General features: G+C 57.7%; 54 protein-coding genes and 2 riboswitches (2 of these 56 running past the window's edge). Of the genes, 25 read left to right on the top strand and 29 right to left on the bottom strand.

Going from position 1 to position 56345, the window contains the following annotated elements:
- From acnD to prpB, 3 genes are all read right to left on the bottom strand, one after another.
- Window positions 1-1405, bottom strand: the 5' portion of a protein-coding gene (acnD, locus tag ACO0LO_RS13875) for a Fe/S-dependent 2-methylisocitrate dehydratase AcnD (protein WP_422964818.1). The gene continues 1190 nt to the left of window position 1, outside the view; only the first 1405 of its 2595 coding nucleotides appear in the window; its start codon is at window positions 1403-1405; the stop codon falls past the left edge of the window.
- Between the two features lie 59 nt (window positions 1406-1464).
- Window positions 1465-2613: a bifunctional 2-methylcitrate synthase/citrate synthase gene (gene prpC / locus ACO0LO_RS13870; protein ID WP_422964817.1), complete on the bottom strand. Its 1149-nt coding sequence runs from the start codon at window positions 2611-2613 to the stop codon at window positions 1465-1467.
- Between the two features lie 69 nt (window positions 2614-2682).
- Window positions 2683-3573 (bottom strand): methylisocitrate lyase, encoded by an 891-nt coding sequence (gene prpB, locus ACO0LO_RS13865; RefSeq protein WP_422964816.1) that lies wholly within the window; start codon window positions 3571-3573, stop codon window positions 2683-2685.
- A gap of 218 nt (window positions 3574-3791) precedes the next feature.
- Here prpB and prpR point away from each other — a divergent pair, with 218 nt between their 5' ends.
- From prpR to leuA, 6 genes are all read left to right on the top strand, one after another.
- On the top strand, window positions 3792-5471 hold the full coding sequence (gene prpR, locus ACO0LO_RS13860; protein WP_422964815.1) for a propionate catabolism operon regulatory protein PrpR: 1680 nt from the start codon (window positions 3792-3794) through the stop codon (window positions 5469-5471).
- Window positions 5472-5654: 183 nt separating this feature from the next.
- Entirely contained in the window at window positions 5655-6038 is a 384-nt protein-coding gene (locus tag ACO0LO_RS13855; protein ID WP_422964814.1) for a response regulator transcription factor, read from the top strand.
- On the top strand, window positions 6035-6646 hold the full coding sequence (locus ACO0LO_RS13850; RefSeq protein WP_422964813.1) for a chemotaxis protein CheX: 612 nt from the start codon (window positions 6035-6037) through the stop codon (window positions 6644-6646). The genes ACO0LO_RS13855 and ACO0LO_RS13850 overlap by 4 nt, the downstream gene beginning before the upstream one ends.
- Complete coding sequence (locus tag ACO0LO_RS13845) at window positions 6646-7650, top strand: diguanylate cyclase (protein WP_422964812.1); 1005 nt, start codon at window positions 6646-6648, stop codon at window positions 7648-7650. Before ACO0LO_RS13850 ends, ACO0LO_RS13845 begins: the two co-directional genes overlap by 1 nt.
- A gap of 256 nt (window positions 7651-7906) precedes the next feature.
- Window positions 7907-8053 (top strand): hypothetical protein, encoded by a 147-nt coding sequence (locus tag ACO0LO_RS13840; RefSeq protein WP_422964811.1) that lies wholly within the window; start codon window positions 7907-7909, stop codon window positions 8051-8053.
- Window positions 8054-8173: 120 nt separating this feature from the next.
- A complete protein-coding gene (gene leuA, locus ACO0LO_RS13835; protein WP_422964810.1) occupies window positions 8174-9871 on the top strand; it encodes a 2-isopropylmalate synthase in 1698 nt (565 codons plus the stop codon).
- An 88-nt stretch (window positions 9872-9959) separates the two neighbouring features.
- Here leuA and egtB read toward each other — a convergent pair whose 3' ends face one another.
- From egtB to egtD, 3 genes are all read right to left on the bottom strand, one after another.
- Window positions 9960-11249 carry an ergothioneine biosynthesis protein EgtB gene (gene egtB / locus ACO0LO_RS13830; RefSeq protein WP_422964809.1) on the bottom strand — a complete coding sequence of 430 codons (1290 nt, stop codon included), beginning with the start codon at window positions 11247-11249 and terminating at the stop codon, window positions 9960-9962.
- A 307-nt stretch (window positions 11250-11556) separates the two neighbouring features.
- Entirely contained in the window at window positions 11557-13005 is a 1449-nt protein-coding gene (locus ACO0LO_RS13825; protein ID WP_422964808.1) for an esterase/lipase family protein, read from the bottom strand.
- Between the two features lie 107 nt (window positions 13006-13112).
- Window positions 13113-14087: an L-histidine N(alpha)-methyltransferase gene (gene egtD / locus ACO0LO_RS13820; protein ID WP_422964807.1), complete on the bottom strand. Its 975-nt coding sequence runs from the start codon at window positions 14085-14087 to the stop codon at window positions 13113-13115.
- Window positions 14088-14327: 240 nt separating this feature from the next.
- Here egtD and ACO0LO_RS13815 point away from each other — a divergent pair, with 240 nt between their 5' ends.
- From ACO0LO_RS13815 to phnE, 4 genes are read left to right on the top strand one after another with little or no spacing between them, the layout of a single operon-like run.
- Window positions 14328-15194 carry a putative selenate ABC transporter substrate-binding protein gene (locus ACO0LO_RS13815; RefSeq protein WP_422964806.1) on the top strand — a complete coding sequence of 289 codons (867 nt, stop codon included), beginning with the start codon at window positions 14328-14330 and terminating at the stop codon, window positions 15192-15194.
- Window positions 15194-16018 (top strand): phosphonate ABC transporter ATP-binding protein, encoded by an 825-nt coding sequence (locus ACO0LO_RS13810; RefSeq protein WP_422964805.1) that lies wholly within the window; start codon window positions 15194-15196, stop codon window positions 16016-16018. Before ACO0LO_RS13815 ends, ACO0LO_RS13810 begins: the two co-directional genes overlap by 1 nt.
- Window positions 15999-16859 (top strand): PhnE/PtxC family ABC transporter permease, encoded by an 861-nt coding sequence (locus ACO0LO_RS13805; RefSeq protein ID WP_422965160.1) that lies wholly within the window; start codon window positions 15999-16001, stop codon window positions 16857-16859. The genes ACO0LO_RS13810 and ACO0LO_RS13805 overlap by 20 nt, the downstream gene beginning before the upstream one ends.
- Complete coding sequence (gene phnE, locus ACO0LO_RS13800) at window positions 16856-17653, top strand: phosphonate ABC transporter, permease protein PhnE (protein WP_422964804.1); 798 nt, start codon at window positions 16856-16858, stop codon at window positions 17651-17653. The genes ACO0LO_RS13805 and phnE overlap by 4 nt, the downstream gene beginning before the upstream one ends.
- Before the next feature lie 130 nt (window positions 17654-17783).
- Here the strand turns inward: phnE and ACO0LO_RS13795 are convergent, their stop codons facing one another.
- The 7 genes from ACO0LO_RS13795 to gcvT form a co-directional block, all read right to left on the bottom strand.
- Window positions 17784-18953 carry an ABC transporter permease gene (locus ACO0LO_RS13795; protein ID WP_422964803.1) on the bottom strand — a complete coding sequence of 390 codons (1170 nt, stop codon included), beginning with the start codon at window positions 18951-18953 and terminating at the stop codon, window positions 17784-17786.
- Window positions 18950-20107 (bottom strand): ABC transporter permease, encoded by a 1158-nt coding sequence (locus ACO0LO_RS13790; RefSeq protein WP_422964802.1) that lies wholly within the window; start codon window positions 20105-20107, stop codon window positions 18950-18952. Before ACO0LO_RS13790 ends, ACO0LO_RS13795 begins: the two co-directional genes overlap by 4 nt.
- Window positions 20108-20124: 17 nt before the next feature.
- The gene (locus ACO0LO_RS13785; RefSeq protein WP_422964801.1) at window positions 20125-20874 is read right to left on the bottom strand and encodes an ABC transporter ATP-binding protein; all 750 of its coding nucleotides are present in this window, start codon (window positions 20872-20874) and stop codon (window positions 20125-20127) included.
- Complete coding sequence (locus ACO0LO_RS13780) at window positions 20874-22097, bottom strand: efflux RND transporter periplasmic adaptor subunit (RefSeq protein ID WP_422964800.1); 1224 nt, start codon at window positions 22095-22097, stop codon at window positions 20874-20876. Before ACO0LO_RS13780 ends, ACO0LO_RS13785 begins: the two co-directional genes overlap by 1 nt.
- A gap of 233 nt (window positions 22098-22330) precedes the next feature.
- Window positions 22331-25222 (bottom strand): aminomethyl-transferring glycine dehydrogenase, encoded by a 2892-nt coding sequence (gcvP, locus tag ACO0LO_RS13775; protein WP_422964799.1) that lies wholly within the window; start codon window positions 25220-25222, stop codon window positions 22331-22333.
- A 149-nt stretch (window positions 25223-25371) separates the two neighbouring features.
- Window positions 25372-25749, bottom strand: coding sequence for a glycine cleavage system protein GcvH (gcvH, locus tag ACO0LO_RS13770; protein ID WP_422964798.1), 378 nt, complete (start codon window positions 25747-25749; stop codon window positions 25372-25374).
- 84 nt (window positions 25750-25833) lie between these two features.
- The gene (gene gcvT, locus ACO0LO_RS13765; protein WP_422964797.1) at window positions 25834-26967 is read right to left on the bottom strand and encodes a glycine cleavage system aminomethyltransferase GcvT; all 1134 of its coding nucleotides are present in this window, start codon (window positions 26965-26967) and stop codon (window positions 25834-25836) included.
- 110 nt (window positions 26968-27077) lie between these two features.
- Window positions 27078-27228, bottom strand: a riboswitch (glycine riboswitch).
- 8 nt (window positions 27229-27236) lie between these two features.
- A riboswitch (glycine riboswitch) is annotated at window positions 27237-27338 on the bottom strand.
- 185 nt (window positions 27339-27523) lie between these two features.
- On the opposite strand from gcvT, the gene ACO0LO_RS13760 reads away from it, so the two are divergent.
- Window positions 27524-28138 (top strand): TetR/AcrR family transcriptional regulator, encoded by a 615-nt coding sequence (locus tag ACO0LO_RS13760; RefSeq protein ID WP_422964796.1) that lies wholly within the window; start codon window positions 27524-27526, stop codon window positions 28136-28138.
- A gap of 4 nt (window positions 28139-28142) precedes the next feature.
- Window positions 28143-28958 carry a type I methionyl aminopeptidase gene (map, locus tag ACO0LO_RS13755; RefSeq protein ID WP_422964795.1) on the top strand — a complete coding sequence of 272 codons (816 nt, stop codon included), beginning with the start codon at window positions 28143-28145 and terminating at the stop codon, window positions 28956-28958.
- A gap of 43 nt (window positions 28959-29001) precedes the next feature.
- On the opposite strand, the gene ACO0LO_RS13750 is transcribed toward map, so the two are convergent.
- Complete coding sequence (locus ACO0LO_RS13750) at window positions 29002-29211, bottom strand: hypothetical protein (RefSeq protein WP_422964794.1); 210 nt, start codon at window positions 29209-29211, stop codon at window positions 29002-29004.
- Between the two features lie 191 nt (window positions 29212-29402).
- On the opposite strand from ACO0LO_RS13750, the gene ACO0LO_RS13745 reads away from it, so the two are divergent.
- The 5 genes from ACO0LO_RS13745 to ACO0LO_RS13725 all read left to right on the top strand — a co-directional run bounded on the left by ACO0LO_RS13745 (window position 29403) and on the right by ACO0LO_RS13725 (window position 36957).
- Entirely contained in the window at window positions 29403-30050 is a 648-nt protein-coding gene (locus ACO0LO_RS13745; protein ID WP_422964793.1) for an ABC transporter ATP-binding protein, read from the top strand.
- Window positions 30047-32575 carry an FtsX-like permease family protein gene (locus ACO0LO_RS13740; protein ID WP_422964792.1) on the top strand — a complete coding sequence of 843 codons (2529 nt, stop codon included), beginning with the start codon at window positions 30047-30049 and terminating at the stop codon, window positions 32573-32575. The genes ACO0LO_RS13745 and ACO0LO_RS13740 overlap by 4 nt, the downstream gene beginning before the upstream one ends.
- Entirely contained in the window at window positions 32575-33693 is a 1119-nt protein-coding gene (locus tag ACO0LO_RS13735; RefSeq protein ID WP_422964791.1) for a lipocalin-like domain-containing protein, read from the top strand. The genes ACO0LO_RS13740 and ACO0LO_RS13735 overlap by 1 nt, the downstream gene beginning before the upstream one ends.
- Window positions 33690-35522: an ABC transporter transmembrane domain-containing protein gene (locus ACO0LO_RS13730; RefSeq protein WP_422964790.1), complete on the top strand. Its 1833-nt coding sequence runs from the start codon at window positions 33690-33692 to the stop codon at window positions 35520-35522. Before ACO0LO_RS13735 ends, ACO0LO_RS13730 begins: the two co-directional genes overlap by 4 nt.
- A 247-nt stretch (window positions 35523-35769) precedes the next feature.
- Window positions 35770-36957, top strand: coding sequence for a mechanosensitive ion channel family protein (locus tag ACO0LO_RS13725; protein WP_422964789.1), 1188 nt, complete (start codon window positions 35770-35772; stop codon window positions 36955-36957).
- 47 nt (window positions 36958-37004) lie between these two features.
- Here ACO0LO_RS13725 and ACO0LO_RS13720 read toward each other — a convergent pair whose 3' ends face one another.
- Complete coding sequence (locus ACO0LO_RS13720) at window positions 37005-37784, bottom strand: DUF1223 domain-containing protein (protein WP_422964788.1); 780 nt, start codon at window positions 37782-37784, stop codon at window positions 37005-37007.
- 132 nt (window positions 37785-37916) lie between these two features.
- Window positions 37917-38993, bottom strand: coding sequence for a DUF2157 domain-containing protein (locus ACO0LO_RS13715; RefSeq protein WP_422964787.1), 1077 nt, complete (start codon window positions 38991-38993; stop codon window positions 37917-37919).
- Between the two features lie 522 nt (window positions 38994-39515).
- On the opposite strand from ACO0LO_RS13715, the gene ACO0LO_RS13710 reads away from it, so the two are divergent.
- A complete protein-coding gene (locus ACO0LO_RS13710) occupies window positions 39516-41264 on the top strand; it encodes a glutamine--tRNA ligase/YqeY domain fusion protein (protein ID WP_422964786.1) in 1749 nt (582 codons plus the stop codon).
- A gap of 223 nt (window positions 41265-41487) precedes the next feature.
- Entirely contained in the window at window positions 41488-42297 is an 810-nt protein-coding gene (locus ACO0LO_RS13705) for a DUF2726 domain-containing protein (protein WP_422964785.1), read from the top strand.
- On the opposite strand, the gene ACO0LO_RS13700 is transcribed toward ACO0LO_RS13705, so the two are convergent.
- The 5 genes from ACO0LO_RS13700 to ACO0LO_RS13680 form a co-directional block, all read right to left on the bottom strand.
- On the bottom strand, window positions 42287-42778 hold the full coding sequence (locus ACO0LO_RS13700) for a hypothetical protein (RefSeq protein ID WP_422964784.1): 492 nt from the start codon (window positions 42776-42778) through the stop codon (window positions 42287-42289). The two genes, ACO0LO_RS13705 and ACO0LO_RS13700, sit on opposite strands and share 11 nt — an antisense overlap.
- Window positions 42779-42872: 94 nt before the next feature.
- Entirely contained in the window at window positions 42873-43199 is a 327-nt protein-coding gene (locus ACO0LO_RS13695; protein WP_422964783.1) for a hypothetical protein, read from the bottom strand.
- A gap of 127 nt (window positions 43200-43326) precedes the next feature.
- The gene (locus ACO0LO_RS13690; RefSeq protein ID WP_422964782.1) at window positions 43327-43914 is read right to left on the bottom strand and encodes a hypothetical protein; all 588 of its coding nucleotides are present in this window, start codon (window positions 43912-43914) and stop codon (window positions 43327-43329) included.
- A 149-nt stretch (window positions 43915-44063) separates the two neighbouring features.
- Window positions 44064-44924: an HDOD domain-containing protein gene (locus ACO0LO_RS13685; RefSeq protein WP_422964781.1), complete on the bottom strand. Its 861-nt coding sequence runs from the start codon at window positions 44922-44924 to the stop codon at window positions 44064-44066.
- A 121-nt stretch (window positions 44925-45045) separates the two neighbouring features.
- Window positions 45046-45906 carry an HDOD domain-containing protein gene (locus ACO0LO_RS13680; protein ID WP_422964780.1) on the bottom strand — a complete coding sequence of 287 codons (861 nt, stop codon included), beginning with the start codon at window positions 45904-45906 and terminating at the stop codon, window positions 45046-45048.
- Window positions 45907-46346: 440 nt separating this feature from the next.
- Between ACO0LO_RS13680 and ACO0LO_RS13675 the strand changes: the two genes are divergently transcribed.
- Window positions 46347-47414, top strand: a complete 1068-nt coding sequence (locus ACO0LO_RS13675; protein ID WP_422964779.1) for a fumarylacetoacetate hydrolase family protein — start codon at window positions 46347-46349, stop codon at window positions 47412-47414.
- A gap of 86 nt (window positions 47415-47500) precedes the next feature.
- Here ACO0LO_RS13675 and ACO0LO_RS13670 read toward each other — a convergent pair whose 3' ends face one another.
- Complete coding sequence (locus ACO0LO_RS13670; protein WP_422964778.1) at window positions 47501-47929, bottom strand: hypothetical protein; 429 nt, start codon at window positions 47927-47929, stop codon at window positions 47501-47503.
- Window positions 47930-48073: 144 nt separating this feature from the next.
- On the opposite strand from ACO0LO_RS13670, the gene ACO0LO_RS13665 reads away from it, so the two are divergent.
- Window positions 48074-48466: an MAPEG family protein gene (locus ACO0LO_RS13665; protein ID WP_422964777.1), complete on the top strand. Its 393-nt coding sequence runs from the start codon at window positions 48074-48076 to the stop codon at window positions 48464-48466.
- Between the two features lie 17 nt (window positions 48467-48483).
- Window positions 48484-49035, top strand: a complete 552-nt coding sequence (locus ACO0LO_RS13660) for a GNAT family N-acetyltransferase (protein ID WP_422964776.1) — start codon at window positions 48484-48486, stop codon at window positions 49033-49035.
- On the opposite strand, the gene ACO0LO_RS13655 is transcribed toward ACO0LO_RS13660, so the two are convergent.
- Complete coding sequence (locus ACO0LO_RS13655) at window positions 49032-49784, bottom strand: substrate-binding periplasmic protein (protein WP_422964775.1); 753 nt, start codon at window positions 49782-49784, stop codon at window positions 49032-49034. The two genes, ACO0LO_RS13660 and ACO0LO_RS13655, sit on opposite strands and share 4 nt — an antisense overlap.
- A gap of 345 nt (window positions 49785-50129) precedes the next feature.
- On the opposite strand from ACO0LO_RS13655, the gene ACO0LO_RS13650 reads away from it, so the two are divergent.
- Window positions 50130-50318 (top strand): hypothetical protein, encoded by a 189-nt coding sequence (locus ACO0LO_RS13650; protein ID WP_422964774.1) that lies wholly within the window; start codon window positions 50130-50132, stop codon window positions 50316-50318.
- Here ACO0LO_RS13650 and ACO0LO_RS13645 read toward each other — a convergent pair.
- The gene (locus ACO0LO_RS13645; protein WP_422964773.1) at window positions 50297-50545 is read right to left on the bottom strand and encodes a hypothetical protein; all 249 of its coding nucleotides are present in this window, start codon (window positions 50543-50545) and stop codon (window positions 50297-50299) included. The two genes, ACO0LO_RS13650 and ACO0LO_RS13645, sit on opposite strands and share 22 nt — an antisense overlap.
- 115 nt (window positions 50546-50660) lie before the next feature.
- Complete coding sequence (locus ACO0LO_RS13640) at window positions 50661-50813, bottom strand: hypothetical protein (protein WP_422964772.1); 153 nt, start codon at window positions 50811-50813, stop codon at window positions 50661-50663.
- Window positions 50814-51103: 290 nt separating this feature from the next.
- Here ACO0LO_RS13640 and ACO0LO_RS13635 point away from each other — a divergent pair, with 290 nt between their 5' ends.
- Entirely contained in the window at window positions 51104-51745 is a 642-nt protein-coding gene (locus ACO0LO_RS13635) for a 2-hydroxychromene-2-carboxylate isomerase (protein WP_422965159.1), read from the top strand.
- Between the two features lie 39 nt (window positions 51746-51784).
- Here ACO0LO_RS13635 and ACO0LO_RS13630 read toward each other — a convergent pair whose 3' ends face one another.
- Window positions 51785-52075, bottom strand: a complete 291-nt coding sequence (locus tag ACO0LO_RS13630) for a DUF427 domain-containing protein (protein ID WP_422964771.1) — start codon at window positions 52073-52075, stop codon at window positions 51785-51787.
- Between the two features lie 168 nt (window positions 52076-52243).
- Complete coding sequence (locus tag ACO0LO_RS13625) at window positions 52244-52945, bottom strand: flagellar basal body-associated FliL family protein (protein ID WP_422964770.1); 702 nt, start codon at window positions 52943-52945, stop codon at window positions 52244-52246.
- Window positions 52946-53291: 346 nt separating this feature from the next.
- On the opposite strand from ACO0LO_RS13625, the gene ACO0LO_RS13620 reads away from it, so the two are divergent.
- Window positions 53292-55199 carry a hypothetical protein gene (locus tag ACO0LO_RS13620; RefSeq protein WP_422964769.1) on the top strand — a complete coding sequence of 636 codons (1908 nt, stop codon included), beginning with the start codon at window positions 53292-53294 and terminating at the stop codon, window positions 55197-55199.
- A 50-nt stretch (window positions 55200-55249) separates the two neighbouring features.
- Here the strand turns inward: ACO0LO_RS13620 and ACO0LO_RS13615 are convergent, their stop codons facing one another.
- Together ACO0LO_RS13615 and gorA are read right to left on the bottom strand one after the other, a co-directional pair.
- Window positions 55250-56026 carry a substrate-binding periplasmic protein gene (locus ACO0LO_RS13615; protein WP_422964768.1) on the bottom strand — a complete coding sequence of 259 codons (777 nt, stop codon included), beginning with the start codon at window positions 56024-56026 and terminating at the stop codon, window positions 55250-55252.
- 100 nt (window positions 56027-56126) lie between these two features.
- On the bottom strand, window positions 56127-56345 hold the final stretch of the coding sequence (gene gorA, locus ACO0LO_RS13610) for a glutathione-disulfide reductase (protein ID WP_422964767.1). 1143 nt of this gene lie beyond the right edge of the window; the window shows 219 of its 1362 coding nt (coding positions 1144-1362); its start codon lies off the right edge, out of view; its stop codon occupies window positions 56127-56129.

Here is a 56345-nt window from a genome sequence, read left to right as displayed (position 1 = left end):
CGACGACGCCGAAGCCGAGCTTTTCAAGCTCCGGCAGCAGGCCTGCCTCTTCCAGGTACAGTGCAACCGTCTTGGAACCGGGCGCCAGCGAACTTTTCACCCACGGTTTGCGCAACAGGCCCAGCCTGTTTGCATTGCGCGCGATCAGGCCGGCAGCGATCATGTTGCGCGGATTATTGGTGTTGGTGCAGCTGGTGATCGCAGCGATGATGACGGCGCCATCAGGCATCAGACCTGGTTCATTTTCCACCGTGCCGCTGATGCCACGCGCAGCCAGCTCAGACGTCGGCACACGGTTGTGCGGATTGGAAGGGCCGGCGATATTGCGCACCACCGACGACAGGTCGAAGCTGATGACTCTTTCGTATTCGGCAGTCTTCAGGCTGTCGGCCCACAGTCCGGTTTCCCGTGCGTAGGTTTCCACCAGCGAAACAAGTGCGTCGTCGCGGCCGGTCAGTTTCAGGTATTTGATGGTCTGCTCGTCGATGTAGAACATCGCCGCCGTAGAGCCGAATTCCGGCGCCATGTTGGAGATGGTCGCACGGTCGCCCAGCGTCAGGTGAGAAGCGCCTTCGCCATAGAACTCCAGATAGGAAGACACAACCTTTTGCTTGCGCAGGAATTCGGTCAACGCCAGCACGGTGTCGGTCGCGGTGATGCCCGGCTGCGGTTTGCCGGTCAGCTCCACGCCGATGATGTCCGGCAGGCGCATCCACGACGCACGGCCCAGCATCACGCTTTCTGCCTCCAGGCCGCCGACGCCGATAGCGATGACACCCAATGCATCCACCATCGGCGTATGGCTATCGGTGCCGACCAGCGTGTCCGGAAAGGCCACGCCGTTCTGTACCTGCACCACAGGCGACATACGTTCCAGGTTGATCTGGTGCAGGATACCGTTGCCTGGAGGGATGACGTCAACGTTCTTGAACGCCTTCTTGGTCCAGTCGATAAAATGGAAGCGGTCTTCGTTACGGCGATCTTCGATAGCGCGGTTTTTTTCAAACGCGTTTTCATCGAAGCCGCCGCACTCCACCGCCAGCGAATGGTCCACGACCAGCTGTGTCGATACCACAGGATTGACCAGCGCGGGATCGCCGCCCTGTGCAGCAATGGCATCACGCAGGCCGGCCAAGTCAACCAGCGCGGTCTGGCCGAGGATGTCATGGCAGACCACACGTGCCGGGAACCATGGGAAGTCCAGGTCGCGCTTGCGTTCGATCAATTGCTTGAGCGAATCGGTCAGGGTCGCAGGATCGCAACGGCGCAGCAGGTTTTCCGCCAGCACGCGCGATGTGTACGGCAATTTTGCATAAGCGCCGGGCTGGATTGCATCGACCGCGGCGCGCGCATCGAAATAATCCAGCTTGGTGCCCGGCAGGGGTTTTCGGTGTAAGGTATTCATGGCTCAGTATTCATGGCTCATTGAAAAAAGAAGCAATCAAAGCTGCTTTTATTTTATTTTTATTTGCGGCTCTTGATCGGGACAAACTTCAGGTCTTCCGGCCCGACGTAATTGGCGCTTGGGCGGATGATCTTGTTGTCGATACGCTGCTCGATGATGTGGGCAGCCCAGCCGGAGGTACGCGCGATCACGAACAGCGGCGTGAACATCGCGGTCGGCACACCCATCATGTGGTAGGACACGGCGGAGAACCAGTCCAGATTCGGGAACATCTTCTTGATATCCCACATGACCGTTTCCAGGCGCTCGGCGATATCGAACATCTTCGTCGAACCGGCCTCCTTGGACAGCTTGCGCGCCACTTCCTTGATGACCTTGTTGCGCGGATCGGAGATCGTGTACACAGGATGGCCGAAACCGATGATGACTTCCTTGTTTTCCACGCGCTTTTTGACATCGGCTTCGGCTTCATCCGGATTGTCGTAGCGCTTCTGGATTTCAAACGCGACTTCGTTGGCGCCGCCATGTTTAGGACCGCGCAACGCGCCTATGCCGCCGGTGATGGCGGAATACATGTCGGAACCTGTGCCGGCGATGACGCGGCTGGCGAATGTCGACGCATTGAATTCGTGTTCGGCGTACAGGATCAGCGACGTGTGCATCGCTTTTTCCCATTCGTCGGAAGGTTTGACGCCATGCAGCAGGTGCAGAAAGTGGCCGCCTATGGATTCATCATCGGTTTCCACTTCGATGCGCTTGCCGTTGTGGCTGTAGTGGTACCAGTACAGCAGCATGGAACCGAGCGAAGCCATCAGGCGGTCGGCGATGTCGCGCGCGCCTGGCGTATTGTGGTCGTCTTTCTCGGGCAATACGCAACCCAGCGCGGACACGCCGGTGCGCATCACGTCCATGGGATGGGACGATGCAGGCAGCCATTCCAGCGCCGCTTTCACGTTGGCAGGCAAGCCGCGCAGGGCTTTCAACTTGGCCTTGTAGGCACGCAGCTCTGCAACGGTAGGCAGCTTGCCGTGTACCAGCAGATGCGCGATTTCTTCAAACTCGCAGGAGTCCGCCACATCCAGGATGTCGTAGCCGCGGTAATGCAGGTCGTTGCCTGTCTTGCCGACTGTGCACAGCGCGGTATTGCCGGCAGTGACGCCGGACAGCGCAACGGATTTTTTGGGCTTGAAGCCAGTTGTTTCTGTCATTTGGTATCTCCAGTATATAGGTATGGATAGAAGGCAGGCGCATGGCCGCTACGCCTTCAGCAATTCTGTTTATTTACTCTTTTGCTGGGCAAACAGGGCATCCAGCTTCTGCTCAAAATCATGGTAGTTGATGCGGTCGTACAATTCCATGCGTGTCTGCATGGTATCGACGACGCTCTTCTGCGTGCCGTCGCGGCGGATTGCCGTGTATACATTTTCTGCCGCCTTGTTCATCGCGCGGAAAGCCGACAGCGGATACAGCACGATGCCAACGTCGGCAGTTTTCAACTCTTCCACCGTAAACAGCGGCGTGGCGCCGAATTCCGTGATATTCGCCAGGATAGGCACCTTGACCGCGCTGGCAAATTGCTTGTACATGCTCAGGTCGGTGATTGCTTCCGGGAAGATCATGTCCGCACCCGCTTCCACGCAGGCCACGGCACGTTCTATCGCGGCATCCAGTCCTTCCACGGCCAGGGCATCGGTACGCGCCATGATGACGAAATTTTCATCGGTGCGGGCATCCACTGCCGCCTTGATGCGGTCCACCATCTCAGCCTTGCTGACGATTTCCTTGCCCGGGCGGTGGCCGCAACGTTTGGCGCCGACCTGGTCTTCGATATGCATGGCCGCAGCGCCGAACTTGATCATGGATTTGACGGTGCGCGCCACATTGAACGCCGACGCGCCGAAACCGGTGTCCACGTCGACCATCAGCGGCAGGTCGCACACATCGGTAATACGGCGCACGTCGGTCAAGACGTCGTCCAGGTTGGAGATGCCCAGGTCAGGCAAGCCCAGCGAACCCGCGGCAACTCCGCCGCCGGACAGGTAGATGGCTTTGAAGCCAGCGCGCTTGGCCAACAACGCGTGATTGGCATTGATCGCGCCGACGAGTTGCAAGGGGGACTCTTCCTGTACCGCCTTACGGAAAGCGGCGCCTGCAGAATAATTGCTCATTTGCATCCTTTTTGAATGTTTAAATGTGTACGACAATGTTCGTTATAGTGCAATCGCCATGCCAGTACGGGCTTTTACAGACGCTCTAACGATATGCCCTTGCAAATCAAACACTTAAGCCGGCATGGGCTAGAGCCGCGACAACACAGCATCGCAAATATGTTTCATAATACGTTTCACTCTGGAATTTGAAACAAAATTTGAAACATTTCTGAAACATGCGAACTTCTCCTGCTCTGCCGCGCGACAGTAGCGATAAACCCGTGATCTGGACCGTATCCATCTCACGCCTGTTCGACCTGTTCCGCGACATCATGGTCGAATACGATGCCAGCGCCGCTATCGAACCCATCCACATGGGATTTGAAGAGGCGGCGATCCACATCCGCGAGCGCCTGAAAACGGAACGCTGCGATGCAGTGATCGCCGCCGGCTCAAACGGCGCCTACCTGAAAAGCCGCCTATCTATACCGGTGGTTATTGCCAGAGCCAGCGGTTTCGACGTGATGCAGGCACTGGCGCGTGCGCGCAAGGTATCGGCGGAAATCGGCCTGATCACCTATCAGGAAACGATGCCGGAACTGACCGAGTTCATGACCACTTTCGGCTTTCGCATCGTGCAGCGCACCTATGTGACAGAAGAAGACGCGCGGGCCCAGATCAGCGAACTGAAAGCTGCCGGCATCCAGGCCGTGGTCGGCGCCGGACTGATCACCGACCTGGCCGAAGAAGCCGGGCTCACAGGCATCTTCGTGTACTCCGCGGCATCGATACGGCAGGCCTTCGACGACGCGCTGGAGATCGCCCGCCTTACCCGGCTGGAATCCACGCGCGGGCGCAGCTACCCCGTCGCGGATTCCTTGCGCGCCCGGCATGGCATCAACGATTTGCGCGGAGAATCGCAGGCCATGCAGGCGGTGCGCCAGTCGATTACGCTATTTGCCCGATCGCCCGCCACCGTGCTGATCCAGGGCCAAACCGGCACCGGCAAGGAACTGGCAGCCCAGGCGATGCACAGGGAAAGCCCGCGCGCGCGGCAGGCCTTTGTCGCCGTCAATTGCGGCGCCATTGCCGAATCCTTGCTGGAATCCGAATTATTCGGCTATGAGGAGGGTGCGTTCACGGGCTCCCGCCGCGGCGGCCACGCCGGCCTGTTTGAAGCGGCACACCGCGGCACGCTATTTCTGGACGAGATAGGCGAAATGCCGACCAGCCTGCAAACACGGCTGCTGCGGGTGCTGGAAGAGCGCGAAATTGTACGGGTGGGCGGCACCCGGCCTATCCCGGTGGACGTGCGCATCATCAGCGCCACGCACTGCGACCTGGAAGCGCGAATGCGCGAAGGCCGCTTCCGCTCCGACCTGTACTACCGTCTGGCGGTGCTGCGCCTGCAGCTTCCTGCACTCTGCGACAGAAGCGAAGACCTGGCAGAACTCGCGGAATGGAGCCTGAAAACAGCACTGGCGGCGCTGGGCACACGCCCGCACGCTAACCTGCACGCCGAAGTGCTGGCATGCGCCGACTTGTTAAAGGCCTATGCGTGGCCAGGCAACGTTAGGGAGTTGCGCAACCTGATGGAAAGGCTGGCGCTATTCCTCGCGGCCCAGCCCTTGCAGGCACTCACACCCAGCTTTGTCGCAAGGATTGCGCCGGAAATCACGATGAATGCAACGCACTCCTCCGTGCCTGCCCTGCCCTATCAAACACCCGACTCTTCAAGCGATGCACTGCCGGCCATCGCGGCGGCTGATGGAGGCGCTGATGGCCCCTTTCTCACGGCACTGATGCTGCGCTTCGACAACAAGCGTGAGGCAGTCGCCGCCCACCTCGGAATCAGCCGCACGACCTTGTGGAGACGGCTGCGTAAGGCGGGAATAAGGGAAGATATTCCAAAATAGCCCGATGGTTGCCATTTTTACCACGGGCCACAGCAGCGTGTGCGGCCGCTTTCTTCATGGATAACCGGCCCCCGGATGGAACATGGAAAAGCAGGAAAAGTTGACATTCTTTGACGCATGATTGCCTTCGGGCTAAGGTAGAATGTGTGGACGGGAACGAGCGTCGAAACGTAGAGAAATATCATGGCATCTGAAAACAGTATTAAAAAACTATTGATCGTTGACGACAGCAAAGTATCGCGCATGGTCATCCGCGCGCACATCAAGGCTGTCCATCCTGAATGGGAAATTCTGGAGGCGACCAATGGCAACGATGCCATCGTGGCTGCCGATAACCAGCGCCCGGACTACTGCACGATGGACATCAACATGCCCGGCATACTGGGCACCGACGCTGCTGAACAGATCCTGCAGAAACATCCTGCCATGCGCATCGTCATTTTTTCCGCCAATATCCAGGAAAGCTTCCAGATGCGCTCCAATGCGGTGGGCGCCGTCTTCGTCGCCAAACCGGTGACGGAAAAATCCATCGCCCATGCACTCGACCACTTCAAGGGCGCAAAGTGAATACCCTGACCGACATCCACCTGGATGCGCTGGCTGAAGTGTTCAACATCGGCGCCGGTCGCGCTGCTGCCAGTCTCAGCGAAATTGTCGGCGACGAAGTGAAGCTGTCTGTACCATCCGTGGAAATCAAGAAATCTTCGGAAGTCAACGCCGCTATCATGGCAATGAACAGTGCCAAGTTTGGCGCCGTCACACAGCAGTTTACCGGTCCTTTCGATGCCAAGGCACTACTGTTATTTACCGAACACCATGCACTGGAAATCGTTCGCGACATGATGGGTTCGCAAATGAGCACCGAAGAACTGGCGGAGTTCGAACAGGATGCGATGTGCGAACTCGGCAACATCATCCTGAACGCCTGCCTGTCGGCAATGGCAGACATGCTGAAAATCTCGCTGAGCAGCTCGCTGCCCAGCTACACGGTAGCCTCTACCGATGAGCTTTTCAGGCGCATAGGAGAGAATACCGATCAGCCTTTCATCCTGATCCTGCATATCGACCTGATCATCGAAAAGCGCCTTTCCGAAGGCCATCTGGTGTTCCTGCTCAGCTCGGTATCATTGAAGAACCTCGTCTCACATATAGAGCGTTATCTGGAAAGTATTTAATGCCCTCGCAATCTCGGAATTTGCCCGATTTATCTGCCTCGTACACGGAACAGATCTTCAACGCCGTCAACCTGGGATTGATCATGGTTGACGCGGACGAGAGGGTCTTGCTGTGGAACGACTGGATGAGCAAGCACAGCAACCTGCCCCAGGAGCAGGTGTCCGGAAAAAAACTGGCGGATGCATTTGAAAGCGTGCCTGCGCCTGCGTTCCTGACAGCAGTGAGAAATACACTGAACCACGGCCTGCCGGTGCTATTGTCGAACGCCTTACACCGCGCTCCTTTGCCCTTGTTTGATCCTGCGGAACTAGGTAATGAAAAAATCCGCATGCATCAATCCATTTCGATCACGCCGCTGGCCGGAGCGGATGGCGCGCGCTGCTGCCTGATACAAATTACAGACTCCAGCACGTCCATCAAGCGTGAAAAAATGCTGCGTTCGCATTCCGAGATGCTGAAGGTGGAAGCGACTACCGACAGCCTTACCGGCATTTACAACCGGCGCTTCTTCGACGAACACTACAAGATGGCGGTGGGCCACTCGCGGCGCGAAAAATTGCCGCTGACCGTTTTCATGATCGATATCGATTTCTTCAAGGAATACAACGATTATTACGGGCACTTCGCGGGCGACAAAACACTGACTGCGGTCGCCAACACGCTGAAGGCACAGCTGTACCGGTCCACCGATGTGCTGGCGCGATACGGCGGCGAGGAATTCATCCTGATGCTGCCCAACATGCCGGAAGAGTCTGCCTTGCAGTTTGCGGAAAAACTGCGCTCGGCAATCTGGAACCTCGCCCTCTCGCACGTAAAATCCAGGGTCGCGCAGCAATTGAGCATCAGCATCGGCCTCAGTACCTACAATCAGGAAAATGAAGGCGACCTGAAAATATTGCTGAAATGCGCGGACGCAGCCTTGTATAAAGCGAAACAGAATGGCCGCAACCAGAGCGTGCAGATGCCGCTGAGCGACATGACGGCAATTTCCAGCGTCAGCTAAATAAACAGTTGACGCGGTCCCGAATATTCATTTATATTAGATTCCATGCACCCGAAACACTCCACATCAACTGCCAGGAAACTGACCCACACCAAGCAAGACTTGCTGCTGGCGTCTTCCGCATTGATGCTGCTAACACTACTAACTCTACTACTAGTCAAATAATCTAGTCGTAGCAGCACGCTGTACCCAGAAGTAAATTCCACCCCATGCAAGCAGTACCGGATCAGCCGAACTGATCCAACAGAGAGCCGACATGCACCCACGCGCAGCCACCGTAACGATATCTCAAAGCGACGTCATCGCTATGAGCGTTGCTGTGCGCCTGCAGGCATTGTTCGCCCTGCTGCTATCGCCACTACTATCGCTACTGCTACCGACCGGTTACCTGGCCTCGCGTTAAGTTCGTAAGTGGCAGCCAGTTAGCCTTCCGCCACATCCCCGCTACGTTTCATTTTAATTACCGTTAAAACCTACCGGCACCGCGCCAAGGCGAGCTGCCGTCCCTACTGGAGAAAGTATCATGATGTCACCTAATCCTTCTGCAAAATATCGCCCCTTCCCTGCTGTGCAGTTGACTGACCGGACCTGGCCCAACCAGGTCATCAGCAAGCCCCCGGTCTGGATGAGCACGGATCTGCGTGACGGCAACCAGGCGCTGATAGAGCCGATGAGCGCCGCGAAGAAATTGCGCTTCTTTGAAATGCTCGTCAAGATAGGCGTGAAGGAGATTGAAGTCGCCTTTCCCTCGGCATCCGATACCGATTTTGATTTCGTGCGCAAGCTGGTGACGGAGGACCGCATCCCCGATGACGTGACGATAGAAGTGCTGACACAGTCGCGTGAAGACCTGATCCGCCGCACCGTGGATTCGGTCCAGGGCGCAAAGCGCGCCATCATCCATTTGTATAACCCGGTTGCGCCTGCCTTCCGGCGCATCGTGTTCGGCATGACGCGCGAAGAAGTGAAAACCATCGCGGTTACCGGCACGACATTGATCAAACAGCTGACCGATGCGCGGCCGGAGACCGAATGGATTTTCGAATATTCGCCTGAAACCTTCAGCATGGCGGAACTGGATTTTTCCAAGGAAATCTGCGATGCCGTCGCCGACGTCTGGCAGCCAACACCGCAGCGCAAGATGATCGTCAACCTGCCCTCTACTGTTGAATGCACGACGCCCAATGTCTATGCAGACCAGATAGAGTGGATGCACAGGAATCTCGCAAGGCGCGACTCCATTGTGCTCAGCGTGCATCCGCACAACGACCGCGGCACCGCCGTCGCTTCCGCCGAGCTGGCCGTCATGGCCGGCGCCGACCGCGTGGAAGGCTGCCTGTTCGGCAACGGCGAGCGCACCGGCAACGTGGATCTGGTGACGCTGGCGCTGAATTTGTATACACAGGGCGTGCATCCCGGCCTGGATTTTTCCGACATCGATGCAGTGCGGCAGTGCGTGGAGGAATGTAACCAGCTGCCGGTGCATCCTCGCCATCCGTATGTCGGCGACCTGGTCTTTACCGCTTTTTCCGGCTCACACCAGGACGCCATCAAGAAGGGTTTCGCCAAGCAAGACAAGGACGCCATCTGGGAAGTTCCTTATTTGCCTATCGACCCGGCCGACCTCGGCCGCAGCTACGACGCGGTTATCCGTGTCAACAGCCAGTCCGGCAAGGGCGGCATGGCCTTCCTGCTGGAGCAGGAATACGGCCTTGCGCTGCCGCGCCGCCTGCAAATCGAGTTCAGCCGCGCGGTACAGGCTGTTGCCGATGAAAGCGGCAAGGAAATGACCGCCGACAATATCCATTCCATCTTCCGCCAGGAATACCTGGAAGCACAAGCACCTTACGCCTATCAGGCACACTACATTCTGGAAAACAGAAAATCGCCATCAGAACAGTCGCAGGTACAACTGCACATTGATCTGCTGCACCATGGACAGCCACAAGCGATCCATGGTGCAGGGAATGGTCCCATCGACGCCATCGTGCATGCATTCCAGTCCACAGGCCAGGATATCAGGGTGATGGATTACCATGAGCATTCGATAGGCGCCGGCGCCAACGCGCAGGCAGCCTGCTATATCGAGGTACGCGTCGGAAACGGCCCGACCAGGTTCGGCGTCGGCATTGATGAAAATATTGTCACAGCCTCGTTCAAGGCCGTACTGAGCGCGGTGAACAGGGATTATGCCGCAGGCCAGGTGGGAATGGCAGCCTAAGCAGCGAAGCCGGCACGCGCTGAAGGTATTATCGCAAACAAGCCGGCATTCGCCGGCTTGTTTGCGTTGCGCGACCTCCGCCGTAACATTATTTGGCCAGCCGTATTCCCGTAAACTGCCACCTTGCGGTAGACGGGAAGAAGTTGCGGTAAGTCGCCCTCGCGTGCCCTGTCGGCGTGGCGCACGAAGAACCCCGAAGCACATATTGGTTCACCATGAACTTGCCATTGTATTCTCCGATTGCCCCTTCGGCAGATACATAACCGGGATAGGGCGCATAGCTGCTGGTGGTCCACTGCCAGGCAACGCCGAACGTGTCCGTCAACGCAGCATGGTTGGTGCTGGGTTCGGGATGCAGGTTGGGAACCAGGTTGCCGGGAATCATGTCCACCTTGCACGCCGCATGCTCCCACTCGGATTCGGTCGGCAGGCGCGCGCCTACCCAGCGGGCGTAAGCTTCGGCTTCAAAAAAAGAAAGATGCGTCACCGGCCGGTGAAGATCCAGCGGCAGCAAGCCGTGCAGCGTGAACTCCAGCCAGGTCGTATGTTTTTCGTCCGGGCTGGCGGAAAGCGCCGGATGCCAGTACAAAGGATGGCCGAGCCGCTCCGTCCTGACCCAGTCCCAGCCTTCAGACAGCCACAGAGTCGGCTCCTGGTAGCCGCCCGCTTTGACAAACTCCAGATATTCGCCATTGGTGACCAGACGCGAAGCCAGCGAGAATTTTTCGACAAACTGGCGGTGCTTCGGCAATTCATTGTCGAAGCAGAAGCTGTCCGACGCGTGCCCTATTTCCACCACGCCGGCATCAAACTCCAGCCATGCGATTGCCGGCGGCGTTAGCGCCGGTTCCAGCGCCTCGCCGGAATAGGCAGGTTTCAGCGGATTCAGCGACAGCAGATACTTCAGGTCCGTCATCATCAGTTCCTGATGCTGCTGCTCATGCTGCAGACCCAGTTCCACCAGCATGGCCAATTCCTTGGAATGCGGGCTGAACAGGTCATGCTTTGCCAGCAGCGCCTGCACCCGGTCATCGACATTGGTACGGTAAGCCAGCACCTCCGCCAAGGACGGCCGCGTCAGCATGCCGCGCTGCGCGCGCGGATGCTTGTCGCCGACACCGTTGTAATAAGAGTTGTACAGTACGCGAAATGCCGGGTCATGGGCCTGGAAATCGGTTTCGAATTTTTCCAGGATAAAGGTCTCAAAGAACCACGTCGTATGCGCAAGGTGCCATTTGATGGGGCTGGCATCCGGCATGGCCTGCACGCAGCAATCCTCTTCGGACAAGGGCTCCGACAAGGTAACAGAACGGGTGCGGACCAGTGAAAACTGGTTGCGCAGGCAATCGGAGACGGTAATAAAGTGTGGGTTCAGCATGATGTCCTTACCGGGGCAAGGTAGGGAAGACGTGCTTTCAGCATTCCCTGGCCCGCCACTGCATTTTGTTTCCTTGAGCTAATCTACTATATCTTAGTATAGGTTGCAAAATGACGTTTGGTATGTACGACAATTAACAAAGTGGATTAGTGGAAATAGCCTCACTCCCGTTCGCCGCAAACAAAAATGTGCCTAAAAAACAACTGGGATATCGCGTTTTTTGATTGAACACCGCTCCAGATAGAGGGCAGCCGGGAACAGCGGGCGGTGCTGTAACCACGCCGCCTGCCGATGGTGGCAAAATGCCTTAGCCGACGCGCGTCAACTTGAACACATTTTCCTTGGGCACGCGCGGAATCACAATCTGCAGGAAGTGCGTAGCGTTCCGCCTCAGCCAGCGTTTGGTCAGCTCGCCCTGGAAATGCAGGGGAATTTCCATGCTGCCCAGCCTGCCGTCGCGGGTGAAGTAATCGATATTGGGGCCGGGTGAAGCCGCCGATACTGACATCATCAGCACCGGATCTGCATCCTGGCTCAGCAAAGGGTAGTAGCCGTACATCAGGTCGGAACGGTCGAAGTAGATATTGCGCAAGGCGGCATTCTGCGAATTAATCTTGACGTCTTCGATCACATGCGCGTGAATGTAAAGGTTGGCCTCGTCATAGGCCGGATCTTTGACACCGGGAGAGAATTCCAGGAAATAATCCGGCACAGGCTTGCCGAAATCGTCCACGACATAACAATTGGCCTGCATATACTGGTGGTAGATCTGCAAGCTCTTATCGGTCAGCGCGCTGCCCTGGTCTGCGCGCGCCAGCGCAGCGGTCGCTTCGCTGAGCGCATCCCATTCCGCCTGTATCTTCTGATAGGCAGTGAAGCTGCCGCAAGAGAGTGCCTGCAGAACCAGCTGGCCCAGCCGCGCCTTCTCGGCTTCACTTTCCGGAATGCCATCCTGGTTGTCTGCCACCGCGCGGTCCGGGTCGGTAATGGAACCGTGCGTGCGGGTCGGCAATACTGCCAGCGGCACCTCTGCTTCCAGCCGCGACTCCCAGACAGTGACAGCCTGGTCCGGGCTGTCAGCATTAAAATTGATGGTGGCGCCGCGGGCGTTCATATTGGCCGCACATACGCGCACGGTGCCGTCGGCGCCATTTTCATTGATGAGCTGGCGGAACAGGCTATTGTAAGGATGCGTGCCGACAATGACAAAGGGCCAGACCCGGTCTGCGCCGTAATAGTGGTTCGTATCCGCGGCATCCGGCGCTTTCAGCAGGTCGCGCTGCGCCAGCTCCCATTGATAGGGCGAGGACAGCTCCAGGTCATTGAGCATCGCCTGGCCGGTCTGGAAACCGTTGTTATACCCTTTGGCAAGGCGGCCGAGGAAACTCTTGCCGGTAGCCGCCAGTTTGGAGCCGAAGTTGGCAGGCGCCAGCATCACCAGCCGCTTCATCGGACAGGTTTCTGCCTTGCCGCGATAGTGCGTCGTCAGCCACTCCCTGGCAACCAGGCCGCCGGTACTGTGTACGATTACGTCAAAACTGGGTTCCAGCTCGCCCGTGCCCAGCATCGCATCGATGACTTCGCCCATGCTCCTGCCAACGTCGGCCACCCGGACATCATCATCCAGGGAGATATAGTCGCCGAGCCACATTTCCCGGGCCTGATAGCCGTTATCTTCAAGGAAGTCGGCCAGAGGATGAAAGGAGGCGGAAGTGTCACTCCAGCCATGGATAATCAGCACCTGTTGCGGCATCATGCGCTCCGATGTGGTTGATGTTCGATGTTGGGATATCGGGCATCATGCCACAAGCGCAGCAAATTTTGTGGTTAATTTTATAATTTTCTTTAATGCTTGCATGTCCGCTAGGGCGTCGCATGGAAGACCGCGAACCAGCCCTGCTCATCGGTCCACATGCGCGTGTTGGCAAATCCGGCTTCGTTCAGCGCACCGGTAAAGCTTTCAGGCGTGTATTTATAGCTGTTTTCGGTATGGATGCGCTCGCCGCGCACAAAGTCGCGCTGCTTGCCCTGCCAGTGCACGCTCAGGTCATGCCTGGCTTCCAGGTACATTTCTATGCGCTGCTTCTCCTGGTGGAAAAAGGCGCGGTGCTGCCAGTCTTTCAGTTCAAAATCGGCGGCCAGCAGGCGGTTGATATTGTTCAGGATGTTCAGGTTGAAGGCGGAAGTCAGTCCCAGCGCATCGTCATAGGCCGGCTCCAGCACAGCCTTGTCCTTGACCAGATCCACGCCTATCAGCACGCCGCCGTCCTCGCCGCAAGCCAGCTTCATCCTGCGCAGGAAGGCAATCGCCTCGCGCAGCGTGAAGTTGCCGATGGACGAGCCTGGGTAAAAAAACAGGCGTTTCTCACGCCTTACCTCGTCCGGCAAGTCCAGTCGCGCAGAAAAATCCATGCCCACGCCCAGCATCTCTATTTGAGGATGGGTGCATTGCAAACTTTCCACCGCACTGCGCACGAAGTCTACGGATATATCCACCGGCACATACTGTTGCGGCTGCAAGACATCAAACAGCGACGCGGCCTTGGCGCAATCGCCCGCGCCCAGGTCTATCATCGTGTTCCCCGTGCCTGTAGATTGCGCCATTTCCGACCGGTATCGCGCAAAAATGGCCGCCTCGGTACGGGTGGGGTAATATTCAGGCAATGCGCAGATTGCCTGGAACAGGCGCGAACCCAGCGTGTCGTAGAAATATTTGGGGGAAAGGCTGGCCTGCGGCGCCAGCAGGCTGTTACTGAGCTCTATGCGCAGGCGTGTAGTCAGTTCGTCGGCATCTTCGCGGTACAACTGTATGAATTGGCCCTGCAGATCGTCTCGCATCTTCTTGTCGCCTATGCTGGTGGTTCGCCTGTGGAGGCCATCGAGAGCAAGCGGGTTGGTGCCGGCATGTCCAAAAAAGCCCTGAAAGCTGCTCGAAACAGGTGCTAATGGTCTATCATGCAGGCACTCCGCTCTGTTCGGAATTACACACAATCATTACAATTCCTCATTATCATAATCGATCGTCGATAATAACGTCAGACTCCTCGCAAACCCGACCATCATATAGAAAGCCCAGCCATGCCTACATTTTCCAGAAGACAAGTCCTCTGCTCCGTATTTGCCGCCTCCATGATGCTCGCCGCCGGCTCCAGCCTGGCCCAGCAAGTATTGCGCGTTTCCGCGATTCCTGACGAAGCGCCGACCGAGCTGCAGCGCAAGTTCAAGCCTTTGGGTGCTTACCTGGAAAAGAAACTGGGCATGAAAGTGGAGTTTACGCCGGTGACCGACTATGCAGCGTCGGTAGAGGGCCTGATCAACCATAAACTGGACATGGTCTGGTTTGGCGGCTTCACTTTCATCCAGGCAAAAGTGCGCAGCAAGGACCAGGTCATTCCGCTGGTGCAGCGCGAGGAAGATGAAAAGTTCAAATCGGTATTCATCACCACCAGCCCTGCCATCAACAAGCTGGAAGACCTGAAAGGCAAGACCTTCACTTTCGGTTCGGAATCGTCCACATCCGGCCATCTGATGCCGCGCTATTACCTGCTCGCCGCCAAGATCAACCCGGATACCGACATGAAGCGTATCGCCTTCTCCGGCGCCCATGACGCCACGGTGGCAGCAGTTGCCGGCGGCAAGGTGGACGCCGGCGCGCTGAACATCTCGGTGTGGGAAAAACTCATCAGCGAAAACAAGGTCGATACCAAACAGGTACATGTGTTCTACACGACGCCCGGTTATTTCGACTACAACTGGTCGGTACGCGCCGACATGCCGGCCGAGTTGCGCAAGAAAATTACCGACGCCTTCCTGTCCCTGAACCCGAACGACCCCAAGGACAAGGAAATCCTCGACCTGCAGCGCACATCCCATTTCATTACCACCAAAGCAGACAACTACAAGTCGATTGAAAGCGCGGCACAGAATGCGGGGCTGCTGAAGTAATGCTGAAGCTGCAAGCTGTACATGTAAGGCACCCTTCTTCGGGTAACCCGGCCGCCGGCTGGGCTCTCAACGACGTCTCGCTACAAGTGGAAGAAGGCGAACAGGTCGCGCTGATAGGGCCGTCCGGCGCCGGCAAGACCACGCTGCTGCACACGCTGGCATGCGCCTACAAGCCGGAACAGGGCGACTACCAGTTGTCCGGCCAGCAGCCATGGGCACTGAGCCACCATGACCGGCACTTGTTGCGGCGCAGCCTGTTCCTGGCGCCGCAGACGCCGCCGCTGCCGCCCAGGCAGCGCGTGGTCACTGCAGTGCTGGCCGGCAGCTTGCCGGCATGGTCATTGGCGCGCGCGGTACGCAATCTGATCAAACCGGTCGATCCCGCTGCCGCGTGGGAGGCGCTGGGACGCTTCCAGCTGCAGCATAAGCTGTATTCACGCGTGGACCGCCTCTCCGGCGGCGAACGCCAGCGTTGCGGCCTGGCCCGTCTGATTTTATCGGACGCCAGGCTGCTGCTGGTGGACGAACCGCTGTCTGCCCTCGATCCCACGCTGGCATTGCAAACGCTGCGCAGCCTGCAGGAGGAAGCCGGGGCACGCAAGGCGAGCCTGATCTGCAGCCTGCACCAGGTAGAACTGGCGCGCGCGCATTTCCCGCGCATCATCGGCCTGCGCGATGGCAAAATCATGTTCGACACCCATAAAGTAACGGACGAGATGATCGCTGCCTTATATAGAAACGCAGCCACCGATGGCGGCAGCAAAACGCCGGCGGCAGAACTGCCGGATGAAACTTGTGCAATCGATGAATCCCGCTGCTTCTGAAAGCGTGCTAAGCGCCAGCCAGGCCGGCCCGGAGCGCGACCCCGCATGGCGCGGCCGCATTACCACTACCGTGCTGGCACTGGTTATCCTGTGGCCTGCGCTGGTGATGACCGAATTTAAACCCTGGCAATTGCTGGATCAGCAAAGTCTGAGCTCTACCTGGCGCTTTCTTTCGGCATTTTTCCCGCCCGCACATTCAGGCGATTTCCTGCTGCTGGTGCTGGAAGCAACCTGGCAAACCATCGCCATGGCCACCGCCGGCATGGTGCTCGCCATGCTGGGCGCCATTCCGCTGACGCTGATCGTCAACGAGCACCTGTCGATTTCGCGCCTGGGCAGCGGCCGCATGAGCATGCCGGCATGGCTGCTGCGCCAGACGGTGCGCTGGCTGCTGGTGCTGCTGCGCAGCGTCCCTGAGCTGGTGTGGGCACTGATCTTCGTCCGCATCTTCGGCCTCGGCCCCGCTGCCGCCGTACTGGCAATCGCGCTGACCTATTGCGGCATGCTCGGCAAGGTATATGCAGAAATCCTGGAATCCAGCGACACCCATGCCACCGACACCCTGCTGCGCAACGGCAGCAGCCGGCTGGCGGCCTTCTTCTACGGCACGCTGCCCAGCGCAGCGACGGAACTGATGTCCTATACGATCTATCGCTGGGAGTGCGCAATACGCGGCTCGGTGGTGATGGGCTATGTCGGGGCGGGCGGCCTGGGGCAGCGCATGGATGAGTCCATCAAGATGCTGGCCGGTAGCGAAGTCTCGACCATGCTGATCGTCTTCGTGCTGCTGGTGGCGGCGGCGGACGTGGTCAGCAAATTGTTCAGGAAAGGGTTGGAATGAGCGATAACGTCCTGCCCAAGGCGCCTGTCCTTATCGGCCTTCCTGCACTGCTGGCACTGGCCGGCATCCTGGCGCTGACCATCGCCAGCTTCGTCAGCCTCGGCATAGACTGGGGCGCCTTGTTTTCTGCCGAAGCCATGGGCAGCACATGGAAATTTTTCGGTGAATTTGCACCAATGAATACCGCCGTGCCGCTACTGCAAAAAGTGCTGACTGCATCGCTGGAAACGCTGGCGATGTCGGCGCTGGGCACCGGCATCGCCGCCCTGCTCGGTATTGTCATGGCGCTGCCCGCCAGCGGCCGTTTCGGCAAACCCGCCATGTATGTCACACGCCTATTGCTGAATATTGCCCGCGCCATCCCCGAACTGGTATGGGCCTCCATCATGCTGATCGCTGCCGGCCTGGGCCCCTTTGCCGGCACCATTGCACTGGCAGCCCACACCACGGGCGTACTGGGCCGCCTGTTTGCCGAAGCGCTGGAAAATGCCTCCCCGCTGCCGGAATCCACGCTGCGCACCAACGGCGCCACCGCCGTCGCTGCTTTCCTCTACGCCACGCTACCGCAACGCTTGCCGCAGATGCTGTCCTATACGCTGTACCGCTGGGAAAACAACATCCGCGCAGCCGCCATCCTCGGCGTGGTCGGCGCGGGCGGCCTGGGACAGATGCTGAAGTATCACCTGTCGCTGTTCCAGATGCCCACCGCAGCAACGGTCATTGTCGCGATGCTGTTGTTGGTGGCGATGGTGGATGGCTTGAGTTTTGCCATACGGAGATGGCTGGTGAGTTGATTTTCTTTGCTCGCTTTTACAATAGCGAATTGCATCAAGATCGCTGGCCGGGGTAGCCCGGCCAGCGGTTAAAAAAGACAACTACCGGTCACACTTACCGAAAGCAGAAGCACGCGCACAGCGCGACTCGTCAAACCGCCCTCAAGCAATCAACAATTTTCATCCGAGCCGCCCGCCAGGCAGGAATAAATCCCCCGATAAATCCCATAAACAAAGAAAACACCAGGGTCTGCACAACAATGCCCGGCGTCAGCTTGAACTGGAATGCCAGTTCGCTGAAGGTCTGGAAATTGGTCGTGGAAATATCCACCGCCTGCATCCATGACGCGGCAAACAGGCCCAGTACACCGCCTACCAGAGACAGCAGCAACGACTCCAGCAGGAAAGCGCCAAGCACCGCGCCGCGCCGGAATCCCAGCGCCCGCAGCGTACCTATCTCCCCCACCCTTTGCGCCACCGCGGCAAACATCGTGATCATCGCCCCGACAACCGCGCCTATCGAAAATATGATCGACAGGCTCATTCCCAGGATGCGGATGAAGGTCGCCAGCGCCTCGCTCTGCTCCGAATAAAACTGGATCTCGGGCTTGGCGTCCACCTGCAGGCGCGGGTCGTTGTCTATGATGGCCTTGATGCCCGCGAGGGCGGACTGGTCGGCCAGGCGGAACACCATCGTCGAATAGCTGTTGCGCCGGAAGGCAGCCATCATCTGCTCGGAATCGCCCCAGATTTCACTATCGAAGCCGGTCTTGCCAGAATCGAAGATACCGACCACGATCCAGTCGCGTTGCGCAAAGTGCAGCGTTTCGCCCAGGCCGGTGCCGCGAAAGCCTTTGGCAATCGCATGCCCGGCAATAATTTCGGAAGTGCCGGGGCGGAACATGCGGCCCTGTATCATCTGGACCTGGGGCCGCAGTTCCAGGCCGAGAATCGACGTGCCACGCAACGTGACGTTGCTGGGTTTGCCGTTGCTGCGCTTAGGCAGGTTGTTCAGCACCACCGGCTCCTTGCTGACCAGCGGCCGCCCTTCGCCATCGGTGGCGATTCCCGGCAGGCTTTCTATGATGGCCGCCTGGTCACGCGCAATGCCGCTATTGATTTCAGCGCCTGCGCCCTTGCGCAGGATCAGCACATTGTCCGGTTGGCCCGTGGCGACCAGCGTCGCGCGTATGCCCTCGCTCATCATCAGCACCACGGCAAACACAAAGATCACCAGCGCCATGCCGCCTGCCGTCAGCAGTGTCGTTACCCGGCGCACCCACAGGTTGCGGGCGACATAGGAAAAAGGGATCAGCTTCATGCAACCTGCCTCAGGCCATTGACGATGCTGATGCGGCTCATCTTCCAGGCCGGCCACGCTGCAGCGACGACGCCGACAATCAGGCTGGCCAGCAATTGCAGGCCTATCGTAGCCTCGGATACCCTGAACTGCGGAAAAAGTGTGCCAACGGCCTTGGCAAACGCGGCGGCAATCGGCAGCGTGACCAGTATTCCCAGGCCTCCGCCTATCAATGCAATGACCAGGCTTTCTCCGAACAACAGCTTGACGACAAAGCTGGGAGAAAATCCCAGTGCCTTCAGCGTCGCATATTCAGACAGGCGCTCGCGTGCCGTCATCATAATTGTATTGGCCATGACCGCCATGATAATAATCACGATCACGAAGCTGACGGCATTGATCGCGACCAGGATGGCTTCACTCATCGACACGAAACCCAGCTGGAATGCTTTTTCCGTCTCTGTCAGCGTCTCCGCCAGCGAGTTCTTGAACAGCGCATCGATGCGTTCCGAAATAAGCGGCGCATTGTTCGGCTCATTGATGCTGACAATGTATACACCGACATAATCGGCGCTGCTGGCTCTCAGCTTGCGCACCGTCTCCGCCAGGTACTGCCAGTGGAACAGCAATTGCGATTCGTCGGTCTTGGCATCGACGCCATCCCAGATACCCCTTAGTGTAAAAGTCCAGGTGCCGGGATAGATGGTGCCGCGCAGCGGAATCTGGTCGCCGACCTTCCAGCCGTACTGGTTGGCGAGCTTGCGGCCGACAATGGCACCCTTGCGGTCCAGCAGGAAGGCCTTGCGCTCGTCGTCCTTCAGCACATATTCGGGATACATGGACAGATAGCTTTCCGGCTCAACGGCAAACTGCGGAAAGAAATTACGTTCGCTGATATAAATGCCGCCAAACCAGTTGGACCAGCTGACGGCAGTGACGCCTTCCACGTTGCGCAGCCGGTCGGCATAATTCAAAGGCAACGGAAAGGTCAGAGAAATGGAGTTGCGCATGACCAGCCGCGTGCTCGATGTGCCTTCCACACCTGCGTACCACGCATCCACAATCGTACGCAGCAGGCCAAACGCGCAGATCGCCACGACCAGGCCCACCATCGTCAGCATGGTGCGCAGCTTGTGCCGGAAAGCGTTTTTGAGCAGCAGCTTGAATATGAACATGATGCGATCTGCGATGGCTAGTGTGACTGAACCAGGATTGCAGAATCCGGCACCAGCACGCCTTTTTCCAGGTGCACCAGCCGCTTCGCGCGCGATGCCGCCTTGGGATCGTGCGTGACCATGACGATGGTCTTGCCCAGCTCGGTGTGCAGTTCGTCCAGCATTGCCAGCACTTCTTCGGCCGTGGCCCGGTCCAGGTCGCCGGTAGGTTCATCGGCAACGATCAGCGTAGGGTCCGTGACCAGGGCTCGCGCAATCGCCACCCTTTGCTGCTGGCCGCCGGACAGCTCGTTCGGGTAATGGTCCATCCGGTCTTCCAGGCGAACCATGTTCAGCGCCGCTTCCACGTGCGCCTTGCGCTGCGAGCGCGACAGGCCGGTCAGCAGCAGCGGCAGCTCCACGTTCTCGAACGCAGTCAGGACCGGCATCAGGTTATAGAACTGGAAAATGAATCCCACATTTGCCGCGCGCCAGTCGGCCAGATCGCCTTCGCTCAAGGTAGCGATATTGACGCCGCCTATCTCTATCGTGCCGCTGGTAGGTTTGTCTATGCCGGCGATCAGGTTGAGCAAGGTGCTCTTGCCGGAGCCGCTGGGGCCCATCAGGGCGATGAATTCGGCATCCTGCACATCCAGGTCTACCCCCTGCAATACCGGGATAGGCTGGCCACCGCGGATATAGGTTTTATCCAGCTGGCGGATGCGGATGACCGGCTGCGCCGCCTGTGCAGCGTTCTCTGCCGTTTTTTCCAATTCTGCGGACGACATTATTTCGTCGCCACAGTGATTTTAGCGCCGGCTGCCAGCTTGTCCGAAGGTGACAATACCAGCTTGTCGCCGGACTTGACCGGCCCGCTGACTTCCAGGTTGTCGCCTATCTTGCGCCCGGTCTGTATTGCCACTGCCTCGACCGTATCGTCCTTGATGCGGAATACGGTTTTCTTGCCGTCGCGCTGCACCACTGCTTTCGGGTTTAGCGCGAGCACCGGTTTCTGGTCGGCGTCAGTTGCCGGTTGCGACAGGATGGTGACCTTGGCGCTCATTTCGGGCAGGATGCGCGAGTCCAGGTTTTCAAAACGGATTTTGGTCACGACAGTGGCCTTGGCCCTGTCTACGGTAGGAACGATGCCGACGACGCTGCCGCGGAAGCGTGAATCGGGTAAGGCATCCAGCGTGATTTCCACCGGCTGCCCTATCTTCGCCTTGGCAAGGTTGCTTTCGGACACATCGGCTTCCACTTCCAGCGTGCTCATGTCCGCCATCGTCACCACGGCGCCCTGGGTACCGGACGCATTCGAAAATGGCGTAATAATGTCGCCCACGTTGGCATTTTTTACCAGCACCACGCCGTCGAAAGGCGCGCGGATATCGGTATAGTCATTGTTGACCTGCTGCACCTTCAACTGCGCCCTGGCGACGGCCACCGCAGCCTGGGCCGTAACGACCGAGGCCTTAGCCGCATTGACTCGCGTGCTGGCGGTATCCAGCGCCTGTATCGACACAAAACCCTGCGCCTTCAAGCCCTGCGCGCGCCTCAGGTCGGCCTCGGCATTGATACGTTCGACGTTTGCCTGCGCCACGCCGGCTTCCGCCTGGCGTATCCCCGCCTGCGCCTGCACGATTGCCGCCTGTACGTCGCTGGCATCCAGCTTCGCCAGCAAGTCGCCCTCCTTGACCTTGCTGCCCTCGCGCACGTTCAGTTGTATCAGCCGGCCAGTAGCCTTGCTGGCAACTGCCGCCCGCCTCTGCGCCACCACATAGCCGGACGCCGTCAGCTGCGCATACTGCTGCGACGGATACGACGTCACCACCGACGTCGCCTGCACCTCGGTCTTGGAGGGCATCAACACTATGGCAGCACCTGTGACGACAATCAGCACCAGGAAAATCCATAGGCCCCAGCGTTTTTTCTTGCCAGGTTTGAGCGCACTGCGGTCTATTTTTAGTTGTTTCAGGGCGGATGGCGCTGAAGGCGGATTGGTCTCTGTCATCTGGAATCGTCAAATGTGATTAGGCGGACTACTGCGGGGAAACCGTTATTTTTATTATGCAGGCTATGCTATATGCTCAATAAATAATATACAACCATGAAGACCACGAGCGCAGCGGCGAAAACCACACTCCCTTAGATGCTCGCCTCTATTCCCCATATTTGGAGCGCCGAAACAAAAAAAAGGGCATTGCCTCAGCAATGCCCTTTCGCCTCTTTTTGCTAATTTCGCTATTATTGATATTCAGAAATAGGCACGCAGGAACAGAACAGGTTACGGTCGCCGTACACGTTATCGGCGCGGCCTACCGGTGCCCAGTATTTCTGCTTGCGCAGGCTGGCGACAGGATAGCCTGCTACTTCACGGCTGTACGCATGTTTCCATTCATCGGCTGTCAGCACCTGCACCGTATGCGGTGCATGTTTCAACGGATTGTCCTGCTTATCGAACTCGCCCGAAGCAACCTTGGCGATTTCCATGCGGATGGCGATCATCGCGTCTATGAAACGGTCCAGCTCGGCCAGCGATTCGCTTTCGGTCGGCTCTATCATCAGCGTGCCGGGAACCGGGAAGCTCATCGTTGGCGCGTGGAAGCCGAAGTCGATCAGGCGTTTGGCGACATCTTCGTTGCTGATGCCGGTCAGGTCGGTGATAGGACGCAGATCCAGGATGCATTCATGGGCGACCAGGCCGTCATGGCCGGAGTACAGCACCGGGTAATGCGGTGCCAGACGCTTGGCGATGTAGTTGGCGGCCAGAATCGCTGTTTCGGTCGCGGCTTTCAGGCCATCGGCGCCCATCATCGCAATATACATCCACGAAATCGGCAGAATGCTGGCGGAGCCGAAAGGCGCGGCGCTGACCGCACCTATGCCGTCCTTGTCGCGCTGGTAGCCGCTGGATTTCTGGTTAGGCAAAAATTTTGCCAGATGTGCACCGACTGCAACAGGGCCTACGCCCGGTCCGCCGCCACCGTGCGGGATGCAGAAAGTCTTGTGCAGGTTCAGGTGGCTGACATCGCCGCCGAATTTGCCGGGAGCCGCCACGCCGACCATCGCATTCATGTTGGCGCCGTCCACATAGACCTGGCCGCCGTTTGCATGCACGATTTCACAGATTTCCTGGATGCCTTCTTCAAATACACCGTGCGTCGATGGGTAGGTGACCATGATCGCCGCCAGATCGTCCTTGTGCGCCTCAGCCTTGGCGCGCAGATCGGCCAGATCGACATTGCCGCGCTCGTCGCAGGCAACCACCACGACTTCCATATTCACCATGCTGGCCGATGCGGGATTGGTGCCGTGGGCAGAAGATGGGATCAGGCAAACCTTGCGGTGCGATTCGCCGCGCGACGCGTGGTAAGCCTCAATGACCAGCAGGCCTGCGTATTCGCCCTGCGAACCTGCATTCGGCTGCAGCGATACTGCGGCATAGCCGGTGGCCGCGCACAGCATCGCTTCAAGCTGGTCTATCATTTCACGGTAGCCGACGGTCTGGTCAGCTGGCGCAAAAGGATGCATGTTGGAGAATTCGGGCCAGGTGACCGGGATCATTTCGCTGGTGGCGTTCAGCTTCATCGTACAGGAGCCGAGCGGGATCATGCTGCGGTCCAGCGCCAGATCCTTGTCTGCCAGGCCCCGCAGGTAGCGCAGCATTTCATGTTCAGCGTGATAGCGGTTGAACACCGGATGCGTCAGGTAGGCGGAAGTACGCGCCAGCACGGTAGGAATGGATTCCTGCACACCGGCTTCTATCGCATCAAAATCCGGCGCCTTTGGCGCAGGGGCGATGCCGGTAGCAAAGATGGACCACAGCAGCGCAATGTCTTCACGACTGGTGGTTTCATCGAGCGAGATGCCGACATGCGTGCTATCGATGTGACGAAGGTTGACGCCGTTCGCCTCCGCAGTGGCGTGCACCGCCTGTGCGTCCTTAACCTTGACGGTCAACGTATCGAAATAAGTGGCGTTTTTGGTTGCATACCCGAGGTGGTGCAAGGCAGTTGCCAGCACGCCCGTATAACGGTGCACGCGCTGCGCGATCTGGCGCAAGCCGGCAGGGCCGTGGTACACCGCATACATGGAAGCCATCACCGCCAGCAATACCTGTGCAGTACAGATATTGGATGTCGCTTTCTCGCGGCGGATATGCTGCTCGCGGGTTTGCAGCGCCAGACGGTAAGCCTGGTTGCCCTGCGCATCCACGGTCACGCCGACCAGACGGCCGGGCATGCTGCGCTTGAACGCGTCGCGAGTAGACATATAACCTGCGTGCGGGCCGCCGAAACCGAGCGGTACGCCGAAACGCTGGCTGTTGCCGACCACCACGTCCGCGCCCCATTCGCCCGGAGGCGTCAACAGCGTCAGCGCCAGCAGATCGGCAGCGACGATCACCATACGGCCCTTGGCATGCAGCGCAGCAGCGTAGTCGCGATAATCCTTGATGTCGCCATTGACGCCCGGGTATTGCAGCAGAACGCCGAAGCAATCGTTATCCAGCGCTTCCTGCCCCTTGCAGGTACGCACTTCTATGCCCAGCGGCTGGGCGCGGGTTTCTATTACTTCACGCGTTTGCGGCAGCACATCGTCGCCGACATAAAACACATTGGAGTTCGATTTGCCAACGCGCATCACCAGCGTCATCGCTTCGGCGGCGGCAGTTCCCTCATCCAGCATCGACGCATTGGCGATGTCCATGCCTGTCAGGTCGGTCACCATTTGCTGGAAGTTCAGCATTGCTTCCAGGCGGCCCTGGGAAATCTCCGGCTGGTAAGGCGTGTAGGCCGTGTACCAGGCGGGATTTTCAAATACATTGCGCAGTACGACACCGGGCGTATGCGTATTGTAATAACCCTGGCCTATCATCGATTTCAGCACGCGGTTCTTTCCGGCCAGTGCTTTCAGCTTGGCCAGTGCGGCCTGCTCAGGCAAGGCATCGGTGAATTGCGCCAGCGGCAGCACGTCCTTGCGGCGGATGTTGGCAGGAACGATGGCATCGATCAGGGCGGTCAGGTCGGGATAGCCGACTGCGGACAGCATGGCAGCCTGTTCCGATTCGGAAGGGCCGATGTGGCGGGCGACGAAGGCGTCGCGTGCTTCAAGTTGAGAAAGGCTGATACGGGTCATGATAGTGGGTATGCTTAAAGAATAGCGGATAGCGGAGAACAAGCGGAACGCAGCCCCGGTACTGCGTAGGCGTCTGCCTGCACGTCAGCGGGAGCGCAACCCGGCCGCCCTGCCAGCAGCAAACGCCGCCGCCAGGAGGCCGTATTTGTTTAGCCTATGTTCTTTTTGTAGTCGTCTGCATTCATCAGTGCATCAACGTCTGCCGCATTGGCCGGTTTCAGCTTGAACAGCCATGCGTCGTAGGCGTTGGCATTGATGGATTCAGGTGCATCAACAACGGCGTCGTTGACGGCGATGACTTCGCCGGACACAGGCGCATAGATGTCGCCGGCTGCCTTGACGGATTCGACGACGGCACAATCTTTGCCGGCGGACAGCACCTGGCCTACTTTAGGCAGGTCAACAAACACGATATCGCCCAAGGAGTCTTGCGCGAATTCGCTGATACCGATCGTGATCGTGCCGTCTGCTTCTGTGCGTATCCATTCGTGGGACGCGGTGTATTTCAGGTCTGCTGGAATATTCATGGTGTTCTCCAAAAAAGGGCGTGCGTTCGGTTCAACAGCACGCAGGTTTAGCTTTAAAAATGAATTCGTTTGCGTATTGCGTAATTAGCTGGCCAGGATTTTACCGTTACGCACGAAAGGCAGCTTGACGACGGTGGCCGCCAGTTGCTTGTCGCGTATCTGCACTTGCACCGTGTCGCCAATCGCCACGCCCATAGGCAAGCGCGCCAGCGCGATAGTTTGCTGCATGGTCGGGCTGAAGGTGCCGCTGGTGATTTCGCCTTCACCCTGAGCGGTGATCACTTTCTGGTGGGCGCGCAGCACGCCGCCCTTTTCGCGCAGGATAAGGCCCAGGAATTGCGCATTCTGGCCTTGCTTTTGCAGCGCTGCCTTGCCGGTAAAGTTTCGTTCGCTGACCAGGTCTATGGTCCATGCGAGGCCGGCATCCAGCGGGTTCACGCCTTCATCCATGTCCTGTCCATACAGGTTCATGCCGGCTTCCAGGCGCAGCGTGTCGCGTGCGCCCAGGCCGGCCGGTTTCACGCCCGCAGCAGCCAGCGCATCCCACAGCGCGTTGACCTTGTCGGCGGAGACTGCAATTTCAAAACCGTCTTCGCCCGTGTACCCAGTGCGTGCCACCATTACTTCGCCAAACGCGGTGTTTTCCACGATGACAGCATTGAAAGGCTTGATTGCCTCGCTAGCGGCCTGCGCCTGCGGAATCACCTGCCAGGTTTTGGCGCGCGCGTTCGGGCCCTGCACGGCTACCAGGGCCAGTGCATTGGCGCCGTCTCGGCGCTGCGTCACGGTCAGGCCGCTATTGGTTTCTGCATTGCGGGCATTGATCCATGCGATGTCTTTTTCCGCCGTGCCGGCATTGACGACCAGGCGGAACCAGTTTTCATTGAAAAAATAGATGATCAGATCGTCGATGACGCCGCCTTCAGGCAGCAGCATGCAGGAGTACAGCGCCTTGCCGGAAATTTGCAGCTTGTCCACATTGTTGGCGACCAGACCGCGCAGGAAGGCGCGCACGTTGGCGCCTTGCAGATCCACTACGCACATGTGCGACACGTCGAACATGCCGCAATCGGTGCGCACTGCATGGTGCTCTTCGATCTGTGAACCGTAGTTGACGGGCATGTCCCAGCCGCCGAAATCGACCATGCGCGCGCCTGCGGCACGATGAGCTGCATTGAGGGGAGTTGCTTTGAGTTGTGTTGCCTCGGCTTGCGTCATGAAAACCTCATTACCAGAATAGAAGGGACGACCATTACTTTCGCAAACAGGCGCAACGCCAGTTGCCGCACCGGGCAACTGCCATAAAACCGTTCCGCGCCGAATGAATCGCAGACCCCTCTGTCCTTGGTACCTGAGAGATTACGGATCGTCTGAATAATATCCAGCGATCCGCGCGCACCTTCGGTGGATAGTTCGCCCGCGCACCGGAAATTTGCATCCGTGCCGCATGAGCCGCTACCGCTCTCCAGAGTTGGAAGAAACATGCCTTCCCTTGACCAGTCCTTTTGCCTGAGAGTTTTTGGGTTGTAGCCCCTTCGGCGGCATTTCCAGGATGATGGTCCTGGGCTGCGCTCTCCCGGTCAAGTAGGGCGATTATATAGGGGTTGGCAGGGCTGATGGTCATTTTTTTACAAAAATCGAACCTCTCCCACCCCTTCGATACTCCCTGCTTTATTGTGAATCCAGAGTCCAAAAGGCAACGTGAAACAGCGACAGGCAGGACCATATTTGGCGGGTATTTGACAAGCTCAAATAGAATCTGTATTCTATTTGAATGGTCAGACTGGCAAAATTCTCAGAAGATAGCATTATCGACGCCTCCATCGAGGTTGCAGCACGCTGCGGCGTGGCCGCGGTTTCGATGTCGGCCATTGCGGGCAAGGCCGGTGCGCCGATAGGGTCGGTATATCACCGCTTTGAATCGCGCGGCGCCATCCTGGCCCGCGCCTGGCTCAGGGTGAAGGCAGACTTTCGCCTGACGGTCGCCTGCCATTGGTCGGACGGTAATACCTGGGCCGCCGTTGCCGGTTTCCTGCAATGGTGCAGGGACAAACCGCTGTATGCAAAATTCCTGTTGCAGTGCGAAGATTGTCCGGTATTCAACGAAGCCTTATCTGTTGAATTGAGTTCTTCGCTGGAGGCAGAACAGGATGCGCTGGACTTGTGCTTCCGGCAATGTCTGGCCCACGTGCTACAGAACAAACAGGCCGGCGATGAAGCGGAAGCCATTTTGCGCTTCACGCTGTTTGCATCGCCGATCGCCATGATCAAACCCTATTTGCTGCAAGACCTCAGCATTCCGGCGCGCATAGAGCAAATCCTGCGCGCTTCGCACGATGCCGTGGTTGCAGCGCACTCAGACATCACCCCATTTCAAGCGAGAGGTTGAACCCATGCGTTACTCCACCCAGAAAGAACACGGCAAACCGATACGTCTGCACGACGCAGAACACTTTGAACAGATGCGCATCGCCGGCAGGATCGCTTCCGATACGCTGGACTACATCGCACCGTATGTGCAGGCAGGCATTTCCACTGCGGAGCTGGACCGCTTGTGCGAGGAATTCATGCGCGCCGCCGGCAGCATTCCAGCCACCATCGATTATCACGGCTACAAGCACGCCAGCTGCATCTCGGTCAACCACGTCGTCACGCACGGAGTTCCTTCCGACGCCAAGATATTGAAGACCGGCGACATCCTCAATATCGACGTCACGCCCAAGATAGAAGGCAACTGGCATGGCGATACCAGCCGTACGTTCAAGGTGGGAGAAGTATCCATCCTGGCGAACCGGCTGGTGGACGTTGCCTACCAGTCCATGATGGCCGGCGTAGCGCTGGTCAAGCCCGGCAACACGCTGGGCGACATAGGTGCGGAAATAGACGGCATCGTCCGTGCTGCGGGATTTTCTTCGGTACGGGATTTTTGCGGGCATGGCGTGGGGCAGATATTCCACGACACGCCGCAGGTAATGCACCTGGGCAAACGCGGTACCGGCATCGTGCTGGAGCCTGGCATGTTCTTTACGATAGAGCCGATGGTCAACGCCGGCAATTACCAGGTCAAGGTTTTAGGCGACAAATGGACCACCGTCACCAAGGATCATTCATTGTCGGCGCAGTTTGAACATACGGTCGCAGTCACCGAAGACGGCGCGGAGATATTTACGCTGTCGGCAAGGGAAAGGGAAGAAAGACAGGCTGCTTAGACAACTTACCTACGCAGCAGCTTACCTACGCAGGCGCGGCGCTTTAACTTCCGCCGCCCGCATCCATTACTGCCGCTGCCCCCTGGGCATCGGCGCCGGCATCCCCTTCGCTGAACGCCTTGCCCTGCTTGGGAATCCGCTTGTTCCGCTCATAGCGGTATTGCGGCATGCCCTCCTGCCGGGGTGGGATAGTCGACGTCAACACCGCGACCAGCAGTCCCAGCAGTATGACGATCACCACGATATCGATCATGAGTGTCTCCTGCAATTGCGGAATGTCTCCCTGTTCACTATAGACTACCGCTGCCCTTTCTGCAGGATAAAACACGGCTTCCGATTCACAGCGCCAGATATACCTGCTTGCCTGTTTGAAATCCGCATCCGCCGCATCCGGTAAATCAATGCTAAGCTGCCGCAGAGAAAACCAATACCCGCCGTCTGCCCATGCTAGAACTACGCCAACTTACTAAAACCTACGGCAAGCACCGCCAGGTGCTGACCAACTTATCCTATATAGTCAAGACCGGGGAATTCGTTGCCATCATGGGGGATTCCGGCGTTGGCAAATCCACGCTGCTGAACCTGGTTGCAGGGCTGGACGTGCCGGATTCCGGCCAAATCTGGGTGGACGGCGTCAACATGTCGGAACTGGACGACGACGCAGCTACCGGACTGCGCCGCCGCAGCATGGGCTTCGTCTTCCAGGCCTTCCACGTGCTGCCTCACCTGACGCTGGAACAAAACGTCGCCCTCCCCCTTCTGCTGAACGGCAAGATAACGGAACGTGCGACGCAGATGCTGGATGCCGTCGGCCTGCCGGGCAGGGGCAAGGACTTTCCTCGACAATTGTCCGGCGGCGAGATGCAAAGGGTCGCCATCGCCCGCGCGCTGGTGCACAGGCCGGCGCTGATCCTGGCCGACGAGCCCACCGGCAACCTGGATCCGGACACGGCGCACGGCATCCTCAGCTTGCTGCGCTCAGAGATCAAGAACAATAACGCATCCGCCGTCATGGTCACCCACTCGCATGCAGCGGCGGAATTTGCCGACCGCACGCTGATCCTGTCCAAGGAAGGCTTGCACGAAGCATGAAAGAGGCAAGCGGTAGCACTGCAAGCTGGAGCCGCTGGCTGCTGCTGGGCGAATGGCGCGCGCATCCGGTGCGCGCGCTGGTCGCCATTGCAGCCATTGCGATCGGCGTTGCGCTGGGGTTTGCGATCCACCTGATCAATGCGGCGGCGTTCAATGAATTCACCGCGGCCGTCAAGAGCGTCTCCGCCCAGGCCGACCTGTCGGTGCGTGGTTACCAGTCCCGTATCGATGAGGGTATCTACCCGCAACTGGCGCAAAGGAGCGATGTGCAACTCGCCAGCCCTGCGCTGGAGCTGAATGCTGCCGTGCCCGGCCAGACCAGCCCGCTTAAAATCCTGGGCATGGACAGCTTCAAGGCAGCGGCGCTGGCGCCGGACCTGTTGGGCATCCCTGCGGAAGACAAACCTTACGACATGCTGGCCGATGACGCTGTATTCCTGTCGCCGGCGGCAATGGCATGGCTGAAACTGACAACCGGCGATACGCTGCTGCTGCGCAACGGCATGCAGACCGTCCGCCTGAGGGTGGCGGGTGGCCTGGTCAGTCCACGTGCAGGCCAGCGCATTGCGGTGATGGATATAGGTGCAATGCAGTGGCGCTTCGGCCTGCTCGGGAAATTGTCACGGGTGGACCTGGTGCTGAAGCCGGGTATCAACCGCGAAGCCTTCAAGGCGGATATCGCGCGCGGCGGCAAGCTGATCGCCACCGAAACCAGCAACCAGGAAGCGCGTACCGAGAACATGTCGCGCGCCTATCGCGTCAACCTCACGGTGCTGGCACTGGTTGCACTGTTTACCGGCGCTTTTTTCGTATTTTCCACGCAGGCGCTATCGGTCGTGCGGCGCCGCAGCCAGTTTGCGCTGCTGCGCGTGATAGGGCTGACCCGTGGCCAGATCCTGCGCCAGGTGCTGCTGGAAGGCGCAGGCCTGGGTATCGCCGGCTCCCTGCTCGGCATAGGATCTGGCTACCTGATGGCGGCGTTGACGCTGAAATTCTTCGGCGGCGACCTTGGCGGCGGCTATTTTCCCGGAGTACAGCCCAGCGTGACGTTTGCGCCGCTGGCAGCCGGCGTCTTTTTTGCGCTGGGCACGGTAGTCGCACTACTGGGCTGCGCGGCGCCGGCCTGGGAAGCCGCCCGCGCCCATCCTGCACAGGCATTGAAATCCGGTAGCGAAGACAGTTCCATGTCCCGCCTGGCGGCCGTCTGGCCGGCGCTGCTGATGCTGGCTGCCGGCGGCATCTGTTCGCAGTTACCGCCAGTGGGCGGGCTACCCCTGTTCGGCTACCTGGCGGTGGCGCTGCTGCTGATAGGCGGCATCATGCTGATGCCCAGGATCAGCGCGCTGCTGTTCAGCCGGCTTTACCGGCCCGGCCAGCCTGCCATTGTGGGCCTGGCGCTGGCCAGGCTGGCAAATGTCCCCAACCAGGCCTCGATTGCGCTCAGCGGCGTGCTGTCCAGCTTCAGCCTGATGGTGGCCATGGCCATCATGGTTGCCAGTTTCCGCGTATCGGTGGATGACTGGCTGATCCACATCCTGCCTGCGCCCCTGTATATCAGCACCGCTATCACCGGCGAATCCAGCCGCATCAGCCCGGCCCAGCAGCAGCAACTGGCGGCGGTTCCCGGCGTGCAAAAAATTGAATTCATGCGTACCGCCAGCCTGCTGTTTTCGCCTGACCGGCCCAATGTGCTGCTGATGGCCCGGCCCGTCAATGCCCTTGATCCCGGCAAGTCCATACCCATCTTGGAAGGAAGCCTGCCGGCCGGCAGTATTACGGGTGTGTTGCCAGTCTGGGTATCGGAAGCAATGGTCGACTTGTACGGTTATAAAGTGGGCACGCAGTTGGTGCTGCCGCTGAACCAGCAACGCTATGCTGCCGTAGTGGCGGGCGTATGGCGCGATTACGCCAGGCAGTCCGGCGCGATCGCCATGCGGCTGGCCGATTACCAGAAGCTGACAGGCGACCTGGATGTGAGTAATGCGGCGATTACGACGGACGAGCATGTGACGGCGGAGCAGGTCATCAAGGCAATACGCACGCTGCCTTTCGGTTCCGCGCTGGAATTTGCGCAATCGTCTGAAATCCGTGCCACCAGCCTGAAAATATTCGACCGCAGCTTTGCCATCACCTACCTGCTGGAGATGATCGCGATGGTCATAGGACTGTTCGGCGTGGCCGCGACGTTTTCCGCACAGACGCTGGCACGAGCCAAGGAGTTCGGCATGCTGCGGCATATCGGCGTCACGCGGCGCGAGATCATTGCCCTCCTGGTGGCGGAAGGCAGCCTGCTGACCGCCATCGGCATATTGGTCGGTTTTGTGCTGGGCTGGGTCATCAGCCTGATACTGGTGTTTATCGTTAACCCGCAATCTTTTCACTGGACCATGCAGATGCACATGCCCTGGAACCTGCTATTCAGCGTCGCCGCCGTCATGCAGGTTGCGTCCGGCCTCACTGCCTTGCTGGCAGGCCGCCAAGCCTTGTCCGGCAGCGTCTTGCAGGCAGTAAGGGAGGACTGGTGATGCTGCGCATTTTAAGTGCAGCGAGTATCCGCGTCGTGTGCGCATGCACGACAGCGCTGGCCGCATCCATCATCGCGGCATCGCCGGGACACGCCGCCGATTTTGCCCGGGTGCTGGCCGGCAAGCCGCTGGTTTTCCCGCAAGACTACGGAGCCCACCCAGAATACCGGACCGAATGGTGGTATGCCACCGGCTGGCTGCAAACGCCGGACAAGAAGCCTTTGGGTTTTCAGGTCACGTTTTTCCGTTCGGCCACCGGTGCCGATCCCGGCAACCCCAGCAAGTTCGCGCCGCGGCAACTGATCATCGCCCATGCGGCGCTATCCGACCCTGCCCTGGGCCACCTGCTGCACGACCAGAAGTCTGCGCGTGAAGGATTCGGGCTGGCCTATGCAAAGACAGGCGACACCGACGTCAAGCTGGACAGCTGGAGCATGCAACGCGATAGCCAGGGCAATTACCGCGCCAGCATCGCCGGCAAAGGCTTTACGCTGAATCTGGTTTTGTCCCCGTCCCAACCCTTGTTGTTGCAGGGCGAGCAGGGCTATTCGCAAAAAGGCCCCGGACCTGGGCAGGCAAGCTACTATTATAGCGAACCGCAATTGCGGGTTAGCGGCACCGTCGCCCGCGCAGGCAAGGAAATCGCTGTGACCGGCAATGCCTGGCTGGACCATGAATGGTCTACCAGCGTGCTGGATGCAGAATCCAGCGGCTGGGACTGGCTGGGTGCCAACCTGGATGACGGCGGTGCGCTGATGGCCTTCCAGATCAGGGGCAAGGACGGCAGGCAGGTTTGGTCGCACGCCACACTGCGCGATGCGGCCGGGAAAGTGACACAATATGCCGCCGCCCAGGTACGCTTCACGCCGCAACGCTACTGGACCTCTGCCGCGACCAACACCCGTTACCCGGTTGCTACCGCGATGGCATTGACGGATGGCAAAGGCGAGCCCGACATGTGGAACCTGCAGCCGCTCAGCGACGACCAGGAGCTGGACTCACGCCGTTCTACCGGCGCAATCTATTGGGAAGGCGCTGTCACTGTACAGCGCAATGGCAAGCCGGCAGGACGCGGCTATCTCGAACTCACGGGCTACAACAAAGCACTTAAATTATGACGACATCCTCCACATCCGCCACGGCCGGCAAAGTCAGTACCGACAGCGAAGAAAAACCAGCCCGCTCCAGAAGCACTCTGGCCACGCTGAAAGGGCTGCTGCCTTTCCTGCTGCCGTACAAGAAACAGTTTTTACTGGCAGGTATTGCTCTGCTGGTGGCGGCCGCCGCTACGCTGGCGATTCCCTATGCGTTCCGGCAGATGATAGATCTCGGCTTCGGCGGCACCGGCGACAAAAGCATCAAGCACGTGGACCTGACCTTTCTGGCGCTGTTCGGTGTCGCCTGTATACTCGGCGTGGCGACTGCCGCGCGCTTCTATATGGTGTCCTGGCTGGGCGAGCGGGTTACCGCCGACATCCGCAACGCCGTATATTCGCATGTGGTGACGCAAAGTCCGCAGTTCTTTGAAACTACGCAGACCGGCGAAGTGCTGTCGCGGCTGACGACTGATACCACGCTGATCCAGGCCGTAGTCGGCACCAGTATCTCGATGGCGCTGCGCAACGGCCTGCTGTTCCTGGGCGGCCTCGCCATGCTGTTCGTGACCAGCCCCAAGCTGTCTTCCATCATTATCGTCATGCTGGCGGCAGTCGTGCTGCCTATCGTGCTGTTTGGCCGCCGCGTGCGCAAGCTGTCGCGCGATTCGCAGGACAGGATCGCCGATGCCTCTGCGATGGCGGGCGAGATACTGAATGCGATGCCGACCGTGCAGGCCTTTACGCATGAGCCGATAGAAGCGCAACGCTTTTCCTCGTCAGTGGAAAGCGCTTTTGCTACAGCGATGCGCCGCATACGCGCGCGCTCGCTGCTGACGATGGTGGCCATCCTGCTGGTGTTCGGCGCTATTGTTTTCGTGCTGTGGCTGGGCGCGCATGCAGTCATGCAGGGCAATATGAGCGGCGGCGAACTAGGCCAGTTCATCCTGTATGCCTCCATCGTTGCCGGCGCCATCGGCGCACTGTCTGAAGTCATGGGCGAAGCGCAAAGGGCTGCCGGCGCGACCGAGCGGCTGATAGAGCTGATGTCGGTGGAATCGCCGATACAATCGCCTGCCCAGCCGCTGCCGTTGCCGGCGCGCACCGCCAACGGCTCAGCGCTGGAATTGAAAGATATCGTCTTCCATTACCCTTCCCGCCCGCAAGCCTCGGCACTGGCGCATTTGTCACTCAGCATCGCACCAGGTGAGACCGTTGCGGTAGTCGGCTCTTCCGGAGCGGGCAAGACCACGCTGTTCCAGCTGCTGCTTCGCTTTTACGATCCACAGCAAGGCGCCATCACGCTGGACGGCGTTGATATCCGCCAGCTGCATCTGCATACACTGCGGGATGCCGTGGGCGTCGTGCCGCAAGACACCATCATTTTCTCAGCCAATGCGATGGAAAACATCCGCTACGGCAGGGCCGGCGCCAGCGACGCGGAAGTCATTGCCGCTGCCAGGATGGCTGCCGCGCATGAGTTCATAGAAAAGCTGCCGGAAGGCTACCAGTCCTTTCTGGGCGAACGCGGCGTACGCCTATCCGGCGGCCAGCGCCAGCGCATCGCCATTGCCCGCGCGCTGCTGAAAAACCCGCCGTTACTGTTGCTGGACGAAGCTACCAGCGCGCTGGATGCAGAATCGGAGCGCCTTGTGCAAACCGCGCTGGAAGCGGCAATGCAAGGCCGCACTACGCTAATCATCGCGCACCGACTGGCCACCGTGCAAAAGGCCGATCGCATCATCGTCATGGAGCACGGCCACATTGTGGAAACCGGCACCCATGCGTCGCTGGTCGCGGAAGGCGGCATCTATGCAAAGCTGGCTTCATTGCAGTTTGATATCGCCGAGTAGTGAAAAAACCAAGAATGTGTAGCCGGGATGCAGCGCAGCGAATCCAGGAGCGGACCGGACGAGTATCCATACTGTAGATACTCGTCCGGTTCCGTGAAACATTTTTCCCCTACCCTGGTTCAAAAATATCGATGCGTCAAAGCATCAACTTCCTGTTCTCCTACAAGCAAGCTTTCCACCGTCCTATATAACTATCACTGATGTTTATTTAGCATTAGCCTTTAAGCAAAAGACAGGCTGTTTCGCTATGGATATAGGATTCGTTGAACATGCAGAAACACTCAATCCCTTTCTCGCCCGCCCCATCATGAACATTCCCGTGGCAAGCTGGCTGATTGCCTTTACGGCGATGATCGTCAGCTACATTGCCATGCAGTTCGTGCTCAGCTACTTCCGCAGCAGGCTGAAAAAAAACCGGCAGGGACAGGCCGCGGACAGCAACGCCTATCACGTGCGCGATGTGCTGCTGGAAATTCTCGGCGGCACCAGCAAACTGGCGCTGGCGGTCACTTCGCTGCTGATAGGCGTGGCGCTGCTGGACCTGCCTGAGCGCTGGGGCGACAAGATCCATAACCTGTGGTTCCTGGCTTTCGGCCTGCAACTGGCGCTGTGGATCAACAAGGCCATTGCCATTGCCGCACGCCGCTACTTCCTGTCCATCACACCCGCCGCCGGTGAAAGCGCCACTACGGTGTCGCAAACCCTGACGGTCTGGGGTTTGCAGGCACTGCTGTGGATTGTTTTTTTCCTGGCCATGCTGGCCAATGTCGGTGTCAACATCACGGCCTTTGTCGCCAGTTTGGGCATAGGCGGCGTTGCCATCGCGCTGGCGGTGCAGAATATCCTGGGCGACCTGTTTGCATCGCTTTCCATTGCGATGGATAAACCGTTTGAAGTGGGCGATGCGATTAATGTGGATGGCAAGTCCGGCACAGTGGAACACGTAGGCCTTAAGACAACGCGCATCCGCGCCGACAGCGGTGAACAGATAGTGATCGCCAACTCCGCGCTGCTTAAAACCACCATACTCAATTACAAGCGCATGCAAAACCGGCGCATACAGTTTGAACTGGTGATCAGCTTCGACAACCCTCCCGATCTGGCAGAAAAAATACCGGCACTGATCAGGAAAATCATAGAAGCCCAGCCCAGTGTCCGTTTCGACCGCGCTCACTTCAAGAATTTCACGCCGCACTCGATGCACTTCGACATCGTATATTTTATGGTCACGGCGGATTACATGCTATACATGGATACGCAGCAGCGCATCAATATCGCCTTGCTGAAGGAACTGGGCAAGCTGGGGGTATCGTTCACACCACCGATCCAGTCCATGTATATGCTGCCCGACAGGAACGACAGCAAAAAAGATCCGCAATCGGCAACGCCATTGCGGGTCGGGCAGGGATCAGGCGCGAACGCCAAGATGGTGTAAGCAACTGCCCACTTTGGAACCATCGGCAAAAGCGGGATAGCAGGTGCTTACATGGGCTGGCATAAGGGCAACGTCAGCGCCTGCAATATCTCGCCCTTGTCGGATTGTACGAACGCAGTTACCGCCAGGTTCTTCGTAGCGGCGTTGGCAGGCAGGCTGATCTGGCGGCTGACATTTTCGGCAGTGCCGCGTGTCAGGCTGACCGGCTCTCCCCACTCGCGGGCGACGTAGTCGTGCTGCAAGGTGACGCCGCGGTTTTCGCCTGCCTTCACATTGCTGACCAGCGAATTTTCCACCAGCGCAAAATACAGCTTGCCGGGTTGCGCACTCTTGCCTACCAGCCCTACCCTGAGCTTGTTGTCGGCCGCCTTGTCCAGTGTAATCCGAATGTCCGCCTGCGCCGGCATGCTGTTGATACGTTTGACCGAAGCGGCCATACCACCGCGCCAGTCGCGCAGCTCCCTGCCGGCGACGAAGACTTCCGGCGTATACACCGTATGTGAAGACACCTGTTCAGCCAGCCAGCGCTGCCTTTCGGTAAACAGCGGCTTGGCGAACATATCTTTCCAGCCTATGTAGTCCCAGTAATCCACATGCAAGGACAAAGGGATGACCTGGTCGGCACCCAAACCGCTGGTCTTATACAGCGCACTGACGAATTTGTCTGCCGGCGGGCAGCTGTCACAGCCTTCCGATGTATAAAGCTCGAGCAACGCCACCGTATGTGCCGGGCTGGCCTTGCTGCAGCTTTGCGCGGCAACCGGCAACATCGCCGTTGCAGAGACCAGTGCCAGCATCAGCATGGCGCTCCTGACTATTCTATCCATGACATCTCCATTGATTTCCTGCATTAAACCGCGTTTCACAAATGAATGTGAACTGGCGATTAGTCAATGGAGATGCCATATCCTTACAAAGCACATACCGGAACTCGTTCATCAATCCCGGTGAGATATGCTCTACCCTCTTGTCAGCAGCATCATCTGCATGGACTCCGGCAGCAGGCTGCGCAGTCGCGCGCAGATCCTGTGCTCATGCTTGCTCCACCAGAGGCCGGCGCCGATCAGTGCGAATCCAAGCAAGGTCAGCAAGGCGACAAACACGAAACTATCCTTGAATATATGCCACGACAGCTCGCCCAGCATCATCGCCACGCCTATGCCGCCAAACACCGTGAACATCCGGCGTTCCAGCACCGCGCCCAACAGTACCAGCAACGCATTGATGGCCAGGTAGACAAATTTGCCCGCCAGTTCGCCGTTGCCCATCGAGCTCAAGGCTCCCCAGAAACTCATCAGGCCGAACAGGTAAAGCCAGAAAGCGTAGTCTATGCCGGAGCGCGAGCGCACGTCCACCACGAAGGCGAACACCAGCATCAGCAAGCCGAACACCATGGATATCTGCTGGCGCACCGCCCAGCCGGTACCGCTGAAAACAGCGCCGTCGCCCTGGATGAACAGCGCAGGTACGATATCCATGCCCATGTAGAACAATGTCACCGCAATCGGCATCACCAGGAAGCTATAGCGGAAGCGCCACAGCATCAGGCATCCGGCCAGCAATGTCGCCAGTTCCATGATCAGCCAGCGCCAGTCTATGAGCGCGTGGAAATCCCGGTAGTGCGCCGCAGATATACTATCGCTCCAGAAACCCATTACGTGCTGCAGTGAAAAGACCCCCAGCGGCACCAGCGCCACCGTCAACGCGGCAAATATGCCGGCCGGCACGCCCTGGCCGCGGCTGTCCAGCCACATCGCCAGCGTGATGGTGCACAGGATATACACGAGCGTCATATCCAGCAGCACCGGCATGCCCCATTTTTCCACCGCCAGCGTACTGAACAGCGTACAGGCGCCGATGGCCAGCATGCCGCCGAGGTAATACAGCACATTGCCGCCGGTAAACCGGGCATTGGCCGCTTTATGCCTGGCCAGGCGCTCTTCCAGGTAATGCAGCAAGGGGTCCACCTGGCCGTAATGCAACAGCCCCAGGTCCGCGGCGTCTATCAGTGCCTTGCGCTTGCACATCTTGTTCATTTCGTCCTCCAGATCATCGGATTTCAGAGACCTTCAGGTTTGCCTGGGCTTGCATTTGCTGTTCGCCGCCACAATGTTCCAATAGCCTCATATGCCTAATTACTTCATCTTGTTATGAGCCTCCATTAAAGACGTTTTTTTGCGCCTTGCGGAACCTGGAATCGAAGTATCGGAAAGCGATACCCTACGTCGAACGACGTGATATCTAAAATGCGCAAAATGGGAAAACTGTTGGAAAAAAGAGAAAGCTTGCCGCATCGCAGCAGCTGACGGGGACCGAGATGTTTGTACAAACATAAGATCGGTACAGCCTGGAAGAGTGCCTAGGAGCAGGTAACCGTTAAGCAGGTTTTATTGCATTTGCTTGCCTCGCTCTTGCATTGTAGGCCGGGCTAAGCAGGCCGCGATGAAAATAAGGCAATTTCTTGCAAACAATTTATACGCGGACGGCCTACCGCCGACTGAATCGGGCCACGCTACGGTAAAATGCTTGTCATCCCACTATTTAACGAAGCTAGCATAATGAGCAACGATATTAAAAGCAGCACCGCCAATACCGCAACGCCCGAGCCTGCCGCCAATTTTCTGCGCAACCAGATCGACGCCGACCTGGTTGCCGGCACCTATGCCCGCCCCGACCTGCCCAACGTCATTACCCGCTTCCCTCCCGAACCCAACGGCTACCTGCACATAGGCCATGCCAAATCCATCTGTGTCAACTTCGGCCTGGCACGCGACTACGCCGGCCTGTGCCACATGCGCTTTGACGATACCAACCCTGAAAAAGAAGAACAGGAATACGTCGACACTATCCTGGACAGCGTCAAATGGCTGGGGTTTACGTGGGAAAAAGAAATAGCCGGTGCCAAGCAAACCCATCTGTACTATGCCAGCGACTATTTCAACAAGCTCTATGAAATGGCCGAGTACTTGATCACCGCCGGCCATGCCTACGTGGACAGCCAGAGCGCCGCCGACATGAAGGCCAACCGCGGCAATTTCGGCGAACCTGGCAAGAACTCGCCTTACCGCGACCGCAGCCCGGCGGAATCGCTGGACTTGTTCCGCCGTATGAAAGCCGGCGAATTCAAGGACGGCGAACACATCGTGCGCGCCAAGATAGACATGGCCTCGCCGAACATCAACTTGCGCGACCCAGCCATCTACCGCATCCGCCACGCCCACCATCACCGCACCGGCGACAAATGGTGCATCTACCCGATGTACGACTACACGCACCCCTTATCGGATGCGCTGGAAAACATTACGCATTCGATCTGTACGCTGGAGTTCCAGGACCACCGCCCTTTCTACGACTGGGTCATAGAGCGTTGCGCCGAAGGCGGTTTCTTCAAGAAACCGGTGCCGCACCAGTACGAATTTGCCCGCCTGAACCTGACTTACATCATCACCAGCAAACGCAAGCTGCGCCAACTGGTGGAAGAAGCCATTGTCGAAGGCTGGGATGATCCCCGCATGCCGACGCTGGTGGGCATGCGCCGCCGCGGCTACACGCCGGAAGCGATACAACTGATGTGCGAACGCACCGGCGTCACCAAATCCGACGGCTGGATAGACTACAGCGTGCTGGAGGGCTGCCTGCGGGAAGACCTGGACCCGAAAGCGCCGCGCGCCACCGCCGTGCTGCGTCCGCTAAAACTGGTCATCGACAATTTCCCTGAGGGCGAAACCGTGGAATGCACATCGCCGGTCCACCCGCACTTCCCGGAACGCGGCAACCGCGTCTTCCCGATCAGCAAAGAGCTGTGGATAGAACAGGAAGATTTCATGGAAACGCCGAGCAAGGGCTATTTCCGCCTGTTTCCTGGCAACAAGGTGCGGCTGCGTTACGGCTATGTGGTCGAATGTACGGGCTGCGACAAGGATGCAGACGGCAATGTGATCGCCGTGCACTGCAACTACTTCGCCGACAGCAAAAGCGGCACTGAAGGCAGCGCCAACTACAAGGTCAAGGGCAACATCCACTGGGTCAGCGCGCCGCACGCGCTGGAAGCCGAAGTACGCCTGTTCGACCGGCTGTTCACCGATCCGAATCCAGACTCCGGCGGCAAGGATTTCAAACTGGCGCTGAACCCGGCATCAAAAGAAGTCGTGACCGCCTATCTGGAACCAGGCATGTCGGCCGCGATGCCGGAAGATGTCTACCAGTTTGAGCGGCACGGCTACTTTGTCGCAGACCGCGTCGATTCAGCGCCAGGCAAACCGGTATTCAACCGGGTGGTCACGCTGAAAGACTCCTGGGGCAAATAAAGTTTTTACAAATTGCAAAGGAAAGGCGCGACGCGTCTCTCCTTTGGAAAACAGCGCAAACAAGCAAAGTGCACACCGGTACTTGATTTTTGCTCAAATAAAATACAAACTTTTAGCAAGCCTTCGCTGTCCGACAGGCACAGTGGTAGACTCGCAGCATGCCGGGGCAGCCTTTAGGGCCAGCTTATATTAAAACGACTACTGAAAAGTACCCGATACCTGTATGTTTTCGTTGCCTTTTAAAAAGAACAAGGACATCTACGCCGTCTATGAAGAGAAGCGTTTTCTCATCGGTGATGAGGAGGCGTTTTTCGGACGTTTACGCAGGGCCTTGCCGAATTGTTATATTTTCCCCAAGATCGACCTGGCTGCCGTGCTGTCGCCGGGCAGTTCCGATCCCAAGATCAGGCAGGCCGAGCTGGAACAACTGGAAGGCAAGAAGGTCGATTACGGCATTTTTGACGCCAGCCTGGGCTTGTTGTGCGTGATCGAATTGTGCATCAAGGATGCCGACGGCCGCTACGCATCCAACAAAAAGCTGTTCGAGACGGCCGGCATCAAGACCATACGCTGGGACAAAGATACGCTACCGACCTTTGAACAGATCCTGCGTACGCTGGCGCCGTTCTCGACAATTGCCTCGCCCAAGCCCGATGTAGCAGCCAGCACGATCATGCGTACGCAGTTTGAAGAAAACAAGCACATGGACACCGTGCAGGCGATCTACAATTCGCATCCCACGCCGAGCAATATCGAAGCGCTGTCCATCCTGGAAATTGAAAAGCTGACGCCGGAAAAACACCTGAAGAAAGCTTTCCCGCATGTTTGGGAACGCATTTGCCTGTTTTGCAATGAGCCGCAGCACCTGAAGCGCTATCTGAATTCATTGTCCTTGCAGGACAGGGGTGTAGAGCGGGTAGGGTTTCCGCGCGAGGTGCTGAGGGAGATTGCGGCGATCCAGGCTGAGAATGAGCGCTATATCCAGCGCGCCGTGCCGCGCACTACCTGGCACGACTCCTTCATCAACCGCTGACAGCCTTGGTAGCTTCCGCTTCTGCGCAGGCGGCTGCGATCAGGCCCCTGATCCAGCTTTCCGCATCTTCCATCTTGTCAAACACACGGCTGGGAATACCGGCCTTGGTATAACAAGCCAGGATGGCCGGCAGCATGATGCTGATACCCTCCACGTCCGGTCCTATCAGCAGCGCCGCGCCTACCTTGCTGCGGCCTTCCCGCAGCATTGCCTGCAGTGCCTGCGTGAGGATGCCTACCACTTCGGGGCCGGCCAGCGCGCTATCGAAGATACTGATGATTTCGCCCTGCGGGCCTTCCAGCCTGGCTTGGGCTGCCAACTTGCGCTGGATGCGGATCAATGCGTGGATCAGTTCAGCGTTGAACGGACCATAGGCTTCGCTGTAAGCAATGGGATCGACAATGCGGACATCGACCCGGCCATGGGGTCTGAACGCGCCGACCAGGATATCGTCGGTACTTCCGGTGTAGGCCTTTTCCATTCAATCCGTCCGGGGAATTGGAGCTGCTGGGTGCATTATGCAGATACAGATTATCATAATCCCAGTTTTCGCGTCAGCAACATTATGGCGGGTTTCAGGCCTGCCATACTCCATAACCGGCCTCGCGCAAACCTATGGCCAGTTCCACCTCCATGTCGGCAGCGCCGCTGTAAGGCATGGGATTATATATTTCATAGAGTTCCGGCAGCAGCCGCAGGCCAAACTCGAACACATACCTGTTCGATTGTATGCCGGCCTTATGCTTGTCGAAACGCAGGTCCGGGCTGAGGCCGGTCATGCCAACGTAGACGCAGGGTTTGCCGGTGACATAATCCGGGTTGGCCTTCTTGAAGCGGGCTTCGTAAAGAACATCCTTCGATAGTTCTACGACATAAACATGGTGGTGGTAGCGGCGGGCCATGCAGATATTATGCGCGAAGGCGCTCGAATATCACAGCGTTTGCTATCAAAGACAAGCCCGCCGAAGCGGGCCTGAAGGCATAAGGGCTTGGAGGCCTGATACCGCTCTGCAGGCTTGCTTCGCCTGACTAACCGCGAACCTGCGCATCCGTTTTTTCTTTATGGATGCGGCGCGATTGCCTGTTTTCATCGCGCTGTATGTTGCGCTGTTCCGCTGCGGCGACATGGCCATTTTTTCCTGCACGGGCTTCCTGTCCGTCCACCCTGGCCTGGCCGCGCTCCAGCTTGGCGACCTCATGATTTGTCAGAGAACCATTCTTGACACCGTTCTCCACCCGCTTTTCCTGGTTGACGTTACGCTGCACGTCGGCCTGCATGCGGCGGTTCGATACTGAATTGGGGTTGCCGGTTTGTGCATTGGTTTTGTCCGCATGGATATCGCTGCTGACCTTGTTCTGCATGCCCTGGATTCGCGCTTTCTCAGCAGGACTCAGGCTGCCGTCTTTCAATGCACGTGCTTCTGTTTTGTCGATGCTTTTCTCTTCGTGCTCCAGCTTTGCTGCCTCACGTGTCGTGAGCTGGCCGGACTTCAGGCCATTTTCTATCCTCTGCTGCTGGTTGACGTCACGCTGCACATCAGTGGCAGTACTTTGCGCAAAAGCGGCTGTCGCAAACAGGCTGCTCAATAATACGGCGAGTAATTTTGTGGTTTTCATGGCGTATCCCTGTATGGTTAAAATTTTTGTATGCTTCGTGAACCGCCTGCTTGCGGCGGCTCATGGGCATCTAACGCGGAGATACGGCAAGGCGATTACCGCCGGACTGTAATTGGAGTAACAAGTTGTTACTGCCGAGGAGTTGGAGCTTAGGCAATGGCCTGCAGGATCAAGCCCAGCTCGCCCTTGGTTTCGCTCATCAGGGCTTCGACTTTTTCCTGATCGAGCTGTAGGTTTTGCAAAGCAGGCGGGATCACCTTCCAGTTGACGACATCGATGGATTTGGCCACGAAATGCGCATCCAGGAAGTCTGCCGTAGCGACCACGTCGGTAAGCGTGTGCTTAGGCGCCAGAGGAATGTCCGGTGAGCGGCAATCCATGACGGCGGAGCGGATGTCGTCGGAGATATCCCAGTTTTCCAGGATGGCCGCGCCTATGCTGCCATGCCATTGGTCCACCAGGTCCCACAGGGCTTTTTCAGATACGAACAAGTCCTGGTAATGGCGGGCGCGGTTCAAGATATAAAATTTGCCCACATCATGCAGCAGGCCGGCCAGCAAGGCCTTGTCCGGGCTGAGCCTGGTAAGATTCTTGGCCACTACATACGACATCGCCGCCACGCGCAGGCTGCGCGTCCACAAACCCTCCATGCGTTGCGAACTCTGCCCGGTAGACTTGTGCTCGGTCAGTTGCTTCATGCCTACGGAAATGGCGACATTGCGCACGGCGGCAAAACCCAGCGCCATGGTTGCCACGCGCAGTTCGGAAATGCGCTTGTTGGTGCGATTGTAGATGATGGAATTGCTGAGTCGCAGCACCTGCGCGGACAACACAGGCTCGGCGCTGATGATACGCGCCACCGCATCATTGGAAATATCGGGATTGCTGAGCGCCTTGCGAATCTTCATCGTCGCATTCAGCGAGGTAGGGAAAATCAGCTCCTTCGCCGACAACTCCGCAGTGAGTCCTTCGATGAACTCAAATTCCCTGTTTTTTTCGCTTGCTGTCATGACTGATACGCCTGGTTAATTGGTTAGATTACAATTGTATCTCCAATACCGCTCTTCCCGCATTCTGCCGCTCTCGCCCAGGCAGCATCCAAAAAATTTTCAATCGCGAGAAACAAGCCCGCTAAGCAATGGCCTTCAATATCTGGCTCAACTCGCCCCTGGTTTCTTCCCTCAACTGATCCAGCCTTTCACGGGTCAGGTGCAGGTTCCTGAGCGCTACCGGCAAGGCATCCCAGTTGACGCTGTCCAGCGTATTGGCGACGAAGTGGCGGTCCAGAAAATCTGCCGTCGCGATCACGTCGGTCAATGTCGGCCTGATACCGGTTGGCAGGTTCGGTGCGCGGTGGTCCATCACAGCCATGCGGACATCATCGTCGATATCCCAGTTTTCCAGGATCGCGGCGCCTATGCTCGCATGCCATTGGTCGACCACTTCCCAGATCGTGTGTTCGGTGACAAAGAGGTTCTGGTACTGGCGCGCACGGTTCAAGATATAAAATTTACCCACATCGTGCAACAGGCCGGCCAGCATCGCCTTGTCCGGGCTCAGCCTGGTCAGGTCCTTGGCCAGCACATAAGACAGCGCCGCCACGCGCAGGCTGCGCGTCCACAAACCCTCCATGTGCTGCGACACCTGCCCCACCGCCTGATGCTCCGCCAGTTGTTTCATGCCAACGAAAATGGCGACATGGCGCACGGCCGCAAACCCCAGCAGCATGGTGGCTGCGCGCAGTTCGGAAATTCTTTTCCCGCTGCGGTTGAACATCACTGAATTACTCAGCAGCAGCACCTGTGCTGACACCACGGGTTCTGCGCTGATGATGCGGGCGATATTGTCGTTGGAAATATCCTGGTTGCTGAGCGCCTTGCGGATTTTCATCGTCGCGTTCAGCGAGGTCGGAAAAATCAGTTCTTTCGAAGACAGCTCGGCCGAAAGGCCCTGGATGAATTCAAATTCGCTAGCGTGTTCTATCGTCGTCATGAGGAATGGCTAATCTGGGCACCTGAGTTGGGCAACAAGCCTCGCTTCATCCATGGCAGCGGCTGCGAACCTGTGAGATGAACTGAATTCTGGTCTGGGTATTGCTTACCCCTATATGCAGCATTGTGCAGCATGAAAATCCATGCGGGGATTTTTACTTTTTATTTTTAAGGAAAGCTGATATTACATTATCACATTTCTGCGCTATCCCCAACGTGGTACAAACAGCATGTGGCTGAATACATACTTGATTTGCTCTCTTGCACACTTCCACGCGTTCCCTTTTCCTGGCCCATGCGCGCCTATCGCACGGCCTTATGTATCGGATTGTTGAAAGCGGCACACGGAAACGCAAATGTCTGGTGAAATCAAGCCATGCCATGTGGCTCAGCGGAAATTTTCTGCCGGGCCTGGCCATCAATTAAAAAATGGAGATCCGCATGAAAGAAAACCGCCGCAGCTTCCTGAAACTCAGCGCCACGAGTGCCGCCGCAGGTGTGTTGGGACAGTCACTGCCCGCCGCAGCCCAGGAACCGCAAATTGGCGCCATCACGCCTCTGGCTGCCAAACTAGGTTTGCGCCTGGCAACTTTTTCTCCAAAAAAGGGAGACAAGCCGCGTGTGGGCGTGGTGCTGGACGATGGCCGTGTTATCGACATTGGCGCGGAAGCGCAGAAGCAGAAACAAAAGCTGGTGTTTGACCCCGCTTCCATGCTGTCGCTGGTCGCCAGCGGCGACGCCGGGGTTGCGCAGGCCCACTCGCTGGCCCAAAGGGCTGCGCTGCTGAAGATGGCCAGCCCCACTGTGAATCAGGTGCATCTGTGGTCACCCATCCCCAAGCCGCAGAGCAATATCTACGCAGTGGGCTGGAATTACCTGGACCACTTTGAAGAGGGCAAGGATGCGCGTGCCGACAAGACGGTCACTTCTTATCCGGCTAATCCAGTGTTCTTCACCAAGGCCGTCAACACGATGAACGGCCCTTTCGACACCATTCCGTACGACGCCAGCAATTCCACGATGATAGACTGGGAGGCAGAGTTGGCCATCGTCATCGGCAAGGGTGGCCGCAATATCAGCGAAGAACAGGCGATGAACCACGTGTTCGGCTATGCGGTCTATAACGACACCACCGCCAGGGACGTGCAGCAAAAACGCCATGGCGGCCAATGGTTCAAAGGAAAAAGCCTGGACGGCCATGGCCCGATGGGGCCGTGGATAGTGACAACCGCAGGCCTGAACCTGGACGATACACGCGTGATCTGCCGCGTCAATGGCGTGGAAAAACAGAACGCCAGCTACAAACAGATGTATTTCAAGATCCCCCGCATCATCGCCGAGCTATCGCGCGGCCTGACTCTGGAAGCAGGCGACATCATCAGCACCGGCACGCCATCCGGCGTGGGCTTTGCGCGCAAGCCACCGGAATTCATGAAACCCGGCGACGTGATGGAAACCGAAATCACCGGCATAGGCATCATCCGCAATACGATCAAATCGGAAACCTGAGGCTACGGCAGGCTGTTCATGCTGCCGGTTTCCTTGTATAAACCTTGTGTAAAAACAGAAAGCGGGCAAAGGCCCGCTTTCTGTTTTTAGTCGCGCTTGCTGCTGCGCATGGAACTGAGGAACAGGCCCATCCCGCCCACCGCCAGTACCAGGATCACGATCAGGTCAAACAGTGTCATGCTGCGCAAGTCAAAGTGGATGGAGGTAATGACACCGAAAATCAGCGCCGCCAGCGAACCCAGCGCGAGCGCCCAGCCCAACAGGCTCCTGACGTTGTAAAACACCAGGCCTATGCCAATGATGAAGGGCACCATGATCATGCCGCTGGTCACGCCATAGCTGCCGCCGAAGGCACGCAGGCTGTAAATGCCCATACCCATGCCGAAGCTGGAATGAACGGAAATGGCATTGAGCAACATATAGAAGCCGCCGCACATCATGAACAGGCCCAGAAAAAACTGGCCCACACCGCCCTCTGTACCGCCCGCACCCTTCATTGTATTTTCTCCTTTCATGCTATCTCCTGTACGATTGCGCTGAAACCCGTGCTTCAGCATAGTTGCCAGCGCCATTCTAAACGACGACGCCGCTTTTTTTGACGGCAATATGCAGCCCGGATCACCGCCTTCCGCGGCTACCATTCTTTAGGAGCGTTGACGATGAATTTTGAACTCTATTGTGTCGCCTGGACCCTCGTGCTCGCAGTCGCCCAGATATTGATGGCGTCCACCGCCAGGACCGCGCAATACGGCAGCAAGTGGAATATGAGTGCCCGCGACGGAGAACAAGCTCCGTTGAAACCGCTGCCTGCCCGCCTGCTGCGCGCGCAGGCAAACCTGTTTGAAACAATGCCCATCTTTATTGCCGCCATCCTGGTCGCCTGCATTGCCAATCGCACCGGCGCACTGACGCACTGGGGCGCCCTGCTCTACCTGGCCGCAAGGATCATCTACCTGCCGCTGTATGCAATGGGCATTCCGGTCGTGCGCACACTGGTGTGGATGGTGTCATTGGTGGGCATTGCAATGTGCCTGTTTGCCATTTTGTTTTAGCGCTTGCCAGCACTTAAATGAACCAGGCTTTCCCCGTTCTCCATACCGCCCGTTTCCTGCTCAGGGACATCGCCGTTGCAGATATCTCCGAGGTTTTCCGCGGCCTGTCGGATCCAGCCATCACCGCCTACTACGGTATTTCGTATGACAGCGTGGAAGCGACGCAGGCACAAATAGACTGGTATCAGGAACTGCTGGAACAGCAAACCGGCATCTGGTGGGGTATCTGCAAAAAGGAGGATCCTGGCACACTGATTGGCGCTTGCGGATTTTACGCATGGGACAAGGAGAACCGCAATACCGACATGGGCTACTGGCTGCAGCGCGAACACTGGGGCGGCGGCGTGATGCAGGAGTGCCTGCGCGCGATACTGCCGCACGGGTTTCGGGAAATGTCATTGCACCGCGTTGAAGCAGAAGTGGAACCGGAGAATATTGCCAGCAGCCGCCTGCTGCAAAAACTGGGTTTCCAGCTGGAAGGCAAGCGCCGCCAGTGCGAGTGGAAAAACGGCCGCTTCGTCGATCTTGAATACTATTCGCTGCTGGAAGGCGAGTTTGCCCTCTCCTAAAGCCCGGGGCTTTTCCATTTTTTCTCTATACCGGCATAGATGCCGTTGGCGCGTATCGCCAGCAAGCCCTTGTCCAGCAATTCCGCATACCTGCCGGCTTCAGGGCGGCTCCTGGAGAAGCTGACAAACAGCTTGTCCTCAGACACGATGCCGACCTGCCGTACTTTATCTTTCAACTCGGCCGGGTAGGCTACGCTCAGGTAGTCGACCACCCGCGTATAGACCAGCGAGTATTCCGAGCGGCCCATCACCAGCTTGCGCAGATTGGATATGTCCGTCGGCGCCTGCTCGCGCACGATCTGCGTATCCGTCTCGACCTCATCGCCGTAGGTATAGCCGTGCGTAAAACCGACACGCCTTCCCTTCAGGCCTGCGACCGTGACCTTTTGCGGGCCTGCATCACTGCGTGCATAGATTCCTATTACTGCCTTGAAAATGGGTTCTCTATGGAACAGGAATTCCGGTCCCAGCCTGGCATCATTGAGGCTGTCGAAGCAGCCTGTCGCCTGTGCGGTCCTGGCCATCATCAGGCAGCGCGCATACGGCGCCGAAACGAATTGCGCCTGGATACCGACTGCGGCGTATGCAGCGTCTATCACATCGACCGCAAACCCTTGCAGGCGGCCATCCTTGACAGCAGCATACGGGTACCAGTCGTCTTCGCCGACCAGCGTCACCGTTTCTGCATGCGCGAGGGCAAAGTCGCACAGCAGCGCGAAGCACAACAAAAAAGAGCGAAACATGGGCATGGAAGAATTTTTGCGACAAGTTGCGGTGCTTTAGGCTGGTAATTCCGGCCCATTTACCGCAAGTTTCGAGTGTGCGCTATGGGTATCAGCTATAGTAATCGCCAAAAATGTTGCCTGGTGAAAATTTAATAATTATTAACAATGTTTATAGAAGGATCTTGCAATAGTGGCGGTATGTGTCGTTTATGTGCCAACGCATTATTCGACGGCGCAGGTAGACCCGTATAGCGTTCCTGGAAACACGATCCATCCGGTGAAGAAACAAACACTTACAAACCTATCGTCAACGTGATGGGCTTGCGGGCAGTTATATCCTCAGGCGTTTTCATTTCACAGGAGGAAGCCATGCGTTTCAAATCATTGCTCATCGTTGCAGTTATCGCTGCAACAGCAAGCCTGTCCGGTTGCGTTGTTTATCCCGCCCGCGGCGGCTACGGTTACGGCGGCGGCCCCGGCGTGTATGTAGAACCTGCGCCAGTTGTTGTAGCACCGGCCTATTACGGTGGATGGGGCTATCGCGGCCGCAGGTGGTAAGCAGTTATCGGCAAGATAGTGGCAGTAAGCATGAAAAAGAAGTAACGGCATTCCATCTGCAGCTTCGCCGGCAAGCTGGCGAAGCTGTTGGTTGGTTGGAATAATTGCAGGGAATAAAAAGGGCGGAAGAAGTGCTGGGCAGGTGCTGGGAAGGTGAGATAACGCTCCGGTTCAGCATTTTTTTTGCGGCAGTAAAAACGGAAAACGTAAACCGATATCGGCAGCATGCCTTGCCTACCACCCGATAAATTCAGCATGAATATGGCAACTGCGGGCTATCGCGCATGCAGCGGCTTAAGGAGGGCGGGCCTTACAAACAAATCCAACAAGTCCACAAATCGCTTATCTCAATCTGTTTTTTCTATCTGTTTCTATCAAATCCCAGCCAAGCTGACGCCGGATTTCCTTGATGTCCGGCGGAGGGCAATGCTCCTGCTGCCGGTGCTTCAAGTATTCTCTGACCTGTTCCTTGGTCGGATGCTGATTTTGTTCCATTGCTTCACCTCATGCATTGCAATTTGTGTATGCTTCAGAAGCTGTTACGAAATTAGTCTGATCAAGTACTACGACGGACAATGAGTAGCACTGCGAGAAAGATCATCGACGCCGGCGTAATTTCACAACAATTTCCGGTTGATGCAGTCTATAAGCAGTTAACGTAGTAAAGACAGCTTTGTTGACCCACACAAACGATTTGTGAGCGTTAATCGCACAATGTTACAGTTTTGTTGTTTTTGCACCTAATTCCCATACCAAGAGGCATGATGAGCGCTCCAGAAACGTCTATTCCTTCCGCCATGCAGGCTGACTGGTACTTCGATTTCAACTCTCCGTACGCCTATCTGCAGCTGGAGCAGTTCGGGCTGCTGCCGCCGGAACTGCATGTCAATCTGCGGCCTATCGTGTTCGGTGCATTGCTGGGTCATTGGGAGCATAAGGGACCGGCCGAGATACCGGAAAAGCGCAAGCACACCTATCGCTATACGCAATTCCGCGCCGAGCAGCTGGGCATCCCGTTCCGGATGCCGCCTGCCCATCCGTTTAACCCTATATCGCTGCTGCGCCTGACCGTAGCCATGGGTTCGGGAAAAGATCTGGTGCAAAAAATATTCCGCTACATCTGGCAGCAGGGAAACGGCATGACTTCGCCGCAAGACTGGCAAGCGCTGTGTACCTATCTGGATATTCCCAATGCGGATGATCTGATCGGGCAGGAAGCAGTAAAGCTGGAGTTGCGCGCCAATACCGACCGCGCACTTGCACAGGGCGTGTTCGGCATCCCGACATTCGCGCTGGGGCCGCATTTATTCTGGGGAGAGGATGCGACCGGCATGCTATTGCATCATCTGGCGCATCCGGAGTGGCTGGATTCAGAGGAACTGCGGCGCATCAGCGACTTGCCGGTGGGGATAGTGCGAAAGATCTGAACTCCGTAGCGACGAAATTCAGACCCGATTGCGAATGAACTAGCGCTGCACTTCCACGCCACGCCAGAAGGCGATGTGGTTGGTGATCTCCTTGGCCGCATCCTTGGGCGTGCGATACGTCCACGCAGCATCCTGGTTGACCTTGCCGTCCACGACTACGTCGTAATAGCTGGCGACCCCTTTCCAGGGACAGATGCTCAGCTTTTCGCTGGCCTGCAAAAACGCCTTGTTGACCGACTCTTCAGGAAAATACACATTATTTTCGACGATTTCGACCTGGTCTTTGGCGGCCTCGGCGATGACTGCGCCGTTCCATATTGCTGTTGGCATCACGACTCCTGCTAGAACTGATAATGAATGCTCAAGTGTAGACCTTTTTGCGCTTCGTCGCTTCGACGCTGTTCACCATAAGTACATAATTTACGCTAAGCCACTTGCCGTTACCTGAGCAAGCCGCAAAAAAAAAGCCGGTGAACCGGCTTTCCTGGCTGGGATAAACTATCCCCTGCTCTGCATCATCAGTTCGGTCAGCAATACCGCCTGCACCTTGTCAACCTTCATCTGCGAATTGATCTCGTCTTTCAACTGCGCCTGCATCGCCTTAAAGCCTTCTGGTGTGCGCAGGTCTAGCGGATTGGTCCTTGAGACGACAATCTGGAAGATTTCCTGAATGACCTTCTTGTTTTGCTCCAGCCACTCCTGGTCTTCCGCATCCACCTGTATTGTCACCTGCAGCCTGGCGACCTGCCCATCCACATTGATGACGGCAGCCGGCAAAGCGGAATAGCTGAGGGCAGCGTCATTGGTCGGATCTCTTTGCACATAGGAATAAATTCCGCCGGCAAACAGCAGCGTGCCGAGCAGTGCGATGGCAGCTGCATATTGCGCAAATTTGTCTTTGCGGCGCAATGCCTTGGCTGGCGTTCTGCGCACTGTCGTACGCCGAAACGCGTCCTCCGTTTCTTCCACCGCTGGCGAGGCAACAAATTGCCGGCGCGGCTTGCGGCGGACGGGATCTTCTTTAACGGGAGCAGCTTCGGGAGCCATTGCCGGTGCGGCAGGAGTAGATGCGGGTGTAGCCACGGAGTCCCAGTCATCAAAGGAGTCAGGCGCGCTTTCGGCGAAATCCTTGCCGTCCAGCCCCACTCCTTCGAATTGCAGTTTCGAGCTAAGCGGCGCTGCTGTACTTTGCTTAGGCATTTTGGTACCGGTCTCCAAGGGCAATGGTGACAAGATAAAACGTTAAAGCGCAACGCGCCGATGTGATGTCACATTGCGTTTGCGGTAAGGTGATGAACAGGTGATTAGCTTGCCGGTTTGCACTGCCGTCGGAGCTCGCTCTCTACGGCTTGATTCCTGGCTGAAACAAAGAATGTAAAAAATCGTTACATACGTAATTGTTGCATCACACAATGCCTTGAGGCAACTATTTTTTTGTATCAAATCTGTTAAATTGACTAGAATGAGATTGTGACCTGCTGCTTCAAGGCGGGTTCTGGTTCGCTATCGCACAGATGCGCCCCGCGTCTTGCAGCAAGGTATCAGCATGGACAATACCCTCACCCCGCTCTCTCCGTTATCGCAAACGGGCTCTCCCACCCCTGTAGACAGGGTCAATGCAAGGCTGCTGGTTGCCGGCGCATCGTCTGCTGCATCCGTCGCGCCTGCAGATACCCTGGCTGCCAATGACGTGATCGAGCTTTCTCCTGCTGCGCGGCTGCTGTCGGCCGCGTCTGCGACGCAGAGCCTGGGCAGCAACCCGCAAGGCTTTTCCAGCGTGCTTGGAGCTGCGATTAATTTTGCCTCTGCCTTTAACAGTTTCAATAGCCTGAGCGGCTTGGGCAACAACAATAACGCGCTCCCAGGCTTCAGTACGGGCGGATCGGATCCAGGCGACATTTTCAGCTTGCCGGGGACACTGGGATCGATTGGACAATCGACGGATGCTTCCGGCACAGACCTGCTGTTGCAGGCGCTGACCAATACGCCGCTAAATGCAGCGGCTTCCGCAGGGAACGGCAACGGCAATGGAGCTAGCTTGCTGACCGGGCTCGCCAACGTCGGCATCACGCTGCAAAGCGGTGCCAGTGGCCAATTGCCGATCAGCACCAGCGCTTCGCTGGTGGTGGACCCGCTCAAACTGCAAAGCGCTTTCAATGCCAATCCCGCGGCGACCAGCGCCGTACTGGCGCAGGCGGCCTCCTCGTTTGCACCGCTGGCGGCAAGCCTGGTGGCGCAGAGCAACAACTTTTTCCTGACGCAGCAAGACCTTAATTCTTCGACAGGCATTGAGGATATTTTTACCACGCAGTTGGAGCTTCAGCTGGCGGCGGCCAGGCTGCCCCTGCCCACAGCGGTAACGGCTGCAAACGCCGCCTTACAAAAAACCTTGCAGGATGAAGCACTCAGCGAAGCGATCGTCTCCGCCCAGAATGCCGCCCTGGCAGAAGTGCAGGCATCCGCGGCTGCAAACGCCGCCGGCGCGAACAACTCCGCCATACAAGCGACAGCACCTGCTGCCCCGACGGCACCGACTAAGCCGACTACTACGCCGACTACTGCATCCACCGCAGCAACCCCGCAGCAAGACAATAGCGACGATACCGCAACCCCAGCCCAGGCTGCCAGCAGCGCAGTTGCGGCACCCGCCGCGGACACGAATGCCGCTGCAAGCACAGTGGCGCGCATTGCCAGTGCCATCAGCACACCATTGAGCGCCAACGGCGGACCTGAAGCAGCAACAACAGTTGCCACGCCCGCACCCGCCGCCACTACGGCTACTGCTGCTACAACTGCCGTCGCGCAATCTCCGGCCACCGCAAGCCAGGCGCCGTCAAATTTAATAACACCATCGGCGCCGTCAGCGCTGACGCAGGCGCAAAACATCGCAACCCAGAATGCCTTGAGCGATGCGGCGGCTGCCGCACTGCTTGTCCAACAAAACGCCGTAGACAACGCGCAGGCGGCCGACGCCGGCAACGCACAGCAAGCAGACGACAACAGCACATTGGCGCCTGCACAAGCGGCTACCCTCGCGACAACAGCCGCGACGGTAAATTCCACTATCCCGGCCCAGCCGGCAGTGGACGCAACGATAGACAATACCCTGCTGACAGGGCTGGAACAGGCGAATGCCGATGCCCTCGCAGGCGCCGCCGTACCTGCAACAGCTACCGCAGAGACGACGGACCAGGCTGCAAATACCGCCAACCCGGAAACCAACCCCGCGCTTGACCCCGCTTTTGCCGCAGCCATTGCGGCATATAGCCTTAGGGCGCCGGTCGCCAATATCGTTGATGACAGAAATGCCAGGGAGTTGGGCAAACCGGCAGTAGAAGCGGTCAATAGTGTGGAATCGGTTTCCGCCGTTCAGCCGGTGACGCTGGACGTGCATGACGAGGTGGCCGCCGCGCGTAGAAACGAGATGCTCAGGAACGATACCGCAAGATCCTGATTCGATATGCCGCGATAAATCACGATATACCGCGCTATGCCGATCAGCATTTATTGTTTCGAATACTTTCCTAGCAGACGGGTAAAGCTACCATCCTCCACCAGGCTGTCATAGGCCGATTGCAAACGCCGTACCGTATCGGCCGGCGTCTTCTTGCTGGCGGCGAGATAAATGTCTGCTGTCAGGTCGATTGGCAGTGTAGCTTCGAATTGCTCGCAGTGGATATTTGCCCCCATGGATGCACAGGCCCCTTCAAACGCAAATGAGGACATCGGCGTGAGGTCGATGCGCCCTATCTGCAGCAGCCGCAAGGCTTCCTTATTGTCGGATACGCCGGTCAGGCCCTTGCCTCCGGCCGAAAATCCGTTCGCCGCCAGATACGTTGAACGCACGTCCTTGCGCACCGCGCCGATGCGATAGGCTTGCGCATCTTCCAGCCTTTTCAGCAGGATATCGCCGCGGTCCTTCTTCTTGTAAAAATAGGTTTTATAGATCGCCAGCCGCCCTATCCAGTAGAACGCGCTTTCCCGTTCCGGGGTGCGCGCAATGGGATAGATCAGCACGGCAGGCTGGTCGTCAATGACCTGCAACGCGGCTTTCCAGTTCATCAGCCGGATGTCCGGCGCCAGCCCTGCCTTCGCTGTGAGCAGGCGAACGAATTCAGTAGACGTACCGCTCACCTGACCCTCTTTCAGTAAGCTGTGCGGAGGAGCATCTTCGGCCAGCACGAGGATGCGTTGATCTTCGGCAATTGCCGCTTCGGTACACAGCACAAAAATTACCAGCGCCAGTGCAAAAAGATGTGTTTTGATTCTGATGTACGGCAAGCGCTTCTCCCGGTCACAATCAACAACATTTTCTGTTATTTTTCGCGATCCATTGTACAGACGCGGCAGCGCTTTGCCTATTGCTCCCTGAGGGCTTTCCTTATGCCTGCTGCTCGACAATGCGGCTGGGCTCGCGCATCAGCATCAGCTCTTCCGCCGCAGTCGGGTGGACCGCCATGGTACGGTCGAAGTCCGCTTTGGTCGCGCCCATCGTAAAGGCCACCGCCAGCGACTGTATGATTTCCGCCGCATCCTCACCCAGCATATGGATGCCGGCAATTTTATCGCTGTCGTCCCACACCACCAGCTTCATGTAGCT

Source organism: Undibacterium sp. TJN25, from assembly GCF_049339885.1.
GTDB lineage: Bacteria > Pseudomonadota > Gammaproteobacteria > Burkholderiales > Burkholderiaceae_D > Undibacterium.
Note: the sequence above shows the minus strand (reverse complement) of the source record. Positions and strands in the feature narration are given on the sequence as shown.

Coding starts and splice junctions, on each gene's coding strand:
- ACO0LO_RS13640 (WP_422964772.1), bottom strand. CDS start 50,813: ATGGAACAAAATCAGCATCCGACCAAGGAACAGGTCAGAGAATACTTG.
- ACO0LO_RS13845 (WP_422964812.1), top strand. CDS start 6,646: ATGCCCTCGCAATCTCGGAATTTGCCCGATTTATCTGCCTCGTACACG.
- ACO0LO_RS13795 (WP_422964803.1), bottom strand. CDS start 18,953: ATGAAGCTGATCCCTTTTTCCTATGTCGCCCGCAACCTGTGGGTGCGC.
- egtD (WP_422964807.1), bottom strand. CDS start 14,087: ATGCGAGACGATCTGCAGGGCCAATTCATACAGTTGTACCGCGAAGAT.
- ACO0LO_RS13735 (WP_422964791.1), top strand. CDS start 32,575: ATGCTGCGCATTTTAAGTGCAGCGAGTATCCGCGTCGTGTGCGCATGC.
- gcvH (WP_422964798.1), bottom strand. CDS start 25,749: ATGAATATTCCAGCAGACCTGAAATACACCGCGTCCCACGAATGGATA.
- ACO0LO_RS13650 (WP_422964774.1), top strand. CDS start 50,130: ATGCGTTTCAAATCATTGCTCATCGTTGCAGTTATCGCTGCAACAGCA.
- ACO0LO_RS13620 (WP_422964769.1), top strand. CDS start 53,292: ATGGACAATACCCTCACCCCGCTCTCTCCGTTATCGCAAACGGGCTCT.
- ACO0LO_RS13660 (WP_422964776.1), top strand. CDS start 48,484: ATGAACCAGGCTTTCCCCGTTCTCCATACCGCCCGTTTCCTGCTCAGG.
- leuA (WP_422964810.1), top strand. CDS start 8,174: ATGATGTCACCTAATCCTTCTGCAAAATATCGCCCCTTCCCTGCTGTG.
- ACO0LO_RS13790 (WP_422964802.1), bottom strand. CDS start 20,107: ATGTTCATATTCAAGCTGCTGCTCAAAAACGCTTTCCGGCACAAGCTG.
- ACO0LO_RS13785 (WP_422964801.1), bottom strand. CDS start 20,874: ATGTCGTCCGCAGAATTGGAAAAAACGGCAGAGAACGCTGCACAGGCG.
- gcvP (WP_422964799.1), bottom strand. CDS start 25,222: ATGACCCGTATCAGCCTTTCTCAACTTGAAGCACGCGACGCCTTCGTC.
- ACO0LO_RS13690 (WP_422964782.1), bottom strand. CDS start 43,914: ATGAAAACCACAAAATTACTCGCCGTATTATTGAGCAGCCTGTTTGCG.
- ACO0LO_RS13655 (WP_422964775.1), bottom strand. CDS start 49,784: ATGCCCATGTTTCGCTCTTTTTTGTTGTGCTTCGCGCTGCTGTGCGAC.
- ACO0LO_RS13855 (WP_422964814.1), top strand. CDS start 5,655: ATGGCATCTGAAAACAGTATTAAAAAACTATTGATCGTTGACGACAGC.
- ACO0LO_RS13700 (WP_422964784.1), bottom strand. CDS start 42,778: ATGGAAAAGGCCTACACCGGAAGTACCGACGATATCCTGGTCGGCGCG.
- ACO0LO_RS13685 (WP_422964781.1), bottom strand. CDS start 44,924: ATGACAGCAAGCGAAAAAAACAGGGAATTTGAGTTCATCGAAGGACTC.
- phnE (WP_422964804.1), top strand. CDS start 16,856: ATGAGCGATAACGTCCTGCCCAAGGCGCCTGTCCTTATCGGCCTTCCT.
- ACO0LO_RS13780 (WP_422964800.1), bottom strand. CDS start 22,097: ATGACAGAGACCAATCCGCCTTCAGCGCCATCCGCCCTGAAACAACTA.
- ACO0LO_RS13740 (WP_422964792.1), top strand. CDS start 30,047: ATGAAAGAGGCAAGCGGTAGCACTGCAAGCTGGAGCCGCTGGCTGCTG.
- ACO0LO_RS13630 (WP_422964771.1), bottom strand. CDS start 52,075: ATGCCAACAGCAATATGGAACGGCGCAGTCATCGCCGAGGCCGCCAAA.
- egtB (WP_422964809.1), bottom strand. CDS start 11,249: ATGCTGAACCCACACTTTATTACCGTCTCCGATTGCCTGCGCAACCAG.
- ACO0LO_RS13720 (WP_422964788.1), bottom strand. CDS start 37,784: ATGGATAGAATAGTCAGGAGCGCCATGCTGATGCTGGCACTGGTCTCT.
- ACO0LO_RS13760 (WP_422964796.1), top strand. CDS start 27,524: ATGGTCAGACTGGCAAAATTCTCAGAAGATAGCATTATCGACGCCTCC.
- ACO0LO_RS13825 (WP_422964808.1), bottom strand. CDS start 13,005: ATGATGCCGCAACAGGTGCTGATTATCCATGGCTGGAGTGACACTTCC.
- ACO0LO_RS13810 (WP_422964805.1), top strand. CDS start 15,194: ATGCTGAAGCTGCAAGCTGTACATGTAAGGCACCCTTCTTCGGGTAAC.
- ACO0LO_RS13670 (WP_422964778.1), bottom strand. CDS start 47,929: ATGAAAGGAGAAAATACAATGAAGGGTGCGGGCGGTACAGAGGGCGGT.
- prpR (WP_422964815.1), top strand. CDS start 3,792: ATGCGAACTTCTCCTGCTCTGCCGCGCGACAGTAGCGATAAACCCGTG.
- ACO0LO_RS13725 (WP_422964789.1), top strand. CDS start 35,770: ATGGATATAGGATTCGTTGAACATGCAGAAACACTCAATCCCTTTCTC.
- prpB (WP_422964816.1), bottom strand. CDS start 3,573: ATGAGCAATTATTCTGCAGGCGCCGCTTTCCGTAAGGCGGTACAGGAA.
- prpC (WP_422964817.1), bottom strand. CDS start 2,613: ATGACAGAAACAACTGGCTTCAAGCCCAAAAAATCCGTTGCGCTGTCC.
- ACO0LO_RS13815 (WP_422964806.1), top strand. CDS start 14,328: ATGCCTACATTTTCCAGAAGACAAGTCCTCTGCTCCGTATTTGCCGCC.
- ACO0LO_RS13840 (WP_422964811.1), top strand. CDS start 7,907: ATGCACCCACGCGCAGCCACCGTAACGATATCTCAAAGCGACGTCATC.
- ACO0LO_RS13705 (WP_422964785.1), top strand. CDS start 41,488: ATGTTTTCGTTGCCTTTTAAAAAGAACAAGGACATCTACGCCGTCTAT.
- ACO0LO_RS13695 (WP_422964783.1), bottom strand. CDS start 43,199: ATGGCCCGCCGCTACCACCACCATGTTTATGTCGTAGAACTATCGAAG.
- ACO0LO_RS13625 (WP_422964770.1), bottom strand. CDS start 52,945: ATGCCTAAGCAAAGTACAGCAGCGCCGCTTAGCTCGAAACTGCAATTC.
- ACO0LO_RS13710 (WP_422964786.1), top strand. CDS start 39,516: ATGAGCAACGATATTAAAAGCAGCACCGCCAATACCGCAACGCCCGAG.
- map (WP_422964795.1), top strand. CDS start 28,143: ATGCGTTACTCCACCCAGAAAGAACACGGCAAACCGATACGTCTGCAC.
- ACO0LO_RS13680 (WP_422964780.1), bottom strand. CDS start 45,906: ATGACGACGATAGAACACGCTAGCGAATTTGAATTCATCCAGGGCCTT.
- ACO0LO_RS13715 (WP_422964787.1), bottom strand. CDS start 38,993: ATGAACAAGATGTGCAAGCGCAAGGCACTGATAGACGCCGCGGACCTG.
- ACO0LO_RS13675 (WP_422964779.1), top strand. CDS start 46,347: ATGAAAGAAAACCGCCGCAGCTTCCTGAAACTCAGCGCCACGAGTGCC.
- ACO0LO_RS13730 (WP_422964790.1), top strand. CDS start 33,690: ATGACGACATCCTCCACATCCGCCACGGCCGGCAAAGTCAGTACCGAC.
- ACO0LO_RS13745 (WP_422964793.1), top strand. CDS start 29,403: ATGCTAGAACTACGCCAACTTACTAAAACCTACGGCAAGCACCGCCAG.
- ACO0LO_RS13645 (WP_422964773.1), bottom strand. CDS start 50,545: ATGCTGCCGATATCGGTTTACGTTTTCCGTTTTTACTGCCGCAAAAAA.
- gcvT (WP_422964797.1), bottom strand. CDS start 26,967: ATGACGCAAGCCGAGGCAACACAACTCAAAGCAACTCCCCTCAATGCA.
- ACO0LO_RS13805 (WP_422965160.1), top strand. CDS start 15,999: ATGAATCCCGCTGCTTCTGAAAGCGTGCTAAGCGCCAGCCAGGCCGGC.
- ACO0LO_RS13750 (WP_422964794.1), bottom strand. CDS start 29,211: ATGATCGATATCGTGGTGATCGTCATACTGCTGGGACTGCTGGTCGCG.
- ACO0LO_RS13665 (WP_422964777.1), top strand. CDS start 48,074: ATGAATTTTGAACTCTATTGTGTCGCCTGGACCCTCGTGCTCGCAGTC.